53 protein-coding genes and 2 tRNA genes (1 of these 55 cut by a window edge) are annotated in these 57,671 nt (G+C 65.7%); 22 read left to right on the top strand and 33 right to left on the bottom strand.

What is annotated here, in order from left to right; translation table 11 throughout:
* Positions 1-182: 182 nt before the first annotated feature.
* From GYB83_RS05290 to GYB83_RS05310, 5 genes are all read right to left on the bottom strand, one after another.
* The gene (locus GYB83_RS05290; protein ID WP_223291299.1) at positions 183-1,136 is read right to left on the bottom strand and encodes a DUF6414 family protein; all 954 of its coding nucleotides are present in this window, start codon (positions 1,134-1,136) and stop codon (positions 183-185) included.
* Positions 1,137-1,437: 301 nt separating this feature from the next.
* Positions 1,438-1,950: a hypothetical protein gene (locus GYB83_RS05295; RefSeq protein WP_161894480.1), complete on the bottom strand. Its 513-nt coding sequence runs from the start codon at positions 1,948-1,950 to the stop codon at positions 1,438-1,440.
* 62 nt (positions 1,951-2,012) lie between these two features.
* Positions 2,013-2,987: a DUF7224 domain-containing protein gene (locus GYB83_RS05300; RefSeq protein ID WP_008381385.1), complete on the bottom strand. Its 975-nt coding sequence runs from the start codon at positions 2,985-2,987 to the stop codon at positions 2,013-2,015.
* Between the two features lie 248 nt (positions 2,988-3,235).
* Positions 3,236-3,934 carry an ATP-binding cassette domain-containing protein gene (locus GYB83_RS24055; protein ID WP_052005477.1) on the bottom strand — a complete coding sequence of 233 codons (699 nt, stop codon included), beginning with the start codon at positions 3,932-3,934 and terminating at the stop codon, positions 3,236-3,238.
* Between the two features lie 107 nt (positions 3,935-4,041).
* Positions 4,042-4,461 carry a hypothetical protein gene (locus GYB83_RS05310; RefSeq protein WP_008381387.1) on the bottom strand — a complete coding sequence of 140 codons (420 nt, stop codon included), beginning with the start codon at positions 4,459-4,461 and terminating at the stop codon, positions 4,042-4,044.
* Positions 4,462-5,086: 625 nt separating this feature from the next.
* Between GYB83_RS05310 and GYB83_RS05315 the strand changes: the two genes are divergently transcribed.
* Complete coding sequence (locus GYB83_RS05315) at positions 5,087-6,100, top strand: nuclease-related domain-containing protein (protein ID WP_157436193.1); 1,014 nt, start codon at positions 5,087-5,089, stop codon at positions 6,098-6,100.
* Positions 6,101-6,396: 296 nt separating this feature from the next.
* Here GYB83_RS05315 and GYB83_RS05320 read toward each other — a convergent pair whose 3' ends face one another.
* Positions 6,397-6,813, bottom strand: coding sequence for a hypothetical protein (locus tag GYB83_RS05320; RefSeq protein WP_008381389.1), 417 nt, complete (start codon positions 6,811-6,813; stop codon positions 6,397-6,399).
* A gap of 852 nt (positions 6,814-7,665) precedes the next feature.
* Between GYB83_RS05320 and GYB83_RS23345 the strand changes: the two genes are divergently transcribed.
* Both GYB83_RS23345 and GYB83_RS05330 read left to right on the top strand, forming a co-directional pair.
* Complete coding sequence (locus GYB83_RS23345) at positions 7,666-8,130, top strand: hypothetical protein (protein ID WP_174316891.1); 465 nt, start codon at positions 7,666-7,668, stop codon at positions 8,128-8,130.
* Between the two features lie 11 nt (positions 8,131-8,141).
* A complete protein-coding gene (locus GYB83_RS05330) occupies positions 8,142-9,758 on the top strand; it encodes a hypothetical protein (protein ID WP_161894481.1) in 1,617 nt (538 codons plus the stop codon).
* Positions 9,759-10,021: 263 nt separating this feature from the next.
* Here GYB83_RS05330 and GYB83_RS05335 read toward each other — a convergent pair.
* From GYB83_RS05335 to dnaA, 10 genes are all read right to left on the bottom strand, one after another.
* Positions 10,022-10,094: transfer RNA gene (locus GYB83_RS05335), tRNA-Ala, on the bottom strand.
* 32 nt (positions 10,095-10,126) lie between these two features.
* Positions 10,127-10,203 (bottom strand) — tRNA-Ile (locus tag GYB83_RS05340).
* 68 nt (positions 10,204-10,271) lie between these two features.
* Positions 10,272-11,063 (bottom strand): DUF3566 domain-containing protein, encoded by a 792-nt coding sequence (locus tag GYB83_RS05345; protein ID WP_161894482.1) that lies wholly within the window; start codon positions 11,061-11,063, stop codon positions 10,272-10,274.
* A 52-nt stretch (positions 11,064-11,115) separates the two neighbouring features.
* Complete coding sequence (gyrA, locus tag GYB83_RS05350) at positions 11,116-13,617, bottom strand: DNA gyrase subunit A (protein WP_161894483.1); 2,502 nt, start codon at positions 13,615-13,617, stop codon at positions 11,116-11,118.
* Positions 13,618-13,715: 98 nt separating this feature from the next.
* Positions 13,716-15,764, bottom strand: a complete 2,049-nt coding sequence (gene gyrB / locus GYB83_RS05355; protein ID WP_161894484.1) for a DNA topoisomerase (ATP-hydrolyzing) subunit B — start codon at positions 15,762-15,764, stop codon at positions 13,716-13,718.
* Positions 15,765-15,939: 175 nt separating this feature from the next.
* Positions 15,940-16,494: a DUF721 family protein gene (locus GYB83_RS05360; protein WP_161894485.1), complete on the bottom strand. Its 555-nt coding sequence runs from the start codon at positions 16,492-16,494 to the stop codon at positions 15,940-15,942.
* Positions 16,487-17,683, bottom strand: a complete 1,197-nt coding sequence (gene recF / locus GYB83_RS05365) for a DNA replication/repair protein RecF (protein ID WP_161894486.1) — start codon at positions 17,681-17,683, stop codon at positions 16,487-16,489. The genes GYB83_RS05360 and recF overlap by 8 nt, the downstream gene beginning before the upstream one ends.
* 10 nt (positions 17,684-17,693) lie before the next feature.
* Positions 17,694-18,641, bottom strand: a complete 948-nt coding sequence (gene gnd, locus GYB83_RS05370; protein WP_228461216.1) for a phosphogluconate dehydrogenase (NAD(+)-dependent, decarboxylating) — start codon at positions 18,639-18,641, stop codon at positions 17,694-17,696.
* A 1-nt stretch (position 18,642) separates the two neighbouring features.
* Positions 18,643-19,845: a DNA polymerase III subunit beta gene (gene dnaN / locus GYB83_RS05375; RefSeq protein WP_161894488.1), complete on the bottom strand. Its 1,203-nt coding sequence runs from the start codon at positions 19,843-19,845 to the stop codon at positions 18,643-18,645.
* 515 nt (positions 19,846-20,360) lie between these two features.
* Complete coding sequence (gene dnaA, locus GYB83_RS05380) at positions 20,361-21,878, bottom strand: chromosomal replication initiator protein DnaA (RefSeq protein ID WP_161894489.1); 1,518 nt, start codon at positions 21,876-21,878, stop codon at positions 20,361-20,363.
* 313 nt (positions 21,879-22,191) lie between these two features.
* On the opposite strand from dnaA, the gene rpmH reads away from it, so the two are divergent.
* The 9 genes from rpmH (at position 22,192) to GYB83_RS05425 (ending at position 28,526) form a co-directional block, all read left to right on the top strand.
* Positions 22,192-22,335 carry a 50S ribosomal protein L34 gene (gene rpmH / locus GYB83_RS05385; RefSeq protein WP_006337454.1) on the top strand — a complete coding sequence of 48 codons (144 nt, stop codon included), beginning with the start codon at positions 22,192-22,194 and terminating at the stop codon, positions 22,333-22,335.
* A gap of 28 nt (positions 22,336-22,363) precedes the next feature.
* Complete coding sequence (rnpA, locus tag GYB83_RS05390) at positions 22,364-22,777, top strand: ribonuclease P protein component (protein WP_161894490.1); 414 nt, start codon at positions 22,364-22,366, stop codon at positions 22,775-22,777.
* Positions 22,774-23,067, top strand: a complete 294-nt coding sequence (gene yidD, locus GYB83_RS05395; RefSeq protein WP_161894491.1) for a membrane protein insertion efficiency factor YidD — start codon at positions 22,774-22,776, stop codon at positions 23,065-23,067. The genes rnpA and yidD overlap by 4 nt, the downstream gene beginning before the upstream one ends.
* 13 nt (positions 23,068-23,080) lie before the next feature.
* Positions 23,081-24,229 (top strand): membrane protein insertase YidC, encoded by a 1,149-nt coding sequence (gene yidC, locus GYB83_RS05400; protein WP_161894492.1) that lies wholly within the window; start codon positions 23,081-23,083, stop codon positions 24,227-24,229.
* 49 nt (positions 24,230-24,278) lie between these two features.
* Positions 24,279-24,803, top strand: coding sequence for a Jag family protein (locus GYB83_RS05405; protein ID WP_161894493.1), 525 nt, complete (start codon positions 24,279-24,281; stop codon positions 24,801-24,803).
* A gap of 136 nt (positions 24,804-24,939) precedes the next feature.
* Entirely contained in the window at positions 24,940-25,656 is a 717-nt protein-coding gene (gene rsmG, locus GYB83_RS05410; RefSeq protein ID WP_161894494.1) for a 16S rRNA (guanine(527)-N(7))-methyltransferase RsmG, read from the top strand.
* A gap of 62 nt (positions 25,657-25,718) precedes the next feature.
* Positions 25,719-26,663, top strand: coding sequence for a ParA family protein (locus GYB83_RS05415; protein ID WP_161894495.1), 945 nt, complete (start codon positions 25,719-25,721; stop codon positions 26,661-26,663).
* Positions 26,663-27,721 (top strand): ParB/RepB/Spo0J family partition protein, encoded by a 1,059-nt coding sequence (locus GYB83_RS05420; protein WP_161894496.1) that lies wholly within the window; start codon positions 26,663-26,665, stop codon positions 27,719-27,721. The genes GYB83_RS05415 and GYB83_RS05420 overlap by 1 nt, the downstream gene beginning before the upstream one ends.
* Positions 27,722-27,818: 97 nt before the next feature.
* On the top strand, positions 27,819-28,526 hold the full coding sequence (locus GYB83_RS05425; RefSeq protein ID WP_161894497.1) for a hypothetical protein: 708 nt from the start codon (positions 27,819-27,821) through the stop codon (positions 28,524-28,526).
* Positions 28,527-29,095: 569 nt separating this feature from the next.
* Here GYB83_RS05425 and GYB83_RS05430 read toward each other — a convergent pair.
* From GYB83_RS05430 to sigM, 5 genes are all read right to left on the bottom strand, one after another.
* On the bottom strand, positions 29,096-30,244 hold the full coding sequence (locus GYB83_RS05430; RefSeq protein ID WP_161894498.1) for an N-acetylmuramoyl-L-alanine amidase: 1,149 nt from the start codon (positions 30,242-30,244) through the stop codon (positions 29,096-29,098).
* A 141-nt stretch (positions 30,245-30,385) separates the two neighbouring features.
* The gene (gene trxA, locus GYB83_RS05435; RefSeq protein ID WP_161894499.1) at positions 30,386-30,715 is read right to left on the bottom strand and encodes a thioredoxin; all 330 of its coding nucleotides are present in this window, start codon (positions 30,713-30,715) and stop codon (positions 30,386-30,388) included.
* 36 nt (positions 30,716-30,751) lie between these two features.
* Entirely contained in the window at positions 30,752-31,690 is a 939-nt protein-coding gene (gene trxB / locus GYB83_RS05440) for a thioredoxin-disulfide reductase (RefSeq protein WP_161894500.1), read from the bottom strand.
* A 102-nt stretch (positions 31,691-31,792) separates the two neighbouring features.
* Entirely contained in the window at positions 31,793-31,984 is a 192-nt protein-coding gene (locus tag GYB83_RS05445) for a hypothetical protein (RefSeq protein ID WP_161894501.1), read from the bottom strand.
* A 112-nt stretch (positions 31,985-32,096) separates the two neighbouring features.
* The gene (gene sigM, locus GYB83_RS05450) at positions 32,097-32,657 is read right to left on the bottom strand and encodes an RNA polymerase sigma factor SigM (protein ID WP_161894502.1); all 561 of its coding nucleotides are present in this window, start codon (positions 32,655-32,657) and stop codon (positions 32,097-32,099) included.
* 197 nt (positions 32,658-32,854) lie between these two features.
* On the opposite strand from sigM, the gene GYB83_RS05455 reads away from it, so the two are divergent.
* Entirely contained in the window at positions 32,855-33,172 is a 318-nt protein-coding gene (locus GYB83_RS05455) for a hypothetical protein (protein ID WP_161894503.1), read from the top strand.
* 3 nt (positions 33,173-33,175) lie between these two features.
* Here GYB83_RS05455 and GYB83_RS05460 read toward each other — a convergent pair whose 3' ends face one another.
* Positions 33,176-33,826 (bottom strand): TetR/AcrR family transcriptional regulator, encoded by a 651-nt coding sequence (locus GYB83_RS05460; protein ID WP_161894504.1) that lies wholly within the window; start codon positions 33,824-33,826, stop codon positions 33,176-33,178.
* 105 nt (positions 33,827-33,931) lie between these two features.
* Between GYB83_RS05460 and GYB83_RS05465 the strand changes: the two genes are divergently transcribed.
* Positions 33,932-34,813, top strand: a complete 882-nt coding sequence (locus GYB83_RS05465; protein ID WP_161894505.1) for a sterol desaturase family protein — start codon at positions 33,932-33,934, stop codon at positions 34,811-34,813.
* On the opposite strand, the gene murJ is transcribed toward GYB83_RS05465, so the two are convergent.
* From murJ to GYB83_RS05480, 3 genes are read right to left on the bottom strand one after another with little or no spacing between them, the layout of a single operon-like run.
* Positions 34,791-38,396 (bottom strand): murein biosynthesis integral membrane protein MurJ, encoded by a 3,606-nt coding sequence (gene murJ, locus GYB83_RS05470; RefSeq protein ID WP_161894506.1) that lies wholly within the window; start codon positions 38,394-38,396, stop codon positions 34,791-34,793. The two genes, GYB83_RS05465 and murJ, sit on opposite strands and share 23 nt — an antisense overlap.
* Complete coding sequence (locus tag GYB83_RS05475) at positions 38,393-40,939, bottom strand: DUF6049 family protein (RefSeq protein WP_161894507.1); 2,547 nt, start codon at positions 40,937-40,939, stop codon at positions 38,393-38,395. The genes murJ and GYB83_RS05475 overlap by 4 nt, the downstream gene beginning before the upstream one ends.
* A complete protein-coding gene (locus GYB83_RS05480; RefSeq protein WP_161894508.1) occupies positions 40,929-41,903 on the bottom strand; it encodes an NUDIX hydrolase in 975 nt (324 codons plus the stop codon). The genes GYB83_RS05475 and GYB83_RS05480 overlap by 11 nt, the downstream gene beginning before the upstream one ends.
* Positions 41,904-41,991: 88 nt before the next feature.
* Here GYB83_RS05480 and GYB83_RS05485 point away from each other — a divergent pair, with 88 nt between their 5' ends.
* The 3 genes from GYB83_RS05485 (at position 41,992) to GYB83_RS05495 (ending at position 45,077) form a co-directional block, all read left to right on the top strand.
* Positions 41,992-43,479, top strand: a complete 1,488-nt coding sequence (locus tag GYB83_RS05485) for a CCA tRNA nucleotidyltransferase (protein WP_161894509.1) — start codon at positions 41,992-41,994, stop codon at positions 43,477-43,479.
* Between the two features lie 49 nt (positions 43,480-43,528).
* Positions 43,529-44,620: an aminotransferase class V-fold PLP-dependent enzyme gene (locus GYB83_RS05490; protein ID WP_161894668.1), complete on the top strand. Its 1,092-nt coding sequence runs from the start codon at positions 43,529-43,531 to the stop codon at positions 44,618-44,620.
* Between the two features lie 64 nt (positions 44,621-44,684).
* The gene (locus GYB83_RS05495) at positions 44,685-45,077 is read left to right on the top strand and encodes a hypothetical protein (protein WP_161894510.1); all 393 of its coding nucleotides are present in this window, start codon (positions 44,685-44,687) and stop codon (positions 45,075-45,077) included.
* A 4-nt stretch (positions 45,078-45,081) separates the two neighbouring features.
* Here GYB83_RS05495 and GYB83_RS05500 read toward each other — a convergent pair whose 3' ends face one another.
* Positions 45,082-46,380: an MFS transporter gene (locus GYB83_RS05500; RefSeq protein WP_161894511.1), complete on the bottom strand. Its 1,299-nt coding sequence runs from the start codon at positions 46,378-46,380 to the stop codon at positions 45,082-45,084.
* Positions 46,381-46,479: 99 nt separating this feature from the next.
* Here GYB83_RS05500 and GYB83_RS05505 point away from each other — a divergent pair, with 99 nt between their 5' ends.
* Together GYB83_RS05505 and GYB83_RS05510 are read left to right on the top strand one after the other, a co-directional pair.
* The gene (locus tag GYB83_RS05505; RefSeq protein ID WP_186349718.1) at positions 46,480-47,073 is read left to right on the top strand and encodes a YqgE/AlgH family protein; all 594 of its coding nucleotides are present in this window, start codon (positions 46,480-46,482) and stop codon (positions 47,071-47,073) included.
* A gap of 40 nt (positions 47,074-47,113) precedes the next feature.
* Positions 47,114-47,704 (top strand): DedA family protein, encoded by a 591-nt coding sequence (locus tag GYB83_RS05510; RefSeq protein WP_228461218.1) that lies wholly within the window; start codon positions 47,114-47,116, stop codon positions 47,702-47,704.
* Here the strand turns inward: GYB83_RS05510 and GYB83_RS05515 are convergent.
* Positions 47,692-48,687: a bile acid:sodium symporter family protein gene (locus tag GYB83_RS05515; protein WP_161894514.1), complete on the bottom strand. Its 996-nt coding sequence runs from the start codon at positions 48,685-48,687 to the stop codon at positions 47,692-47,694. The two genes, GYB83_RS05510 and GYB83_RS05515, sit on opposite strands and share 13 nt — an antisense overlap.
* Before the next feature lie 4 nt (positions 48,688-48,691).
* Positions 48,692-49,192: an SdpI family protein gene (locus GYB83_RS05520; RefSeq protein WP_228461181.1), complete on the bottom strand. Its 501-nt coding sequence runs from the start codon at positions 49,190-49,192 to the stop codon at positions 48,692-48,694.
* A gap of 98 nt (positions 49,193-49,290) precedes the next feature.
* On the opposite strand from GYB83_RS05520, the gene leuS reads away from it, so the two are divergent.
* Positions 49,291-52,158: a leucine--tRNA ligase gene (gene leuS, locus GYB83_RS05525; RefSeq protein WP_161894516.1), complete on the top strand. Its 2,868-nt coding sequence runs from the start codon at positions 49,291-49,293 to the stop codon at positions 52,156-52,158.
* Between the two features lie 97 nt (positions 52,159-52,255).
* Here the strand turns inward: leuS and GYB83_RS05530 are convergent, their stop codons facing one another.
* From GYB83_RS05530 to GYB83_RS05540, 3 genes are all read right to left on the bottom strand, one after another.
* Entirely contained in the window at positions 52,256-53,464 is a 1,209-nt protein-coding gene (locus tag GYB83_RS05530) for an RtcB family protein (protein ID WP_161894517.1), read from the bottom strand.
* A 42-nt stretch (positions 53,465-53,506) separates the two neighbouring features.
* Positions 53,507-53,956, bottom strand: coding sequence for an HNH endonuclease (locus GYB83_RS05535; protein WP_161894518.1), 450 nt, complete (start codon positions 53,954-53,956; stop codon positions 53,507-53,509).
* 187 nt (positions 53,957-54,143) lie between these two features.
* Positions 54,144-55,202, bottom strand: coding sequence for a DUF2804 family protein (locus tag GYB83_RS05540; RefSeq protein ID WP_228461183.1), 1,059 nt, complete (start codon positions 55,200-55,202; stop codon positions 54,144-54,146).
* A 70-nt stretch (positions 55,203-55,272) separates the two neighbouring features.
* Between GYB83_RS05540 and GYB83_RS05545 the strand changes: the two genes are divergently transcribed.
* On the top strand, positions 55,273-56,457 hold the full coding sequence (locus GYB83_RS05545) for an acyl-CoA dehydrogenase family protein (RefSeq protein WP_161894520.1): 1,185 nt from the start codon (positions 55,273-55,275) through the stop codon (positions 56,455-56,457).
* A gap of 45 nt (positions 56,458-56,502) precedes the next feature.
* On the opposite strand, the gene GYB83_RS05550 is transcribed toward GYB83_RS05545, so the two are convergent.
* Entirely contained in the window at positions 56,503-56,835 is a 333-nt protein-coding gene (locus tag GYB83_RS05550) for a YnfA family protein (RefSeq protein WP_161894521.1), read from the bottom strand.
* 88 nt (positions 56,836-56,923) lie between these two features.
* Here GYB83_RS05550 and GYB83_RS05555 point away from each other — a divergent pair, with 88 nt between their 5' ends.
* Positions 56,924-57,319 (top strand): nuclear transport factor 2 family protein, encoded by a 396-nt coding sequence (locus GYB83_RS05555; RefSeq protein WP_161894522.1) that lies wholly within the window; start codon positions 56,924-56,926, stop codon positions 57,317-57,319.
* On the opposite strand, the gene GYB83_RS05560 is transcribed toward GYB83_RS05555, so the two are convergent.
* On the bottom strand, positions 57,306-57,671 hold the final stretch of the coding sequence (locus GYB83_RS05560; RefSeq protein ID WP_161894523.1) for an alpha/beta fold hydrolase. 498 nt of this gene lie beyond the right edge of the window; only the last 366 of its 864 coding nucleotides appear in the window; its start codon lies off the right edge, out of view; its stop codon occupies positions 57,306-57,308. The two genes, GYB83_RS05555 and GYB83_RS05560, sit on opposite strands and share 14 nt — an antisense overlap.

A 57,671-nucleotide genomic window follows, 5' to 3' on the forward strand; every position in this document is an offset into this window, starting at 1 on the left:
GCCGCTAATAGCCGCTATGTCCAGTAATCGTAATGTTAATGAGAGCGGAGAGCTCGTCCCATCGTCGGCGAGCACTTGTGTCAGTGTGCCTCAGACCGGCACAGCTTCTACCAAGTTCACTCGGCCAACCAAGAGTGATAGCAGCCCGGTGCTTGAATTTCATTGCTCACTGACTGACCTAGTCAGACGGGTGGCATCGATGTCCAAGGACCTTGTTCAACAGCCCGATAGATCGCGAGCGGCACCATGCCTATCGCTGGCCAGCTTGGTGCAGCGACGAACCCGGTACTCGTCAACATGCTGCCGAATGCGCCGGTGAGCTCATCGAGTGCCGATCGATCAATTCCTGAGTCTCCACTCTGGAGGAGCCGGTCGACCTGAGGCTTGATCTGGGCGATGACCTGTTCAGGTGTGAATCTCTCACGTTCCGTCGGCACCGCCGCTATCTGCATGAGGATGGTCAGTTCCGTAGGTTCCGAACCCACCTGCGATAGGAGGAGCTCGCGCCGCATTGGGCCGAACTCATGCTCGTGAGGAATTTCCCCGACGAAGCCCACTTCGTAGTCATCCGGGTCAGCAGTACGGACTGACACCGTGATGGAGTCCCCGTACAGCGCTTCTAGGGCGTCAAGCACCTGCTCTAGCTCGCCTGGTTCGTTTGACAACGCATCATTCAGTCGGCGGAACGCACCTGCAATGCTCGCGATGTCGCTCACCTGAGTCGGCGCGGTTACGCGCAGTAGCATTCCTGGACGCGCTCGCTCACGCACCTTCCCACGGAGCCAGAACTTACGTGCCGACATTTTGTCTGACACGTCCGCAAGCAGGCCTAACGCCTCTGCCGACTCCTCAAGTTGCGACACATGGAGGTCAGCGAGAGCGAGAGTCTGAGCACTGTTCTCACCTACGTCCTTACCGACGGCCGCGACTCGACGAAGGCCCAAATCGATCCGGCGAGAACGCGTCTTTGTTTCACTTCGCTCCTCGGGGAGTCCATCTATGAGCTGAGCAAGCAAACTTCCGACCCGAGTGCGATCGATGTAGAGGTAATCTCGGATATCCAGCTCGGATGACTCAGGAAGACTGTTAGGGCTCATGTCGGTCTCCTCGGAGGTGGCGCGTCCATTGGTGGTCAACTTAGGTAGAATACTACCGGTTTCAGATGCCGATGGCGGCTTGGCTCACTGGCATCGCTACAGCCTCGATGACCCTGGTGTACATCTCAAATCGTGACCCACCACCTGCAGGCTCATTCGACTCAACAACCCGTGCTGAACGGTCCGACGCACCAGTGCGAACTACAAATGGGCGGCAGTGGGGCCTACTACAGAACTGATCCTGACGGACTTTGACCTCGTCGGCACCAACGAAGAACCCTACGCGTAGTGAAGTTGGAGTTCAATTGTCGCGGCTTCGTTGAAGAGATATCGTGCCGAACTAGTTTGCGACCGGTGTCACAGACCGAATTGATTCGGCGGCTAGCCCCGCGGCAAGTACACAGGCCGCTATCACAACGCTGACCCGTGAATCATGCTCGTCGGCGATCCATGCCCACAAGGACCTTGATGTACCGAATACGACTGCCATCAAAAGATAGACAACTGGCGGCACTACGGCCATCTCCGAGGACATCACGGTCCGACAGAGGAGCATCAGGCCAGTGAGCCCGACTGCAATTCTAACTCCTAGTATCGCAGCTGGAACCGGCCCACCTGATAGGACAATGGTGACGATCGCATACACGGACAGCAGCAGTAAAACCAACCCGGCATCGTACCGGCTGATACGACGCACCGCACGCCGATCGGCAGAGAGATTCGCTCGACTCAGGCTCGCGGCTGCAACTATGGCGATCAGGGCCGGAATGAAGAGAGCGGCCGTGACGGGCACCTGCGAAACGCCAATTATCCGCGGCACCGGGAACTCGTTGTCACCCAGTGAAGCGGTCACGACCGCAACCAACACAACAACGACGAGTGAGGGGAGAACGAACCGATTCTTTGCCCACAATGTCACGGTTCCATAGCCTCCGGGGATACATCTCCGCAGTTCGCTATCGCATTGAGGGTTCTATCTAGCCAGGCGGCCTGCTTTGCTGGCGACTTCTGTTCGATGCGTTGGACGAGTTCGGTTACGCCCGGCACGTCGGTATTTGCGTTCACACCAGACCTACGCAGAAGCCACAGTTCAATAGGATCCAATGCGGGCGCGTATCCGGATGGATTCTCGGCACATACTGGGAGGTGGTTCACGACAGCATTGGTCAACGACTGCCGAATATCGATATCTGGGGCGTCAGGAATGATCATGAACACGACTTCGCTGGGCGAGGTCGTGATAGCTCGATACGTACCTGGCGAATCGAAGCCAGCACGCTTCCAGTCCGTTCGCACAGATGCGATTATCGCTGCGACATTGCCGTCATCGTCAGAGATCTCAGGCCACGTACAATAGGTCACCTCGTCGCTTGAACTGCACACAAGCGGTGTTGACCGTTCTACGTCGGCTGTGGGCCCAACATCACTTGTCGATGCGGCGCCGATGAAGGCTGCCGCCAGTGGGATGATGATGGCAATACTAATCCATATCGCGCGTCGCTGATTTCCAACAGTCGTGATCAAGACGAGTGCGGCGAGTGCGATTGCAAGGTTCTGAATTGTCCCGGCCCAAAATACTGTTGCTGAAAGCTCACTCTCAATTCCGCAGCACCCAATCCATGAACCGTTGAGATTTCTGATCCAGTACGGTTGGACCGCGCCAGGCATCACCATCCAGAGATATCCGACGACGAGCATGAGGGGGACACTGATAGCACGACGAGCTAAACAGCCGAATGCTCCGCCAATCAGGGCGAAGCATCCGACAGTGCTGATCACCCCCACAGCAACCTCCCACGGAGGCAACAGTGAACCAGAATGAAACGCGCCCGCCCCGTAGGCGATGATGCTGACAAGAATAGTCGCGGGACCAATCACGTTCCCGATCACAGAGATCCGATACCGAACACCGGGGTACTCGACTAGATGAGAATCCCGAAGCCGACCACACTCATAAGCGGCAAGCGCACCCGCTGCTGGCGCCAAGAACATGAGTACTTCAGTGCCATCAATCCAGTCACCTAGTCGATATCGGATAGGCCCGACAGGAACCAGCGTTAGGTAATAGGCTGAGATAATGGCGAGTATAGGCGATATCCAGAAGGCAGGCTGGATCCGAAGTCTCGTTAGGATCTGCATTACAGCGACGACTTTACGAAGTGGGAGTACGCTCGTTCAGCCGACTCAACGCCTGTCCGGAGACTACGGCCGTGCGACATGAACTCGGACGCTGATCCGGAGAAGCAGAGACGACCAGCGTCGAGCACCGCTACGGCGTCGAACGTGGACGACAGTTCGTCGGTTTCATGTGTCGAGATGATGATATCGATTCCGTGGTGTGCGGCCAGCTCCCGAACCAGTTGGCGAAAGGATCTCTTCTGGCTGGGGTCCAACCCTGCTGTCGGTTCATCGAGCAAGAGCATGCTCGGCGAGGAGACCAATGTCTGAGCGAGTCCAAGTCGGCGAAGTTGGCCCCCTGAAAGGTGCGTGGCCTTGTCCCCGGATCTGTCGCTGAGGTCTACATTGCGAAGGGAATCTGATGCGCTAGCCCAGGCGGCCGACTTGCTCATTCCGGCGACCCACCCGTAGTAGGCAACCTGCTCTCGACAGGTTAATCCCACTACGGGTGTGATCGTCTGCGGCATCCAGCCGACAGCTCGTCGGATATCCCTCCCCGACAGAACGGCGCCTCGTCCATCGACATGGCGGACTGTTCCACGAGTGGGGCGAAGAGAGTTTGCACCAACTCCTAGGAGTGTCGACTTGCCGGCTCCGTTCGGGCCGAGCAGCACCGTCAAACCACGACCGCTACGCCAACTGAAGTCGCTGAGCGCCATCCGCCGCCGCCATAGCCCGCGATACTCGAAAGTGACTTCCTTGTACTCCAACAAGTGGAAACCCTGTCGCTAGCTGAAACGTTGGTCCTGTCGATGAGATCGCTCAGCTAGTAGCGGACTCGAACGAACGAAGCATTCAGCTGGCGGAATCCGCCCGAGTACCCATTGATTTTCTCAATCCGGAAGAAGTACTTTCCGGACGCCTTCCGCCCCCAGTTTCCGAAAGCACTTGCGGAGCAGTTGAGGCGCTTGGTTCCGTGGTCCTCGTCGGGCTGAAAGGGGCGGTCTTTTCGTAGCATGACATCAGCTGATGCCAAAGCCATTCCCGCAGTCTTCTCGCGGCAGTTGTCAAACCGGACAGTCGTTGCGGCCGCGTCGGAGTTTCCGTCGGTCCAGCGCCGTGACTCGAATCCCGTGAGCACGCCCGACAGTTTCGTCGTGAATTCTGCTTCCGCCCGCGCCGGGCCTGCCGCCAGAAACGTGAGCCCGAGCAGCAGCGTGCAGACCAATAGCGTGAGTCTTCTCATTTACATCCCCCTGGTTGTGGCCTGACGCCAGCCGCCTGACCGTATTACGACCTTAGAGCGATCAAGGCCGACATGTGCGACTTTGACCACTCTCGAGCTTTTTGTCAATAGAGGCGCTTAAGTTCATAGCCGACCAGCCCCAACCAGGTCCGATGGCCCAGACTCTCGAGACCAAGTCTAAAGTCGTACATCAGGCTGGCCGGTCATCGGATCCAGGGATACCTTCAGCCTCGTTCCCGCGCAACGTACTGCGCCAACGGCCTCGTCGTACAGACTCAAGTCGGGCGTGCTATTCGTGATTCTCCAGCGGCGCATGCTGCTCGTCGTGAAAGATCGATCGTGCGACAAAGCCCCGACGTCTGGACCCGGATACACCGTCGACTGTGGCCGCATTAGCGCGGGAGCTGGCCAACTCGGTGGATACGGGTGTGCCTACCCGCACCGTAGTTCCGTGGCGCTCGGAGCCAGCCGAGGTGCACTCGAGTCGCGAGAAGAAGGAGGACAGTGGTCAAGTCGCATCTTCTGCAACTTGAACTCGGCTCGCGATCCAGACTGAACAGCCCCTGTCGGGCGGGCGGGACGGATTGTGTCAGTGGGATGACGTCTAATGAGGCGTATGGACACTATGACCGTCTTCTTAGCGCTGCTTGTTACCGCTCTCGTCTGTGCGCTGGTGGCGTCGGCAGTGCTCGTACGCCGCCGAGTCGCCAAAGCTGCCGTTGCGATGCACAGTCGCGAACAGTATCTGCTTCAGGCGCACCAGATGCGGATGGGAGAGGCGGCCGGTGAGTTCTCCCGGATTCTGGCTGCTAGTCAGGCCGACCACACCGCCGAGATTTCTGCTCTGAAGATCGCTCATCAGAACGAGCTGTCCGAAGCGGAGGTTGCACGGGATGTCATCCGACACCGAGCCGACCTCCTGCAGGAGAAGCAGGACAAGCTCCTCGCCCAGGGGGACCGCTATTCACGCGACCGCATAGTGTCGGTCTGTCGGGAACTGGATCGATCAGCGATGGTCTTCAGCGGTGTCATGTTTCGCCCTGCCGACAGCGACGTCTATGCCCAGATCGACCACATAGTCCTCGTCGCCGGGCGGATCATGATCGTGGAGAACAAGTACTGGGACGCGGTCGTGCTGGACGGCGCTGCCCCGCGGGAGGGCGCGCTGGCTCACCTCCTCAGCGAGATTGAAGTGAGTGCCGTTGAGCGCGGCGACCTCGCCTTGCGAGTCGCGCGCCGCGGGGCGTCGATCCAGCTCTACGCCCACGGATCGACCAGATCGAGCGAGTCCACATCGAACAAGAAGTTCTCGCGCGTGACTGTTTCGGACGTGAAGGAACGGACCCCTACTACCCAAGTCAAAGTCCAGGCCGCGCGACTCCGTTCACTGTTTGAGGCCCATGACATAGCCTGCGGTTGGATCGACGCCTGCGTGTACTACTCCCATCCCAATTCCTATTCTCACTTGCGAGCGCACGATCAGGCGGTCGCACTGGTCGGGAGCACCTCTGACCTTCGTGGTTGGCTTCGCGCTAGTTTGAGTCGTCGCGGATCCGCATCGGTCGACATGCCCGCGGTCGCCGCCATTCTTGACGGCCTCAGTCTGGACGTGTCGCGTAGCACGGAAACTGGCCGTTGAAACGGCTTCCCACTCTACATCGACGCCCGCAACCTCGCCGTCAAGAGCGGTCGAGCGCTCCAGCTTTGCGTAGTAACTCCAACGTCTCAGTTCGATCTAGGTTCGGCTCTGATGCACATTCCTGACCCCTCCTCGTCGCGTCATCGCTATGATCTTTGCGCTCCCATTGTCGCGTGGCATGAGCATCTTTCACTAGTACCCGTCCGTGAAGGGCTGGCACTTACGGCAATCCGCAAGAAGTCGACCCACTTTGGTGATCTGGATGGACGTAGTCCAAGCTTGGCTACTAGTCGGGGCTATCGACCGATCGTCTGGTCCCCAGCTCGGACAGCTGCGGTCCCAGCTTGGACTTGCGCCGCGAATTCAGTTGCATAGCGGAGGAGCTGCGGGGCCGTCATTTCGATCGGGTCTTCGTCGAGGACGCGGAGCACCGACCTGTAGTTGAGTGTGGGGTTGATTGTGGTGAACCACTGTCGGACCTGCAGATCACTGAGAACAGACTGGAGTTCCTGAACGATCTGGAAGACGACTGTCAGACGAACGAGCGCGCGTTGGCGAAGATTCTGGTTGCCGGTGGCCCAGTTTCGTAGAGTGCGTGGGTCGCTGACGCCGACGGCTGCAGCAGCTGTGTCGATACTCAGCACGTCGACGATCGTGAAGGTCATCGTGGCTGGCGATGCTGTTACCGCCTGCTGAAACGAGTTTCCTTCCATAGTCTCCTCCTTATATCCGCACTCGACACGCCGAGTAAACATCTCCACAATTGTCGAGTTGAATGCTAGTGTTGACCTCACATTCGAAGCCACGTCCGGGAGTTCCAACCTGGACGTGGCTTTTCTGTTTCATACACCCGAGGGGGCAACACTGGGAATCAATCGGGCACGACCATTCTGATCTCTTCTCGCAGCGAAGAGATCACGTTCGGCAAGCCAACCCTTGCCGAACGACATCAGGCACCGACCAAACTGGTCGGCACCTGACATCTCAACGGCGGTCGCCACCGCCGTCCTGAACCCGCCTAGGAGTTCCTTCGTGACGATACACGCCATTCTGTGCTGCCTGCGGACGCCGCGCGCCTCCACTCGCCATCTTCATAGGGTGCGAGCGCAATGAGGGGCACCAGTGTCGACACGGCGATCGACTTGTACGTCCCGACATCGATTGGGGCGATCGAGTGGGGGTTGATCGCCGATTCGGCACGACGGATCACTCGGTCCAGTGCCCCCGCTACCGGCACCTCGGCAAGTCATCGAATCCTTGCGATCACTCAATTGCTCCTGTGGGCCCACCGCCTCGGCCTACCGACTGATGTCGAGGAACTCTTCACCCCGGAGGTCATCGAACGATACGTGGCCACCGGATGTCCGAACCTCAGCCCTGCGAGCCGTGGTACTCGCCGGTCGGTGCTCCGGACGATCGGGCGGCGCGTAACTCGCCGCGCCCGGTGGGATTCGGCCGCGCCGGCATACCCGACGGCCAGGCCGTACCAGCCGTACACGACCCGGGAATGCGAATGGCTCGTCGAATGCGCACACTCACAGGCAACCGCCGGCCGACAACGCGTCATGACCGTCCTACTCGGACTGGGGCTCGGCGCCGGGCTCGCTCCGGACGAAATCGCACACCTCACCGCGCGACGCATCATCACCGTCACACCTGGTCGGCACGCGGTCGCGCTGGAACAACGTATCGTCCCAATCCGGACCGCCTATGCGCCGCTCATCGTGGACCTCGCGGCACAGCTGCCCGCTGATACTCCTCTGATTCGCGACAAGGCGGTGCCACGCATCGAAACGTTGTGGTCGCTGTTGCAGCCATGTGAGGTCCCGGTTCCGCTTCAACCACTAACAGTTACCCGTTTGCGCACGACGTGGGCCCACGATGCCCTGAACTCGCCCATCCCGCTACCACACGTCGTCGGGGCGTACGGCCTACGAAGCGCGACGTTCATTGAGCCGTTGATGCCCGCGCTTCTGGCATCTATTGACCCTGAAACAGTGGTCGCCAACTCCGCGCTCTACGAATTTTGATCAGGCGTGCTGTGAAGCTCCGGCATGTCGACACGATCGTGGTTGGCGACGGCCCACCCTCCAGTGACCTCAACTTCACTATCGCGTACAACGCTGCGCTGCAGAGCCGCGCCCGGCGTCTGCTCGATATCGTCATGATTCACGAGAGCCGTGGAAGGCCGCGAAAGTTCCTTCCGTCGCAGTTCTTCGCTCTGGCTTACCTGACAGTGCTTGCGCACCGCCCGCTGCACTACACACAGATCTACGAAACGTACTGTGGCCTTACACCTGACCAACGCGAAACTCTTGGCTTGCGAGACGACCTCCACTACGACCAAGTCCGCTACTTCGGTGAACGTGTGAAACAACTGGTCGTGGCTGGACGCGTGGAAATGGTGGATCTCATGAACGGGATCTTCGACGCCCAGATCCCAGCGCGGACCACCATGTCGGTATCGGTGGACTCGACCGACTACGAAACGTACGGACGCATCCGGGCATTCTGGTCGGCCGATCGTGATCCAGCGCCGACATCCCATGATCAAGCGCAATCGGACGTGGTCGAACTCAAGTCGCGGAGGACTGGTTGGCCGTTGCTTGGGGACGACGGTCGACCCCAGCGAACCAAAGACCCCGACGCTCGAGACGGGCATCGTTCGGCACACAACAATCGGGCATCGGGACCGTTCGTGGGCTACGACCTGACTCTTGGTGTCAACACGCGCCCCTACGGTTCGAAAACCACCGTTCCGAACTACATAGTCTCAGCGAATCTCACCCCAGCTGGCAGTCACCACGCAAAAGCGGCACAGCCGATGATCGATCTGCTGCAGGCTCGCGGCCACACCATCACCGATGTTCCAGCCGATCGGGCCTACAACTACGCCAAACCCGAACTCTGGACACAACGACTCCGCGACAACGGTATCGAACCCGTCTTCGACCTGACCAAGAAGCAACGAACCCCCAAACCCGGTCCCATCCACGGGACTGTCGTGATCGACGGGACACTGTTCACCCAGGCGCTGCCAGAGAACCTCCGCCATCTGCCCGCTCACAGCCGCGACATGACCGTGGAGAAGCACCAGGAACTCGCCGAACGCTACGACGAGCGCTACGCCAATTACGGGTACAAGCCGATGACAACCCGAAACCGCCGGACACGGTTCCGCGGCCCCGTCCGAGCCGACCGCGCCACTTCGCCGATTCGGTGCCCGAACACCCCGTACTCCATGCGCGGCTCCCAGGACCGGCCCACCACCACATGCGCTAGTCGATGCGGTTGCAGTGGGACCGTCACCCTTCCTGACAGTTACCTTCCGAACATCCGCCAGCGGAACCCCTACGGCACCACAAAGTGGTTCAAGGACTATTACAGGCGCAACGCCGTTGAATCGGCCAACAGCCAACTTCGAGACGCGCAGCCGCTCGAACGCGGATACACACGAGTCTTCGGCCGGATCAAGAACGCGTTTCTCCTCGGCTTCACGATCTTCGCCCACAACCAACGCTGCATCGTCAACCACTTCCACCTCCGCCGACAGAACGTCCCGCCGCAGTTCCCGCTCACCCACAGACCACTCACACCCGACACCCAAGCCCCGGCGCCACGACACACCACCACACGACCACGCGCACCCAGCGGCTGAGCCGCAGCGTCGTTTCCCGAATCACACAGTCACAACATCCGAGGCCGTGTCGGCCAACCACGCCCTCAACGCCTTGCCGGCCTGTCAAGTCAACGAGAACCGCTCACAGCGCCGAAGAACCGGCCCCGTACACCATTCATGACTGGCGTTTAAGCTCCTCCGCACCTCCCCAAGGGACGCACATCGCACGAAAAAGCCCCAGGCGATCACAGCCTGGGGCTTTTCCAAATTCATCGAGGATACTTTTCCAAATATCCCACTTGTGGAGCCTAGGAGATTCGAACTCCTGACATCCGCCTTGCAAAGGCGGCGCTCTACCAACTGAGCTAAGGCCCCTGGTTCCCGACCGAAAGTCGGGAGGGTGGTCATGGTGGGCCTAGGAGGACTTGAACCTCCGACCTCTTCGTTATCAGCGAAGCGCTCTAACCGCCTGAGCTATAGGCCCTTGAACCGAGATGGAACATTACCCGACGTATCTGTAAGTACCAAAACGGCTGGTCAGCGGCCGAGAGGTCAGTCGAGATCGGCCAGGGTCACTTCGACGCCGCCGACCATGTCGGCGCACACGTTGTAGATGTAGGCCGAGATCGTCGCGATGCCGGTGATGAGGATCGCCGCGACCACACCGAAGCCGGCAGAGAAGCCGAACACCATGCCCGCCCCGATCAGATCGGAGCCGCTGCTGGTGCCCTGTGAGTCGACGAGCGTGCCGAACGAGCTGTTGATCTGGTCCCACACCCCCATGCCCGCCAGGACGCCGTACAGGACGGCCACGGCGATCATCCAGATGAAGAAGCCCGCGATCGAGAGGACGCCCGACACCTTGAACACCGACCACGGGTCCACGCGACGGATCTGGACGGCCGCTCGCAGCGGCACACCGATCGCCCGCGACGGGATGGTCTGCGACTGCGCGCGGGCAGCGGCGGCCTTCCCCTCCTTCGACACGTCCACCTGGTGAATCGCGTCCAGATCGGGCAGCTGATCCTTCTTCGCGAGATCGTCACGCGGGATGTTCCGCGTCTCCGACTCGACGAACGCCGGCTTGTCGGCCGGCTTCGGCGGAACCGGGGCCGACGCGGGCTGCGCGGGTGGTCCGACGGTCGGGATCGGGCCCGACGTCGGCGCCGGACGCTGCCCCGACACGACCCCGCGAGGAGCGGGGCCGGTCGGACGCGCGTCGTCGGCCGACGCGGACGCTGCCATCTGACCCGCGGTCAAGCCGGTAGACGTCGACTTCTCCCCCCGCTTCCACGGGGGTACGACCTGGCCGCGGTCGGCGTTCTGGTCGTCAGGTGTGCTCACAAGCGAATCCTCACTGGACGGGTGACAAGACCCACCCTAAACGCAACAGGGCTCAATTCTGCTCTGCCGCGCCCTCTTCCGGCTCGTCGGCATTGCGTGCGATCGCCAACAGGTTGTCGCCGTCCGACAGGTTCATCAGACGGACGCCCTTCGTCTGACGTCCGGCCTTCCGGACCTGCTTCGCGAGCGTCCGGATCACGCCACCGCCGGACGTGATCGCGTACACCTCGCTGTCGAGGTCGACGATGATCGCGCCGACGAGCTCGCCGCGCTTCGGGTCGTACTGAATCGTCAGCACGCCCTTGCCGCCGCGGCCCTGCGCCGTGTACTCACTGATCTCGGTGCGCTTGGCGTAGCCGCCCGACGTCGCGACAAGCAGGAACGTGTCGTCCTGGACCACGTTGAGCGAGAGCAGCTCGTCGTCGTCGTTGAAGCGCATGCCCTGGACTCCGGACGTCTGACGTCCCATCGGGCGCAGCGCCTCGTCGTCCGCGGTGAAGCGGATCGACTGGCCCTTCTTCGACACCAGCAGCAGATCGTCGTCGCCGCTGCACAGCTGGGCTCCGACGAGCTCGTCGTCGCCGCGCAGGTTGATCGCGGCGAGGCCGCCGGAGCGGTTCGAGTCGAACGCGTCCAGACGCGACTTCTTGACCAGGCCGTTGCGGGTGGCGAGCACCAGGTATGGGGCGTGGTCGTAGCCCGAGATGCGGATGACCTGCGCGATCCGCTCCTCCGGCTGGAACGCCAAGAGGTTCGCGACGTGCTGGCCGCGCGCGGTGCGGTTGGCCTCGGGCAGCTCATACGCCTTCGCCCGGTAGACACGGCCCTTCGTCGTGAAGAACAGGAGCCAGTCGTGTGTGCTCGACACGAAGAAGTGGGCGACGATGTCGTCCTGCTTCAAACCGGCGCCCTGCACACCCTTGCCGCCGCGCTTCTGGCTGCGGTACAGGTCGGTCTTGGTGCGCTTGGCGTAGCCGGTCTCGGTGATCGTGACGACGACGTCCTCACGCGCGATGAGGTCTTCATCGGTCACGTCGCCCTCGGCGGCGATGATCTTGGTGCGGCGGTCGTCGCCGTACTTGTCGACGACCTCCTTCAGCTCGTCCCGCACGATCGCGCGCTGACGCTCCGGACGCTCCAGGATGTCCTTCAGGTCGGCGATCTCGCGCTCGATCTCGGCCAACTCGTCGATGATCTTCTGACGTTCCAGAGCCGACAGGCGACGCAGCTGCATCGCCAGGATGGCGTCGGCCTGGATCTCGTCGATGTCGAGCAGGCTCATCAGCCCGCTGCGGGCGGCGTCGGTGTTCGCCGACGCTCGGATCAACGCGATCACCTCGTCCAGCGCGTCGAGCGCCTTCACCAGGCCGCGCAGGATGTGGGCCCGCTCCTCCGCCTTGCGCAGGCGGTACCTGGTGCGTCGGACGATCACTTCGATCTGATGCGCCACGTAGTAGCGGATCATCTGGTCCAGACGCAGGGTGCGCGGGACTCCGTCGACGATCGACAGCATGTTGGCGCCGAAGTTGGTCTGCAGCTGGCTGTGCTTGTAGAGGTTGTTCAGCACCACCTTGGCGACCGCGTCACGACGGAGCGTGATGACGATGCGCATGCCCTGGCGGTCCGACGACTCGTCGTCGATCTTGCTGATGCCCTTGAGTTTGCCGTCGTTGACCTGCTCGGCGATCGAACCGATCAAGTTGTCGGGGTTCACCTGGAACGGGAGCTCGGTGATCACCAGCTGGGTGGCGCCCTTGTTCTCCTCGATGTCGACGACGCTGCGCATGCGGATGCTGCCGCGGCCCGTCATGTAGGCGTCCTTGATGCCCTGGCTGCCGACGATCAGCGCGGCCGTCGGGAAGTCCGGTCCCTTCACGGCCTCCATGCACGCCTCGAGCGTCGCCTCCTCGTCGGCCTCCGGGTTCTCCAACGCCCAGAACACGGCGTCGGCCACCTCGCGCAGGTTGTGCGGCGGGATGTTCGTCGCCATGCCGACCGCGATGCCGCCCGATCCGTTGATCAGCAGGTTCGGGATGCGCGACGGGAGCACCGTCGGCTCCTCGGTCTTGCCGTCGTAGTTCGGGACGAAGTCGACGGTCTCCTCGGTGATGTCGCGCAGCATCTCCATCGCCAGCGGCGTGAGACGGGCCTCCGTGTAACGCATGGCCGCCGCGCCGTCGTTGCCTCGGGAACCGAAGTTGCCCTGGCCGTCGATCAACGGGTAGCGCATCGACCACGGCTGCGCGAGACGGACCAGCGCGTCGTAGATCGAGCTGTCGCCGTGCGGGTGGTAGTTGCCCATCGTCTCCGAGACGGGACGCGCCGACTTCACGTAGCCGCGCTCGGGGCGGAAACCGGCGTCGAACGACGCGTACAGCAGACGACGGTGCACGGGCTTCAGGCCGTCGCGGACCTCGGGCAGGGCGCGGCCCACGATCACGCTCATCGCGTAGTCGATGTAGGAGTTCTGCATCTCCTGGCCGAGGTCGACGGGATCGATGCGGTCGCCGGTGCCGTCGCCGTTCAACGGAGACAGGTCGGATTCGTCGCTCATGGGTTCACTTTCTTAAGTTTCGTCTCGACATGCTGCGTCTCGACTGCGCTCGACGATCTGGGGGCTCCCCACCGGATCGTCGAGCGCAGTCCGGAAGGTCACACGTCGAGGAAGCGGACGTCCTTGGCGTTGCGCGCGATGAAGCTGCGGCGTGCAGCGACGTCTTCGCCCATCAGGATCGAGAACAGTTCGTCGGCGGCGGCGGCGTCGTCGAGGGTGACCTGCTTGAGGACACGGACGTCGGGGTCCATCGTCGTCTCCCACAGTTCGCTGGCGTTCATCTCGCCCAGGCCCTTGTAACGCTGGATGCCGTCGGCCATGTTGATCTTCTTGCCCGCGGCCTTGCCCGCCTCGAGCAGCGCGTCGCGCTCGCGGTCGTTGTAGGCGAAGTCCGGGGCGGCGCCCTTCTGCCACTTCAGCTTGTACAGCGGCGGCTGCGCGAGGAAGACGTGACCCTGTTCGATCAGCGGCCGCATGAAGCGGAACAGGAGCGTGAGCAGCAGCGTCGCGATGTGCTGACCGTCGACGTCGGCGTCGGCCATCAGCACGATCTTGTGGTACCGCAGCTTCGCGATGTCGAACTCGTCGTGGATGCCGGTGCCGAACGCCGTGATGATGGACTGGACCTCGGCGTTCTTGAGGACGCGGTCGATGCGGGCCTTCTCGACGTTGATGATCTTGCCTCGCAGCGGCAGGATCGCCTGGTACATCGAATCGCGGCCCGACTTGGCCGAGCCGCCCGCGGAGTCGCCCTCCACGATGTAGACCTCGGACTTCTCCGGGTCCTTGGAACGGCAGTCGGCGAGCTTGCCGGGCAGGCCGCCGATGTCGGTGGCCGTCTTGCGACGAACCATGTCACGTGCGCGACGCGCCGCGGCCCGAGCCTGCTGCGAATCGGACGCCTTCTTGATGATGATCTTCGCCTCGGCCGGGTTGGCCTCGAACCAGTGCGCGAGGTGCTCGTTGCACGCCTTCTGCACGAAGCTCTTGACCTCGGTGTTGCCGAGTTTCGTCTTCGTCTGACCCTCGAACTGCGGGTCGGCGACCTTCACCGAGATGACGGCGGCCAGACCCTCGCGGACGTCGTCGCCGGACAGGTTCGGGTCCTTGTCCTTCACGAGCTTCTTGTCGCGCGCATACTTGTTGACCGTCGTGGTCAGCGCGGCGCGGAAGCCCTCCTCGTGGGTGCCGCCCTCATGCGTGTTGATCGTGTTCGCGAACGTGTGGACGCTCTCGGCGTACGAGTCGTTCCACTGCATGGCGATCTCGACCTCGTGGCCGGTGCCCTTGGCCGCGAAGCCGACGACCGACTTGTGCACCGGGTTCTTGGTGCGGTTGAGGTGCTTGATGTAGTCGACGAGACCGTCCGGGTAGTGGTACGTCCGAGTCTTGACCTTGGCGGCCTTCTCGGCGCGCTCGTCGGCGGTCTTGATCGATTCGGCGCCCTCCTCGCCCTCCACGTCGGGGGCCGCCTCGACGTCGGCCTCGGTGATCCGCTCGTCGGTGAGCGTGATGACCAGGCCCTTGTTGAGGAACGCCATCTCCTGGAGACGGCGGGCGACGGTCTCGGCGTTGAACTTGACCGTCTCGAAGATGTCGGCGTCCGGCCAGAACGTGACACTGGTTCCGGTGGTCGACGACGCCGCGCCCTTGACGAGCTCCGACGGCTTGGCGTTGGTGTACGTCTGGTTCCAGACGTGGCCGTCGACGTTGATCTCCAGGTCGACGCGCGTCGAGAGGGCGTTGACGACGGAGATGCCGACACCGTGCAGACCGCCCGACACCGCGTACGCGTCGGAGTCGAACTTGCCGCCGGCGTGCAGCTGCGTGAGGACGACCTCGACGGTGGGGATGCCGGTCGCGTGCATGGCGACCGGAATGCCGCGGCCGTCGTCGACGACGCGCACCGCGCCGTCTGCGCACAGCGTCACGTCCACACGCGACGCGAATCCCGCCATCGCCTCGTCGACCGAGTTGTCCACGACCTCCCACACGAGGTGGTGCAGACCGCGTTCACCGGTGGAGCCGATGTACATGCCGGGACGCTTGCGGACGGCTTCGAGGCCTTCGAGGATGCTGATGGAGTCAGCACCGTACTCGTTCGGCTTGCCCTTGTTCTTCGACTCGTTGCTACTGGTGTCGGCCACTACAGTGTCCGCTCCTGTTCATCTCGACAGTAGATAGAGCCAGTGTACGGGAGAGCGGTCTCCTGTTCGACCTGAGGCGCGGCGCGCCGCGCCCTGATTCGAACGCAGGGCGACTTTTTCGACTTCTGACGGGTCCGTTGATGGCCGCGCCGTCAACGAACCGTTGAATCGACCGTCAGCCGTACGTGTCGCGGGGCCCTCGACCCGACACGTGACGGGGACCCTTGCGCCACGACGGAGCCTGCGGTCCGACGATCCGAAGACTCTTCACCGCACCGTGCCCGATGGCCGCGGCGATCTTCGCGATGATCTGTCCCTGCATGTACCGCAGCTGGGTGGCCCAGGCCGTCGACTCGGCTCGGATGTGCAGCACGCCGTCCGCCATCCGTTCGGGCGTCGCGTGTGAGGCGATGTCCTCGCCGACGATCGACGGCCACATCCCGAACACGGTCCCCTCCGAGATCTTCGGCTCCCAGCCGCGCGAGCGCGCGATGCCGCCCGCGAGACGGCCGAGGGGCTGCGGGTCGCGGGAATCCGGGCCTGCCCCCGACCAGCTGCGACGCGATCGGTCGCCGCCGCGCTTGGGACGGATCGGCGCCGAACGACCCATGCCGACGGATTTGCCCGCGGCCTTGGCCTCCGCGCGAGCCTGTTCGAGCGCCTTGCGCGCCATCTCGTAGCCGCTGCGACCTGCCAGGGGATCGCCCGCCGTCGTGTCCTTCTCAGTCATTGCTCGACTCCCCGTTCGACGATGCGTCAGAGACGATCACCGACCGTCTGGGTCCATCATCGTCGGACACTCCGACATCGATCCGACGGCCGCCGACCGCAGCCGGAATGTCGTCGGCCACAGCGGCCGTGACCAGCAGTTGTTCGGCGCCCGCGGTGAACTCGGCCAGCTTCTCGCGGCGTCGGACGTCGAGTTCGGCGAATACGTCGTCGAGCATGATCACCGGATCCACGCCGTCCTCGCGGAGCAGTTCCACGCTCGCCAGACGGAGCGCGAGCGCGAACGACCACGACTCGCCGTGACTCGCGAAACCCTTCGCCGGCTCGTCGCCGAGCACCAGTTCGAGGTCGTCACGGTGCGGTCCGACAAGGCAGAGACCGCGGTCGATCTCCCGACCGCGCATGTCTTTCAGGCGCTGTCCGAGAATCTCGCGGATAGCGGGAACCGACTCGTCGCCGCCCGGCGACGCGTCCACTTCCAGCCCCGCCGCCGATCGGTACGCGATGGTCGCCGGTCGAGAATGCGGGGCGATGGCCGCATATCCGCCGGTCACGTGCGGGGCTATCTGCCGGACCACAGCCAGTCTCGCCGCAGTCACCTGGGCGCCGAGGTCCGCGAGCTGGTCGTCCCATACGTCGAGCGTGCTCATCACCGTGTCGGTCTCACCTCGACGCATCGCCGCACCCGCCGTCTTGAGCAGCGCCGACCGCTGACGCAGGACACGGTCGTAGTCGGCTTTCGCCCCCGCCGCGATCGGCCGCAGCTGCGCGACGAGTTCGTCGACGAAACGCCGCCGCTCCCCCGGATCGCCCCGCACCAACGCCAGGTCCTCGGGCGCGAACAGCACAGTCCGCAGGATGCCGAGCACTTCGCGGGTGCGCCGCACCGGCCGGGTGTTGATCGCGGCCTTGTTCGACCCCTGCGCCGCGATCGTGAGATCGACGGTCAGCTCCCGGCCGTCGTTCTCCACCGTCGCCGACACGCGCGCGGCGTCGCAACCGCTCCTGACCAGGGGCGCATCCGTCGACACGCGATGCGATCGCAGGGTCGCGACATAGAACAACGACTCGAGGAGATTCGTCTTGCCGAACCCGTTGCGTCCGACGAAGACCGTCGTCTCCGGAGCCAGCGTGAACTGCGCCGTCGGCCACGACCGGTAGTCGGTCAGTGCCAGTTCGCGGACGAACACCCTGCGATGACTAGTGCTTGGAGGTCTCGCCGACGCTCGCGCCGGAGCTGTCGCGCATGGCGTGCCCGCCGAACTGGTTGCGCAGCGCGGACACCGCCTTGAGCGCGGGCGACGTCTCCTGGCGCGATGCGAAGCGCGCGAACAACGCCGCCGAGATGACGTTCGCGGGCACCGAGTGGCGGATCGCCTCCTCGACGGTCCAGCGTCCCTCACCCGAGTCGGTCGTGTAGTCGGAGATCTCGGCGAGACCCGGATCCTCCTCGAGAGCACGGACCAGCAGGTCGAGCAGCCACGACCGGACGACGGTGCCCTGCGTCCAGGCGCGGAGCGTTCCGGTGACGTCTTCGATCAAGGGCTCGGCGTCGAGCAGCTCGTATCCCTCGGCGTACGCGTGCATCAAGCCGTACTCGATGCCGTTGTGCACCATCTTGGCGTAGTGACCGGCACCGACGGGACCGACGTGGACAAAACCGTTCTCCCGCGGGCCCTCGGGACGCAGCGCGTCGAAGATCGGCATGACCTTCGCGACGTCGTCCTTGCTGCCGCCGACCATGAGCGCGTAGCCGTTGTCACGGCCCCACACGCCGCCGGAAACGCCGCAGTCGAGGTAGCCGATGCCGTTCTCGGCGAGGAGATCGGCGTGCGGCTGGTCGTCGCTGAATCGTGAGTTGCCGCCGTCGATGACGACATCGCCGGGCGACAGGAGGCCCGCGAGCTCGGTGACCGAGTTACGGGTGATCTCGCCGTGCGGCACCATCAGCCACACCACACGAGGCGCCTCGAGAGCGTCGACGAGTGCCGCGAGATCGGGCACGTCGGACACCTCGGGGCGCGGGTCGTAGCCGACCACCTCGTGGCCCGCATCCTTGACGCGGGCCCGCATGTTGTCACCCATCTTGCCGAGGCCGACAAGTCCGAGCTGCATGGTTCTAGTCCTCTCGAAACGTTGAAAGCGCAGGTCAGCCCGGAAGTCGGACCGGCATGAGCAGGTAGCTGAACTCGCTGTCCGGGGCCGGATACAGGCCGGACTCGTCGGCGACGGGATCCTCGCCCGACGTGGGACGCAGCACCGCCGGACGGACCGCGGCGCGGCGCTCGCCGCTGCCGTCGGGCTCGGGGTTGGTGAAGCCGAACTCCACGACCGACGAGCCGATCGCGGCGAGGCCGTCGAGCAGGTAGGTCGGATTGAACGCGATCAGGATCGGTTCGCCGAAGAACGAGACCGGCACTTCTTCCTCGGCCTTACCCGCTTCGTCGCCACCGGCGGTGAGCAGCACGAAGTCGCGGCTGAAGTCCATCCGCACCTGGGCTCCGCGTTCGGCGACGAGGGCGACGCGCTTGATCGCCTCGATGAGGGGCGCGCTCTCGACCGTCGCGACCGAGGTGTGCCCCGCGGGGAACAGCTGGCGGAACTTCGGGAACTCGGCGTCGAGGAGACGCGTCGTGGTCTTCTTCGCGTTGTTGGTGATGCCGAGGATGCCGTCTGAACCGATCGCGTGGACCGAACCGAAGGCGAGATCGACGGCCCCCGTCCCGTCCGAACCCGCCGACTTGGCGGCTTCGGAGAGCGTCTTCGCAGGCACGAGGGCAGCACCCGCCGCGCCGCCCGCGGTCGGAGCCCACTGGAGTTCGCGGACCGCGAGTCGGAATCGGTCGGTGGCCGCGAGAACCACCTTGTCGCCGTCGATCTCCACGCGCACACCGGTCAGCATCGGCAGGGTGTCGTCGCGTCCGGCGGCGACGGCGACCTGCGAGACGGCCTCGGCGAACAGCTCGGCGGGGACCGTCCCGGTGGTCTCGGGGACGTCGGGCAGGTCCGGGTAGTCCTCGACGGGCATCGTGGGCAGGGAGAACTTGGAGCTGCCGCACGAGATCGCGACCCGCGACCCGTCGATCGTCACGTCGACGGGCTTGTGCGGGAGGGCCTTGGTGATGTCGGCGAGCAGCCGCCCCGAGACCAGCGACTTCCCGATCTCGGCAACCTCCGCCGAGATGGTCTGCGTAGCGGAGACCTCGTAGTCGAAACCGGACACCTGCAGGCCGTCGTCACCCGCGGTGAGGACGACGCAGCCGAGGACCGGCACGGGCGGACGTGACGGCAGGCTCCTGGCGACCCACGCGACGGCGTCGGCGAACTCGTCGCGCATGACACGGAACTTCATCTGCGGTGAATGCCCTTCTGCTGGTCCGGCCCGCAGCGCACAGCGTGCGTCGGCCGACGACGCGGTGTGCGTCGGATGAATCCCACTTTAGAGCGACGACGCGGGGTCATCGCAACACCGGGCCGATTCGGACGAGGTCGCTCGACGCGGCCACGCGTCGGCGACCTGTGCATCCACACTCCTACTTTTAAAGGAAGATCTCTAGAAAGAAATTCTAAGTAGTAGTAGGCCCTGTGAAATCTGTGGACAACGACCGTAACTGCTGGTCACGTCGCCTCCGAGCGTGTGGAGATTTAAGGACTGAAGTTGTGGAAAATTCATCGAGGCTGTGGACCCACAGACTTATCCACACTGTGCACAACTCCTGTGCACAACTTTCGGGCTTGTCGTCACCAAGTTGTCCACAGGCGTGCTCGACGCGGCACCTGGGGTTTTAGCGGAGCGACACGCCGAGGACGACACGGCGAAATCACCCGTTCGTGTCGCGGTCGGAACCCTGTCGGCTCACTTGAGGGTCACCGGTTCGCGCGCTGCTTCACGCGCGCGGTGAGCTCCTGGACGTGGTCGTAGACCTTCGGACGCTCCGGCATCTCCTTGTTGATCTTCTTCACCGCGTGCATGACCGTCGTGTGGTCGCGGTCGAACGCCTCACCGATCTTCGGCAGCGACAGATCGGTGAGCTCGCGACACAGGTACATGGCGATCTGCCTGGCCTGCGTCACGTTGCGCACCTTGCTCGGGCCACGGAGGTCCTCGATGGAGATGTCGAAGTACTCGGCGGAGATCGCGAGGATGCTCGCCGCGCTGATCTCGATGCCGCCGTCGTCGGGCATGAGCGCCTTGAGCACCACTTCTGCCAGCGACCGATCGAGTTCGGCGTTCTGCAGTGACGCGAACGCCGTCACGCGGATCAGGGCGCCCTCGAGTTCGCGGATGTTGCGTTCGATCTTCGAGGCGATCAGCTCGAGCACGTCGTCGGGCGCCGCGAGCTTGTCCATCTGTGCCTTCTTGCGGAGGATCGCGATGCGCGTCTCCAGGTCCGGCGGCTGGACGTCGGTGATCAGTCCCCACTCGAACCGGGTGCGGAGACGGTCTTCGAGCGTCGCCAGCTGCTTCGGCGGACGGTCCGACGAGACCACGATCTGCTTGTTCGCGTTGTGAAGCGTGTTGAACGTGTGGAAGAACTCCTCCTGGATGCCCTCACGGCCCTCCAAGAACTGGATGTCGTCGATGAGCAGCATGTCGATGTCGCGGTACCGGCGCTTGAACACGGCTCGGCGGTCGTCGCGCAGCGAGTTGATGAAGTCGTTCGTGAACTCTTCCGTCGACACGTACTTCACGCGCATGCCCGGGTAGAGGCGCTGCGCGTAGTGGCCCGCGGCGTGCAGGAGGTGGGTCTTGCCGAGGCCGGACTCTCCCCAGATGAACAGCGGGTTGTAGGCGCGCGCCGGATTCTCGGCGACGGCGACCGCAGAGGCGTGTGCGAACCGGTTCGACGCACCGATGACGAAGGTGTCGAACGTGTACCTCGGGTGCAGCGACGTCGTGCTGGCGTCCGCGGGCGTCGCGACATCGCGGTCCTGGAAGTAGGTCGTCCACTCGCGAGGCCCGGGATGAGGACCTTGAGTCGGCTGATCGTCGTAGTTGAGCGACGCGAACTGTCCGGATGGTGTGGCATCGGTCACCGGTGTGACTGGTGTGACGGAAGGGGTTGTCCCCACGGTCTCCACAGGAGCGGGCGCCACCTCTTGCGGCTCGGCGACGCGCACCGCGATGTCCACAGTCTGGTCGAGATGACGGTTCAGCGTGGCACGGATCAGATCGCGCAGATCGCGCTCGATCTGCTCCTGGACGAGCGGCGTCGGGACGGCGAGCAGCGCAAAACCCTCGGTCATCGTCAACGGCTGAACCAGCGACAACCAGGCCTTTTGCATGCGCGAAAGCGGCTGCGCACCTTGGGGTCCCGTTCCATCGGTCAGTTCAGCGACGACCTTGCTCCACACATCGTTGAACGATTCCCGATCGCTCGGCATCCCTCGCCCCCTCACTGGTTTGTCCACAGACGCAGAGCTAAAGCGTGCCATGAACGACGGCGCCGATGCGAACTTCTCCACACAGTTGTCCACATCTGTGGACAAAGCTGTGAACAAAGCTGTGAACAAATCCCAAGGCTGTAATTCCACTGGGGCGGATCGAGCCTGGTGGGGAGCGGTTTGATTCGTGGGGCGGCTCTGAGTAGTCTCGGAGGGTCGTCCAAGCACGCCTGCTGTTCATTCCCGAAGGGGAATTGAGACCGGTGTGCGCTGGACCGAGGACCATCAGCAGTATCGACCCAAGGAGTACCCAGTGGCTAAGGGGAAGCGTACTTTCCAGCCGAACAACCGTCGTCGCGCTCGTGTGCACGGCTTCCGTCTGCGCATGCGTACCCGCGCCGGCCGCGCCATCGTGAACGGTCGCCGCTCCAAGGGCCGCGCCAAGCTGACCGCCTGATTCGGCGCGCACCCGATCGCGCCGATCGGTGACCGCCGACTCCAGGCGGATCTCCACGAGATCCGACTTCACCCGCACACTGCAGTCTGGTGTGCGGGTTTCGGTGCGTGATCTGGCGATTCATCTGGCGCCCGTGAGCGCGCAATGGCCGGACGACACCGGACTGCGCGCCGACGTCGCACTGCACGGCGGACCCTGGCTCGGACTGATCGTGTCCAAGAAGGTCGGCAACGCCGTCGTCCGACACCGTGTCGCACGACGACTTCGTCATGCCTTCGCCCAGGTGCGTCCCGAACTCGACAACCCGGAGACGTTCGTCGTCCTGCGGGCCTTCCCGTCGATCGCGACACGATCGACGGACGAACTGGCCGAGGCGCTGCGCGCCGGATTCGCTCACCCCAGGGCACGTACGGCGTTCGCACGAGCGAGTTCGCCGTCATGAGCGCGCTGCAGAGTCTGTACACGCTCCCGCGACGATCCCTGATCTTCGTGGTCGAGCTGTATCGGACGTGGATCTCCCCTACGCGCATGCCGACATGTCGATTCGAACCGACATGCAGCGGATACGCCGTCGAAGCGCTGACCAGGCACGGATTCCTCTGGGGTTCGGTGCTGTCGGTGTGGCGACTGCTCAAATGCGGACCCTGGCACAAGCCCGGTTACGACCCGGTGCCGGAGAACGGTCCCCTCCACGCTTTCCACCAGCGGCGCCGCGGCGTCGTCATCAGATAGGGGTCATTGAGCCGTGCTCAACTTCATCTACTACCCGGTGTCTTGGATCATGTGGGTCTGGCACTGGTTGTTCGACCACATCACGCCGAACACGCCGGGCGGCGACGGTGTCGCCTGGGCGCTCTCCGTGGTGTTCCTGGTCTTCACGCTGCGCGCCATCCTGTACAAGCCGTTCGTCAAGCAGATCCGCACGACGAAGCAGATGCAGGAAATCAACCCGCAGATGCAGGCGATCCGCAAGAAGTACGCCAACGACCGGGTCAAGATGACCGAGGAGATGCAGAAGCTCCAGAAGGAGCACGGGTTCAACCCCCTTCTCGGCTGCCTCCCGATGTTCATGCAGATCCCGGTGTTCATCGGCCTGTTCCACGTCCTCCGCTCGTTCAACCGAATGGGCGCGGGCACCGCGATGCCGTTCGGTTCGCCCGCATCGCCGATGACGGCGGAAGAGACGCGCTCGATCGGCAACTACGCTTTCAGCCCCGACCAGGTCGCGAACTTCCTTGATGCTCGCCTCTTCGGTGTGCCGCTGTCGTCGTACATCACTGAGCCCGTCGACCAGTTCCAGGCGTTCGTCCAGAAGGGCGAGGTCATCGACTTCACCCGCTGGCAGATCGCCGTGGTCGTCATTCCGCTCATGATCGTGGCCTCGATCGCCACGCACATGAACTCGCGTGCATCGGTGGCTCGCCAGTCGGCGGACGCCGCCGACAACCCGCAGACGCGCATCATGAACAAGCTCGCGCTGTACGTCTTCCCGCTCGGCATCCTCGCGACCGGTCCGTTCTTCCCCGTCGCCATCCTGATCTACTGGGTGAGCAACAACCTCTGGACCTACGGTCAGCAGCACCTCGTCTTCGGTCGCATCGCGAAGGAAGAGGAAGAGGCCAAACTCGCCAAGGAGGAGCGGAACAAGGCGAACGCTCCCAAGCCGGGCGCCAAGCCCGGCGAGAAGACCAAGCATGTCGTGAGCGAGACCGTCGACGTCGCGAAGTCCACCGATCTGACGAAGAAGTCTGCCGCCACGACCGAGGCCGACGCCACCGTCGTGGAGAAGCCCGCCAAGCCCGCGCCGGGCCAGCGTCCGGCCAACCGGCCCGGTGGCGCCAAACAGGCGGGCAACAAGCGCAACAAGAAGACCAAGCAGGGTCGCAAGCGCTGAGCGCAGTCGGCACCGCACGAACCTTTCCGAGATAGATAGAGGTACAACCATGACCGGTGACGCTGCACAGGCGCCCGTCGAACCCGATGTCGAGGTCGAAGAGATCGACGAAGAGGACCGTTTGGTCGAAGAAGGCGAGATCGCGGGCGACTACCTCGAGCAACTGCTCGACGTGCTCGACTTCGACGGTGACATCGACCTCGATGTCGACGGCGATCGTGCGATCGTCAGCATCGACGGCGGCAGGGATCTGTCGAAGCTCGTCGGCCGTGACGGCGAGGTGCTCGACGCGCTCCAGGAACTGACGCGTCTCGCGGTGCAGCAGGCGACGGGCGACCGCAGTCGTCTGATGCTCGACATCGGCCGCTGGCGCGCGGACCGTCGCGACCGACTCGCTCGTCTGGGCACCGAGGTGTCCGAGCGGGTTCGCGACAACGGCGGACGTGAGTCGCTCGATCCGATGACGCCGTTCGAGCGCAAGATCGTGCATGACGCGGTGGCCGCCGTCGACGGTGTCTACAGTGAGAGCGAAGGCGCGGAGCCCAAGCGGCGGGTTGTCGTCATCAAGGAGTGACCACTCCCCTCCCCCGCGCATGATGAGAGAAGTCCCGGCCACCCGGCCGGGACTTCTGTCGTTTCACAGGGGAGAATGACAAGCATGTGATTCACCGCGGTTTCACGTGAAACGCGGAGCGAGTGAACGGGGACAGATGACTGAGGATGACAACGCCGTCGAATGCGAGCCGACACCGGCGACCGCGACGGACGTGTTCGGGGATCGACTGGAGTTGGCGGAGGGGTACGCCCGGATGCTGACTGACGAAGGGGTCCTCCGGGGGCTCATCGGGCCGAGTGAAGTGCCTCGACTGTGGACGCGTCACATCTTGAACTGCGGGGTCCTAGGTGAAGCGATCGAGGACGGTTCGACCGTTTTCGACATCGGATCGGGCGCGGGATTTCCCGGCATTCCCCTTGCCATCGCGAAACGTCACGTGTCGATTACCTTGATCGAACCGCTGCTTCGTCGCACGACCTTCTTGGACGAGGTGGTCGCCGAGCTCGGCCTCGACAATGTGACAGTCGTGCGCGGGCGCGCGGAAGAGAAGGCGATCGTCTCGACGGTCGGAACGGCCGACGTCGTCACCTCGCGCGCGGTCGCTCCCCTGGAGAGGCTTGCCGGCTGGTCGGCTCCATTGATCGCAGTCGGTGGACGACTCATCGCGCTCAAGGGCAAATCGGCCGCCGAGGAGATCGAACGTGATCGCGCCGCTGTGCGAAAGGTCGGCCTCGCGGACCTTCGAGTAACACAGTGCGGCGTCGACGTCGTCGACGAGCCGACGACTCTGCTTCTCGGAACTCGTGTCGAAACAGAGCGGGACGCCGCGGCCGCGCGCCGCGCCGCTCGTCGAGCCAAGCGGAAGCGGTAGAGCAATTGGTGTCATTTCGGCGCAGGGCGCACAATGGAAGCAACGACAAAAGGAGCCCCGGGGTGCCCCACTACGAACCCTCCGTTTCACGTGAAACGCCGTCCGCTCACTCCGCGCAACCGTACGCGGACACTCCGATCGCCGCAGCCGCGGAGCGTGCCAGCCAAGTGCTGACGCCGGGCGCGTCCGGTACCCTCCCCCGCCCGGCCAGTCCGCGGATCATGACTGTCGCCAATCAGAAGGGCGGCGTCGGCAAGACGACGTCCGCGGTCAATCTCGCGGCCGGCCTCGCGATCCACGGTCTCGGCGTCCTCGTCATCGACCTCGATCCGCAGGGCAATGCGAGCACGGCGCTCGGTATCGACCATCGGCAGCCGGGCATCGCCTCCGTCTACGAGATGCTGCTCGACGACGTCCCGCTCCGTGACGCGATCCAGCGATCTCCGGCCAACGAGCGCCTCTACTGCGTTCCGTCGACGCTCGATCTCGCAGGCGCCGAGATCGAACTCGTGTCGGTCGTCGCTCGCGAGAGTCGACTGCGAAACGCGCTCGATCACGACGTCCTGGCCGAGCTCGGCATCGACTACGTCCTGATCGACTGCCCGCCGTCGCTCGGCCTGCTCACCGTCAACGCGATGGTGGCGGCGCGTGAAGTGCTCATCCCCATCCAGTGTGAGTACTACGCTCTCGAGGGCGTCGGACAGCTCCTGCGAAACATCGAACTCGTCCAGGCTCACCTGAACAAGGAGCTGCACGTGTCGACGATCTTGCTGACGATGTACGACGGGCGGACGAAGCTCGCCGATCAGGTCGCCGCGGAGGTACGGGGACACTTCGGCGACAAGGTGCTCTCGACGATCATCCCGCGCAGCGTGAAGGTGTCCGAGGCTCCGGGCTTCGGTATGACGATCATCGAGTACGACCCGGGTTCACGTGGATCCATGAGCTACTTGGACGCGTCGCGAGAACTCGCACAGCGCGCATCGGTCGAAGGAGGCCTGGCCTGATGGCACAGCAGCGTGACGCTCAGCGGCGCGGTGGTCTCGGACGGGGGCTCGCCGCTCTCATCCCGACGGGGCCGACGGAAGAAGGCAACGGAACCAACACGACACGCATGGGTGCGGCGGCCGCCGATGTCGTGATCGGTGGTGGCACGGGCACCGTTCCGAGGCCTGGGTCGACGATCTCGTCCGACCCGTTCGCCGACACGACGCGACCCGTCGTCGATGACGAGCTCGGCGCCGTGTACCGCGAGATCCCGCCGTCGGAGATCGAGCCGAACCCCCATCAGCCGCGTACCGTCTTCGATGAAGAGGCGCTCGCCGAGCTCGAGCACTCCATCAACGAGTTCGGACTCATGCAGCCGATCGTCGTGCGGGAACTCCCCTCCCCCACCGCCTCGGGCATCAAGTATCAGCTCATCATGGGCGAGCGCCGGTGGCGTGCGAGCACCAATGTCGCTCTCGGCGCAATCCCTGCGATCGTCCGTCAGACGCCCGACGGCGACATGTTGCGCGACGCCCTGCTCGAGAACATTCATCGTGCGCAGTTGAACCCGTTGGAAGAAGCGGCCGCCTATCAGCAGTTGCTCGAAGAGTTCGACGTGACACATGAAGAGCTCGCGAACCGTCTCGGACGATCGCGGCCGGTCATCACGAACATGATCCGTCTGTTGAAGCTGCCCATCCCGGTGCAGCGTCGCGTGGCCGCAGGTGTGCTGTCGGCCGGGCATGCCCGCGCCCTGCTCTCGTTGGAGACCGGAGCGGATGCGCAGGAGGCCCTGGCTGCTCGGATCGTCGCGGAAGGCCTGTCCGTTCGGGCGACGGAAGAAGCGGTCACCCTCGCCAACCACGACGGGGCGACTCCCACCGCGGTTCCGCGCAAGCGTCAGCCGATGCAGATGCCCGGGCTGCAGGACGTCGCGGACCGGTTGTCCGATCGTCTCGACACCAAAGTCACGGTCAGTCTCAGCAAGCGTAAGGGCAAGGTGGTCATCGAGTTCGGGTCGGTCGACGATCTCGAGCGGATCGTCACGGTGATCGCCGAGAACACAGACCGTCGATAGATGCCCGAAATTTCGGTATGTGCAACCCTGATCCAGGCCCACAGATCCGAAACGTCACAGTGACAGGATCAGCGGATTCCGTCGAAATGGAGCAGCGATGAGTGTGTCGGTGGTGCCGTTGGAGCTCGAGATGTTCCATACGTTGCCGCCGCACACTCGTCGCTGCGTCTTCTGGGAGATGGTTCAGGGCGACGGTGCCTTGGACCCTGCCGCCACCGTTTCACGTGAAACTCTCGAGAGCGAGTTCGACAAGGAAGCGTGGATCTCCGGAGTGCTTCTCGAATGGGGTACTTGCGGCCAGATCGCCGTGGAGCCCACCAGTGGCCGCATCGTCGGCTCGGCGTTGTACGCGCCGCCGGGGCGTGTGCCCCGATCGCGGCGCTTCCCGAGCGGACCGGTCAGCTCAGACGCCGTACTCCTCACGTCCGTGAGGGCGGAGCCGGGATTCGAGGACGCTCTCCCCGCGATCATGGACGGGGTGGTTGGCGACATCGTCCGACGCGGTGTCCGCGCCATCGAAGCGTTCGGCTTCACCGGTTCACGTGAACCCCTGGAGTTGGACCTCGTCGGTCTCATGCTCGGCAGCGGAATCACGACCGACGTCTGCCAGCTCTGTTTGATGCCGACCGACTTCCTGCTGGACTCGGGATTCGAGATCGTCACCCAAGACTTGTATCTTCCCCGTCTTCGCCTCGAACTCGATGAAGGGCTCGGCTGGAAGTCCGCGGTCGAGCGGGCCCTGGAGAAGCTGGTTCACGAAGCCGCTCTCGATCTTGCGTCGCCGACACCGTCGGCGGTCTGCTGATCTCTCCCCTCCCCCAGGTTTCACGGGAAACACGCCATCTCGCCGAGCACAGTCGAGAGGTCGTGACACTCGGGTGGTGCTTCACGTGAAGCCGTGTTCTTCATGTTCGTCGAACGCGGATCGAGATGTGGCCGTGCGTGAGGTGTCGGGGTGCGCTGCCGGCGTTCTTGACTGCGCTCGAAGGTCGGTCGGTGACCGCTCCTAGATGATTGATTCCCGGTGTGAGCGAGCGTGCCCATCGCACGGATGGGCTCGGCTCGCTCAAGGAACGGATGGGCTCGCTCACACCGACAGGCGTGTCATGGGTGGTCGAGCGTTAGCGAAGCGGACTGTCGAACCACACGGTCGCGACGCGGGTTGTGCGGGAGGTGACGGTTGTGCGGTTGGCTTTTCGGTCGCGCTCGAAGAGCGGTGGGATCGCTCGGAGATCGGGGGATGATTGTGCTCCCCTGCTCGCAGGGCTGGTGGGGGTGTTTCACGTGAGTCGGTGGTCGGTTGGTGGCCGGAATGCAGAACGGCCCGGCTGAACTCAGCCGGGCCGTCGATGTTTCACGGGAAACAGAGGTGAATCACATGGGTGTCATTCGCTCCGCGGCGAGGAGATCGGCGAAGGTGTAGGTGCCCGTCGGACGGTCGTTCTCACCGAGAAGGTAGAGACGCTTCACCGCGACGAGGATGGCCTCGGCGATGGTGTCCCGCGCAGCAGCGTCGGAGAGGATCGCGGCGTCGTGCGGGTTGGTGACATAGCCCGTCTCCACGAGCACGACAGGCATCCGCGTGAGGCGGAGAATGCTCCACGTGCGTTCGTGGGTGCGGCAGTCGAGGAAATCGGTCCGGGCGACGAGCTCGCGCTGAATGTAGCTCGCGAGGTTGCGGCCGATCGTCGAGAACGAACCGTGAGTGTTGCCGAAGTAGAACGTCGCCACGCCGTTCGCGTGCTCGTTCGGGTAGTGACCCGCACGAAGGGAGATCATCAAGTCGACGTCGGCGAGATTCGCCACCCGTGCGCGCTCGTTGTCGTCCGGCGACGACTTCCCGTCGTGTGACAGGAACGTCTCCATGCCCGCCGCCGACATGCGTCCTTCGAGGCGTGAGGCGAGATCCCACAGGACGGCCGCGTCGGAGTCGTCCGTGGCGCCGGGGTCGATGAGGATCCGCTTCCCCGACAGCTGAGGACCGGAGCGTCGAACGTGCTCCTCCTCGCGGATGGCGTGCGGCGAGCCCCCGGTGATCCGGGTGCCGAGGCGATTCAGGGAACGAAGGGTCTCCGGACCGCAGATGCCGTCGTGCGACAGGCCGTACTCCGTCTGGTACAGGACAACCGAGTTGTGGGTCGATTCGCCGAACAGGCCGTCGACGAGACCGTGATAGAAGCCGAGGTTCTGCAGACGGGACTGCAGGGTCGCGACGTCGTCCCCCGTCATGGGCGCCGACAGACGGTACAGGAGGACGCGGCTGCCGAGCGTGTACGAGGCCTCGCGCAGCGCGGCGTACGTGGCGTGGCCGACGATGCCGTCGACGATCAGGCCGCGCTCCTGCTGGAAGGCGCGAACGGCTCGGTCGCAGGCGGCGTCGAAGACGGCCTCTGGTGGAGACCACGGACTCCGCTCGTCGCTCTGGGTCACCGATGGAGTCTGCGGCAGCAGCCCGCGGGCCGCCAAGATCGCCCTGATTTCAGCAACTGCTGATCCGTGATCACCGAGACGCAACACCGGCATGGAGAACCCCACTTCTCTCGCAAAAGGGTGACGGCCGCCGATCTGTGCAGATCGGCGGCCGTCACTGCACCGCTCTATTCTCTCAGGTCCGCGCCGATGCCGACAAATGATGTCGGGCATCAAATCGAACCGGTCGTCGTCTCAATCGAGGACGGATGACAGCTCCCGCAGGATGGCGGCCTTCGGCTTGGCACCCTGGATCGTCTTGGTCGGCTTCCCCTTCTCGAACAGGATCATCGTCGGGATCGACATGATCTGGAAGTCGCGCGCGACGCCGGGGTTGGCGTCGATGTCGATCTTCGCGACGGTGAGCTTCTCGCTGTTGTCGCGGGCGATCTGGTCGAGCACCGGGGCGACCATCTTGCACGGTCCGCACCACGTCGCCCAGAAGTCGACGAGGACGGGCTTGTCGGAGAGAAGGACGTCGTCAGCGAATGTGGCGTCGGTGACGTCGACGGTGTGGACTGCCATGGGAGTGCTCCTAGTTCTTTCGGGGTGAGGGGGATGTCAGGCGTGCTCGGCGAGCCAGCGTTCCGCATCGATGGCTGCCGAACAGCCGCTGCCCGCGGCGGTGATCGCCTGACGGTAGGTGTGGTCGACGAGGTCGCCGCATGCGAAGACGCCGGGGATGTTGGTGTACGTGGAACGACCGTCCACCTTCACGTAGCCGTCGTCGTCCAGATCGATCTGACCGCGGACCAGCTCGCTGCGCGGATCGTGGCCGATCGCCACGAACATTCCCGTCGCCGCGAGAGAGCGGGTGTCGCCGGTGACGGTGTCGACGAGTTCGAGCTCCGACACCGAGCCGTCGCCCTTCACCTCGGTGACCGCCGTATTGGTGACGAACTCGATCTTGTCGTTCGCGCGTGCACGCTCGAGCATGATCTTCGACGAGCGGAACTCCTCGCGCCGATGGATCAAGGTGACCTTGCGGGCGAACTTGGTGAGGAACGTGGCCTCCTCCATCGCGGAGTCCCCGCCGCCGACGACCACGATGTCCTGCTCCTTGAAGAAGAAGCCGTCGCATGTGGCACATGCGGAGACGCCGCGGCCGAGCAGTTCCTGCTCGCCGGGGACACCGAGATAGCGGGCCGCGGCACCCATCGCGAGGATGACGGCGCGAGCGCGGTGGACCTCTCCCCCGACCTCGACCTCCTTGATGTCACCCTCGAGGCGGATCGTGTCGACCTCCTCGATCCGAAGGTCGGCGCCGAACCGGATGGCCTGCTCGCGCATCTCGTCCATCAACTCCGGTCCCTGGATTCCCTTCTGGAAACCCGGGAAATTCTCGACCTCGGTCGTGGTCATGAGGGCGCCGCCGAACGACACTCCTTCGAAGACGACGGGCGACAGTTCGGCGCGGGCCGCGTAGATCGCGGCCGTGTAGCCTGCGGGTCCCGATCCGACGATGATCAGGTCGTGGATCTGGTTCTCGGTGTCGCTCATCTATCCTCCGTGTCGCGTGTGTCAAGCCTGCTGGTTCGCGCGGCTCACCGTTCAACACAAGGATATGGGCAGATGTTCCCGATGGTTCCCGGTGCGTCTCCTCTAAGGGCGAGCGAGATCGGCAAGGGTCCGATCGATGCGGCCGAGTACATCGACCGGAACGGGAAGCTCTTCGTCGCGGAGCGTGCGGAGATCGGCGATCGTCGCCTCGATGGCGGTGGCGACGCTCGGGGAGATCGGTTCATCGGAGGCAGAGGTGCGCCCCGCCCGTCGTGCCGCTCCGTTGTGTTCCATCAGAATCTGTCCGCCTAGCCTCACGTGATTGTTCGATCCTCTCATCAGTTAGACGCATGGAACCGGACTTCGGTTCCATTTTCGTGTGTGGCGGGCGTGTCGTGAGGCGTCGTCAGTCGTCGTCCCGGAGGTGGCCGAGAACCATCGCCAACTTCTTCCGGGCCCGATTGCATCGGCTCTTGACGGTGCCCTCGGGGATGTCGAGGATGCGCGCCGCCTCGCAGACGGTGTGACCGTATACGTCGACGAGTACGACCACCGCCCGCTGATCCGGAGGAAGAACGTCCAAGGCTCGCCCGATCGAGACGGACAGATCGACGTCGGCGTTGTGGTCCTGCGGATCGATGAGGGTCTCGTCGTCCTCGAGGAGCGGCGCCGACTGGTGGTGCTTGACGCGTCGCAGTCGATCCAGCGACGCGTTGAGAACCACGCGGTGCATCCAGCTCGACACCGTCGAATCGAAGCGGAAGCGGTCCGCCCGAACATGGATCGAGGTGAGCGCGTCCTGGAGAGCGTCGGACGCGTCGTCGTGGTTTCCCGTGGTCCGCAGCGCGATGGCCCACAACTTGTTCTGATGACGTGCGATCAACTCGGCGAAGGCGGTCGGTTCGCCCGCGGCGTGATCGCGCAGCAGCTGGTCGTCGCTTCGTGCGTCGATGGTCCCCCGTGTCATGCGACGAGATTAGGCACGTTCGCCGTCCGATTTAGCTGTTTCTCCGTAGTTGTGGATAACATCGTGTTTCTTCCCGCTGTTTCCCGTGAAACTGTGGACAACCAGGGGTGCGGTTCACAACGTGGTGGGCCGAACGGCCGAACGGGGCTGATCCGCCGGGGGCGGGACACGGGGCGAGCGGCCGATATCCTCGACCCATGACGGACGACAAGCCCCTCGCCACCTGGACGGCCGCACGATCGATGGATCGGATCGCGGTACCGGGTCAGCTCCAGCTGACGAAGACGCACATCGTGTTCGAACCCAAGGGCAAGCGTGCTCAGGGCGCAAGGTTCTCGGTGGCGCACAAGTTCGTCGCGGGGGTGGGCACGGCGCCCGGCACCGGCCGGCTCCTCAGCGGTGGCAAGCGGGAGCGACTGTGCCTCACCCTCGGCGACGGGTCGGAGTGGCTCTTCGTGATCGCCGATCTGGAGTCGGCCGCCGCGCGGATTCGCGAGGTCCTCACGAAGGAGTAGGACTCAGAACACGCGGTCGTAGGTGGCGATGAACATGTCGGTGACTACGGCGTGGATGGCCTCCACGTCGAAGAGTTCGGGACCGACGTCCGGCCCGATGGGCGACGACATCGCTGTCTGCCAGTCGACGAGCAGCTGAGTGAGTGCGCCGACGAGGCCGATGGAAGCGAGACGCTGGTGCGAGGTCGGCTCGGAGTCGCCCACGGCGAGGCCGACGATGAGTGCGGCCCACTCGTGGATCGCGGTCAGGCGCAGCTTCTCGAGGTCGGGGCACACGCCGACCACTTCGATCATCATCACGCGTGCACGGCGCGGATCGTCCGACAGACAGTGGATCATCGCGCCCAACGCATCGGTCGTGAGACGCGGGATGAGTTCGGCCGGGATCGCTCCCCCGGTGATGCCCGCCTCGGTGAAGACCGCGGCAGCGGCGGTGACGGTCGCCTCGCGAGCCGTGTCGACGCACCGCGTGTACACGGCTCCGAGCAGAGCCGCGCGGTCGGGGAACGACTCGTAGAAATAGCGTTGCGTCAAGCCGGCGAGATCGCAGATGCGCTTCACGGAGACGTTCGGATAGCCCTGTGTCCCAAAGAGTTCCAGTCCGGCGGCGATCAACGCCTCCCTGCGTTGGACAAGTCTGTCCTCCGCGGTCATGCCCCGTACGTACGTCCGCCGACCCTGTTGCTCACCGTGATCATGGTAGGCCACGACCACCGAGACCCTGGACGAGCACAATCTGACTCGCTATCGTTTCAGATCATGTGGAACGCTCTGCCCGACGCCATGCGCGACCCGACCGTGCTCGCCATCCCGTTCTTCGTGCTCATGGTCGGTCTCGAACTCTTCGCGGCGGCGAAGGTCAAGGACGACGACGGTCGTCCGGGACCGGGCGCCTACGCGTCACGTGACACTCGGGCGTCGCTGCTCATGGGACTCGTGTCCATCGGCACGTCGGCCGTCGGCAAGTTCGTCGCCCTCTTCGCGTATGCGGCGTTGTTCTCTTATGTGGCGCCGTGGCATCTGCCGATCGACGCCTGGTACACCTGGGTGATCGGCTTCGTCGCCGTCGACTTCGTCTACTACTGGCAACATCGCATAGCCCATCGCGTCCGCCTAGTCTGGGCGACGCATCAGGCACACCACTCCAGCGAGTACTACAATTTCGCGACGGCACTCCGCCAGAAGTGGAACCCGGCGATGAACCTCATCATGTGGCTTCCCCTGCCCGCGCTCGGCATCCCGCCCGCCGTCGTCTTCGGCTCGTACTCGCTGAACCTGATCTACCAGTTCTGGGTGCACACCGAGCACATCGACCGCATGTGGCGTCCCTTCGAGTACGTCATGAACACGCCCTCGCATCACCGCGTCCATCACGGCAGTGACGCCGAATACCTCGATCGCAACTACGGCGGCGTGTTCATCGTCTTCGACCGGATGTTCGGATCATTCCAGCCCGAACTGCACCGGCCCCACTACGGACTGACCACACCGGTCGGCACCTACAACATCTGGACCCTGCAGACGCACGAGTACGTCGGCATCGCCCGAGACGTCCGGTCGGCGCCGACCCTGAGGGACAAGATCGGCTACGTCTTCGGTCCGCCCGGGTGGAGCCCGGTCAGCGAAGCGTCACGCGGCTGATCACGGCCTGATATCCGCCGTTCGGTCCCTCCGGGAGCGACGTGATCCAGAGGACGAAGTAGCGCGCCTCCCCGGCCGCCGGGGTCTTCAGCGTGACCTTCTTGCCCTTCACCGATCCGTTGCCGACCTCGGTGGTCGCGTCGAGGGATGTCGGACGAGCGTCGGCGGTACGCAGCTCGACCGTGAATCCCGGCGTCGTCGTCTCGACGGTGACGGAGGTGACGGAGGCCGGAGCCTTCAGCTGGAACAGCAGACCGAGGCCGGGTTTGAGGCCGCCGAACTTGGGCGTGCCCTGGTAGGCGTCGGTCTTCCACGCCGGCGACGCGCCGGACAGCACGTTCGCGACGTTCTTCGACGAATCGGGGTCGGGAGAGAAGTCGAGCACGGACACCCTCGCGACCGATGCGGGCGCCGTCGAACCGGGTCCGGAGGGTGCACTGGTCGACGACTCGGGCAGGAACGAGTCGATGTCGTTCTGATCGTCCGCGGTGCCGAACATGTTGGTGGCGGTGACGATGATCGCGACGATCACGAACAGGATGAACAGGCCGCCGCCCGCGAGGAGTGCGACGTTCCTCTTGCCGGCCTGCCCCTCTCCCATCAGACGTTCCTTACGAGTGCGGCTGATCGGTGCGACCGACACCGGCGGCTGCCTGCTCTCGACGCGCGGGAGGAGATCGGTCTGCAGGTCGACGACCGTCGCCTGATCGAGGACGTGCTGCACGGTGGCCGCGGTGCGGATACCGCGATCGCCCTCCAACGCGCGTGACGCGACGGCCGAGATCTCGAACGGAATGTCCTGCTTGGCCTGCATCGGAGCCAACGGCTGCCCCGGGTTTCGCGGATCGGGATCGGCCAGACGCATCCGACCGACGAGGCCACGCGCGAGAGCCGCGGTCGCAAGGTTCTTGCCGGTCTCGCCGTCGAGCGTCCACCGGTTGAGCAGCAGGGCGTACAGGACCGCGCCGAGACCCCGGACGTCGGATGCGCGGTCGTCGTCCGGCAGGATCGCGGGGAACGCCAGCACGGCGTCGCCGTCGGAACTGATCCGGATGCGGTCCGGATGATCGATCGACAGAACCGCACCGGCGCGATGGGCCGCCTCGGCGCCCGCCGCGAGTGCTCGGACCGCGCGAGCGGCTCCGGTGGCCGACGGTGAGGTGGCGGCCACCTCGGCCAGCGTCGACCCGGAGATCCACTCGGTGACGACGATGCCGCCCGACGCGCTGCGGACCACGTCCAACACTCGCGCGACGCCGGCGGTGTGCAGCTGTCCGAGTCTGCGCGTGCGCTGAAGGACGGCCTGCGGGCCCTCCTCGTGCGGGTCGCGGTCGCCGGGGTTGACCGGCGGGAAGTGTTGTTCGGGGTCGACGAATGTGAGGCCGACTTCGCGGTCGAGCCCGATGTCCTTGGCGCGCCAGAACGCCAGACCACGCGTGCCGCCCTGCGGTTCGAGCAACCGGTAGCGACCGCCGGCCACGGCGGCGCCCGGAACCAGCTTGGGCCCGCGGGGAGCGTGCTCCGTGGCCTTCTGGATCATCGCGCGCGTCGGTTCCGACGACGGGCGACGGTCGTCGCCGGCATCCGGTGCAGACATCGGTGCGACTCCTTCCGCCTCGACTTCGCTCGACGGTTTCGAGATGGTGGACGGGCCACCGGGCTGCGACGGGCGCGGTCCCGCCGCGGAGCCGACGGGTCGGGACGACGGCGGACCAGCGGGTCGGACCGGACGGCCCGGTCGGATGACCGGGATGACGGTGGTCTCGCCCGCGGCGCCGCCCGAGTATGCGGAGTACTCCTGCCAGGTGGCCGTTCCGCGGTCGAAGCGCCGTCGGACGTCTACCTGGCCAGCGTACGGGAACGCCTCGTCCGACGAGATCCGCGGGAACTGGACGGTCATGGTGTGCGAATCGCGGTCGACCTGCTCGTCGGGCGCGGGTGCGAACCGCGGAACGAAGCGGCCGACGAGCCGCATCACGGCGTTGCTGATCGACACCATGTCGGGCAGTTTGAGCGCCGTCAGCATCAGGTAGATGACGCCGAGGACGACGACGCCGGTGATCGCGAGATAGGCGACGGATCCGATCTTGCCCGCGTGCGTCGACATGCGGGTGAGTCCGGTGACCTCGGCGATGCCCCACACGGCGCCGGCCGTCACCGCGGACACGCCGAGTGTGACAAGCGACGACCGAGCCACATCGGTCATCGACGCGCCGCCGAGGGTCTTCTTGAGGAGCAGGTGGCCGACGATCGCGCCGACGAGGTAGCCGAGGCCGTTCGAGAGCGACAGCCAGCGGACGACCAGCTCGGGGTCGTCGAACAGGACCGGCCCGAGGTACGAGGCCCCGACCTTGACGACCGTGATCCCGAAGACCATCGCGGTCGGTGTCCACGCGTCCTCCCTGGCGTAGAACACGCGCAGCTGGACGAGGGTCATCGCGTACGGGATCAGCGTGAACGCGCCCCACGACAGCACGGAGCCGAGCTGTGACGCGGTCTCCTGATTGAAGTCGCCGAAGTTGAAGACCGCCACGCCGATCGCGGGCCCGAAGAAGGTCATGAACGCGACGACCGGTACCAGCGAGATCATGGTGAGGCGCGTCGCGAGCGACATGTCGTCGACGACGGCGTCGGTGTCGTCCGCGGCGGCGTTGCGGGACAGTCGAGGCATGATCGCGGTCAAGATCGTCACGCCGAGCACGCCGTAGGGCAGCTGCAGCAGTTGCCAATGAGTGGCGTAGACGGAGATGCCCGATTCGGATGCGTGAGCGGCGATCCGGTAGGTGATCACCAGGCCGACCTGGAGCACCAGCACGTATCCGATGATCGCGACGGCCATGTTGCCGAAGCGGCGGAGGCGGGCGTCCAGACCCCAGCGGAGGCTCAGCGTGACGCCGGCCTTGCGCAGGTACGGCAGCAGGATCGTCGCCTGCAGCACCACGCCGAGGGTGGTGCCGAGGCCGAGCACCAGCAGCTTCGGGTTCGTGATGTCGATCGTCAGGGTTCCGGGCATGACGAAGAACAGGACGAGCGTGGTGATCTGGACGATGTTGTTCAACACCGGAGCCCAGGCGCCGGGTTTGAACATGCCCTTCATGTTCAGGATCGCGATGAACAGGGCCGACAGACCGTAGAACAGGATCTCCGGAAGCAGCAGATACGCGAGATTGGTGGTGAGGTCGCGGTCGACCTTGCCGCCGTCGCCGACGTTCAGCATGGTCAGCAGGGGCGCCGCGACCAACGCGACGAGCGTCGCCGCGCCGAGCACCGTCAGCGTGAGCGTGAAGATCCGGTTGATGAAGTCGACGCCGCCGTCCTCGTCCTCCGCCTCGGCGCGAACCAGGACGGGGATGACGATGGCGGTGAGGACGGCGCCGAGCACCACTTCGGCGATCATGTTGGGCAGCACGTAGGCGGCTTGGAAAGCCGAGGAGATCGCCGGACCGAGCATCGCCAGCACGAGGACGGTGCGGATGAATCCGGTGATGCGACTGGTCAGCGTCGCGATCGCGATCGATCCGCCCGTCCGCATCACACTCTCGTCGGAGGGTGTGTCGGCTTCTCGCTTCTGCTCGGTCGTCATGCACGCTCTCCGGGGTCGGGGTCTTCGCGCTCGGCGCCGTCGGCGACGACGCGCTCGGCCGCGCGTCGTTGCTGATAGCCGGCCGACGCGAGTTCACGTTCGTGCTCGTCGGGTTCGGGCCGATCCTCGTCGGCCGGGTCGGGTTCGCCGCGGAATCGATGCCACAGGCGTCGTGCGGTCAGCAGGATCAGGATGACTCCCGCCGCGATCGTGATGTAGAACAGCGGTTTGCCGTAGGCGTTCGCGTAGATGGACAGGTCGACGGGACTGCTCAACGGAACGTCGTTGCTGGTCACGAGCGCGATTCGGACGGTGGCCGGCTGCGAGCTCGACGCGTGGGTCGGCAACTGCAGCTGACGGGTGCCCTGCGCCGGGATCTCGACGACGCCCATGTCGCCGACACTGATCTCGTCGGGCGCGGTGATGTCCAGTCGCACCTTGATCGGCAACGCGAGGTCGTTGCGGACGACGAGCAGCAGCGGACTGCGTTCGGAGGCCAGCGTGTATCGACCGCTCGGATCGAGCAGCGACACCGACTGCTGGACACGGGTCAGCGTCGCGTCGACGGCGGTGAGCCGCTGAGGCCGTTCCACTCGGGATATCCGCAGGTCGGGGCTCGACGGGGTCGACACCGCGCGCAGGATGTCCAGCCGCAGCGGGTCGAGGTAGTCGGTGGGGCTGAACGGCAGCTCGTGATCGTTGACGAACGAGTCCTCGAGCCTGTCGATGAGCCTGACCTCGCGCTGGATGTCCGTGAGGTCTTTCGCGGCGACCGGGTGTCCGCGCGAGGTGATCTCGGAGACGTCGCCGGGGGCGATGAGGTCGGCCCGGCTGTGCGCGTTCGGGAGGTCGGTGACGACGTCGGTCAGGGGGACCGCGGTCGCGGCGCCCGACGCCACGAGGAGGCCCGCGGTGTCGAGGAGGGAGCGGGCGTCGGCCGGTGTCGGCGACCAGTACGTCGGAGGCATGGTGAACGCGCTGCGGCCGGTGACGGCGGTGACCCTGGCGGCGGGGTCGGTGGTCGGCTCGGGCAGGTCGAGCATCGGCAGCGCGAGGGACGCGGCGGCCGTCTGCCTGCGAGAGACCTCCGATTCGCCGGAGGTGTCCACGCGTTGCCACGCCGGGATGAACGACGGCGTCGTCACGTTCGGGCCGACGGCTCCGAGTGCCGCGCTGACCCCGGCGTCGTAGGTCTGGAGCGGGATTCGCCCGGAGACGTAGCGGCCGACCGCCGACGAGCCCGTGCGCGGTCGATCGCCGACGTCGACGGACGTCGAGACCACGGCGGCGCCGCCGGAGCCGTCGAGACCGGTCAGCAGGTCGCGGGCGTCGTCGCTGAGCGTCCCCACGGCGGGGAGGGTCAGGCCACGCACCGTCTTGACGCCGAGGATGTCGTCGACGGTGTCGTAGGCGCCGCTGATCGCGGCGTCGGTGAGGTCGGCGTTGCCGATGCGATGGAGCGAGTCGAGTCCCGCCTGGGCGTACGGGAGGGCCGTCACGCACATCGACGACGCGACGTGAGTGAGACGCTGCAGCCACGACTTGGCTGCGGCCGCGCCGGTCCCGTCCCGGGTGGACGCGGCGGGGTCGCTCGGATTGTCGGAGACGACGTAACCGGACGCCATGCCCTGCACGGTGACCAGCAGGTCGGGGTCGACGGCGATGCAGATCGCCGACCGCACCCTGGCGTCGGGCGATGTGTTCTTCGGGTCGCCGTCGGTGACGCCCGCGACCGTCTCCAGCGCCTGCAGCGACTGGCCGAGACGGCCGGTCGGCTCCAGCGACTCGGCCATCGCGTCGCTGGTCAGGCGCATGTCGGCGGTGTCGCCGCCCAGGGTGCCCGCCGCCTGCTGCGGCGGCGATGCGAGCGGCCACACGAACGTGAAGGCCGCGGGCAACGAGTCGTCGGCCGCGACCGAACCGTCACGGCCGAGGAGCGGATCGGCGTCCGATCCCGATCCGGGCTCGGTCCACTGCTCGGCCCGCGCCTTGTCCGCGGGCAGCGACAGCACGGGCAGGAGCGTGCGCGAGTCGGCGATGCGCGCCTGGCCGCCGTAGTCCGGGGTGCCGTTCACGTTCACCAGCAGTGGGTAGACGCCCGCCTTGTCGATCCGGAGTCCGTCGTTCGACAGGGGCGCCGACACCGTGAAGTCGGCGCTCTGGTGCGGCCGCAGCTCCTTCGCGACGTCGGTGAACGGCGCCGCGGTGTCGTAGACGGACGCGTCCGCGTCGAGCACGGTTCGCACGTCGGGCGACGAGACGGCCGTCGATCGTTGGAGTCGGACGATGACGTCGCGGATCGGGCGGTCGAACGTGTTGGTGACGCGACCGCGCACGGTGACCGTGTTCCCCGTGCTCCCGGTGACAGTCGACGGTGTGACCTCGGTCAGGGACAGGCTGGCGTACTGCGTGTCAGCGTCCTCCGAAGGCGCCGACGACGCCGGTCCCGTGCCGCACGTGGACAGCACGAAACCTACGATGAGGAACAGAGCAGCACCGAACGCGGTCGGTCGGGCACCCGTCCGGGCGCGGCTACGAGTCACCGTTGGCCGGTCGCCGCGGTCGCCGCCTGCGCCGCCGGGCTTTGACCGGGGGCGGCGGTTCGTTGCGGCGTTCGTTGCGGGCGGCTGCGGCTTTCTCATAGTCGTTCGGCTCGGTACGGATGCAGGAGGCCTCCGACTGAGCCAACCGGCTGGGGTCGCTGCGGAGATCGGCGATCACCGATTCGGCCATCCGTGCGAGACGTCGCTCGTCAGAGTACGTGAGCTTGCGGGGCAGTTCGCTCAACGGGACCCAGGCCACCTCGCTGACCTCGTAGTCGTCGTCGGACAGCTCGCCGCCGGTGAACCGGAGGAGATAGTGGTGCACGGTCTTGTGGATCCGGCGGCCCTCGCTGACGAACCAGTAGTCGATCTTGCCGAGGGGCGCGACGACGGTCCCGGAGATGCCGGTCTCCTCGGCGACCTCGCGCATCGCCGTCTGCTCGGCGGTCTCACCGGTCTCGATGTGGCCCTTGGGCAGCGACCACATGGTGCGGCCCCGTCGATCGACTCGGCCGATGAGAGCGGCGGTCATATCGTCGAACGGTGCGTCGAGGTCGGCCAGGACGAGGCCGCCGGCCGAGGTCTCGCGCACGGTCCGGAGCTTCGGCTGCGGCTCGGCTTCCGCGGTGCGGCGTCCGCCGCGACGTTTGGTGCGGGGCATCGACGCGGGCGAGTTCTTGTTGCCGCCGGCGGCGGGCGGGTTGCCGTGACGGTTGCGGGCGGCGACGTCGGACGGCTTGGGAGCGCCCTCGCCCGCGGCCTTCTCGGCGGTCGGAGCCTCGTCTGCCTTGGCGTTGTCGGCGGTGCGGCCCGGTCGACGTCCGCGACGGCGACGTCCGCGACGGTTGCGGCGATTGCGCTGGGACGGTTCCGGACCGTTCCCGGACGCCTTCTCCGCGGCACCACTGCCCGACGGAGCGTCGGAGGCGACGTCCGTATGGTGCAGTGATGGTTCGGCAGACACACTCCGATGCTAGCCGTTCGTTACCGTCTGTTAGCTATCCAAGGCTGACGTCGCGGGCGGCATGTCGCAGTCGGTAGTCTTGCATCCCATGACCGACAGCGCGCAGAGCGGCGACGCGCGCGTGCAAGCGCGCGCCGAACGCCGCACCAGACTCCTCGCCGCGGCGGAGGTCACCCTCGCGTCTCTCGGAGACGTGGTCACCCCGCTCGCCTCCCGTTTCGCCGACCGTGGACACGAGTTGTACCTGGTCGGGGGCTCGGTGCGGGACGCTGTGCTCGGTCGTCTCGGAAACGATCTCGACTTCACCACCGACGCCCGGCCCGACGTGATCCTGGAGATCCTGCGCGGCTGGGCGCCGGCCGTGTGGGACACCGGGATCGACTTCGGCACGGTCAGCGCACAATTCGGGCACCACATGGTGGAGATCACGACGTTCCGTTCGGACATCTACGACCAGGTGAGTCGCAATCCGGTCGTCACCTTCGGCGACACCTTGGAAGGCGATCTCGTCCGCCGGGACTTCCGCGCCAACGCCATGGCGGTCCGCATCCGGCCGGACGGTTCGCAGGAGTTCTGCGATCCCCTCGACGGCATGTCCGATCTGCTGGCCGGGGTCATCGACACCCCCGCCGCGCCGGAGAAGTCGTTCAACGACGACCCGCTCCGCATGCTGCGCGGCGTCCGGTTCGTGTCGCAGCTCGGCTTCCGACTCGCCGACCGGGTGCTCCTCGCGACCCGCGAGATGGCCGGACAGATCGACCGGATCACCGTCGAACGGATCCGAGTGGAACTCGACAAGATGATTCTCGGCGAGCATCCCCTCGAGGGCGTCGACCTCTTGGTCGAGACGGGCCTCGCCGATCGGGTGCTGCCGGAGATCCCCGGGATGAAGCTGACGATCGACGAGCACCACCAGCACAAGGACGTCTACCAGCATTCGTTGACCGTCCTGAAGCAGGCCGTCGACCTCGAGACGGGCGATCCGGACCTCGTCCTGCGCTGGGCCGCGCTGCTGCACGACATCGGGAAACCTGCCACCCGGCGTCACGAGGACGGCGGCGGCGTGAGCTTCCATCACCACGAGGTGGTCGGTGCGAAGATGGTCCGCAAGCGGCTGCGTGCGCTCAAGTACCCGAAAGCCGTGGTCGACGACGTCTCGCAGCTCGTCTTCCTGCATCTGCGTTTCCACGGGTACGGCGACGGCCGCTGGACCGACTCGGCGGTGCGGAGGTACGTGACCGACGCCGGACCGTTGCTCGATCGCCTGCACAAACTGGTGCGCGCCGACTGCACCACGCGCAACCGTCGTCGCGCCAGGAAGTTGCAGGAGACGTACGACGAACTGGAACAGCGGATCGCCGTGCTGAAGGAGGCCGAGGACCTCGATCGGGTGCGTCCCGACCTCGACGGCAACGCGATCATGGAGATCCTCGGCGTGCCGCCGGGGCGGATCGTCGGCGAGGCGTGGCGTCACCTCAAGGAACTGCGGCTCGACTCCGGACCGATGAGCCCCGACGACGCCGAAACCGCCCTCCGGGCCTGGTGGGCGGAGCGTCAGGCCGCGGGCCTGCGTTAGATTCAGTCGCCCCGATCGCCCGAACCGGTCCGAGGGTAGATTCGTGACCATGTACTGCAGCGAACTCGGGGAACAGTGGCATGCGGCTCGCGTGGAGCCGTCCCTCGCGCATCTGGACGCGGCGTCGGCCGGTCGGTCGTCTCACGCCACGATCGATGCGATCACCGCACATCTGCACCGGGAGGCCGAACGCGGAGCGTACGTCGCGGCCGATGATCGCGCGGTCGATCTCGAGGCGAGTCGCGCGGTCCTGGCCTCGTTGATCGGCCACCGGCCCGAGGAGGTGTCGTACCGTGACAGCGCCCGCGCGGCCCTGCGTGGACTCCTCAACGGGTGGACGCTGCCGATGTCGCCGATAGTCTGGGTCGGAAAGAACGAGTTCGGTCCCAACCTCGCCGAATTCGAACGCCGTGACTTCGCGGTCCGGAGTCTCCCCGAGTCGGACGTGTACGGACACATTGACGTCGACGCGCTCGAGAACATGCTGCAGTTCGAGCAGCCCGACTTCATCCACGTCTGCCACATCGGTTCGGCGAGCGGCGTGGTGCAGCCCGTGGAGCAGATCGTCGCCGTAGCGCACGACGCAGGCGTCCCCGTGGTCGTCGACATGGCGCAGTCGGTGGGTCACGTCCCCACGGTGACCGGGGCCGACGCCGTGTACGGCACCGCCCGCAAATGGCTCACGGGGCCGCGCGGCATCGGTTTCGTCGCCGTCCGCCCCGATGCGCGGGCGACTATCGACGTGTTCTTCTCGGAGTCGTTCATCGCGGGTCAGCTGGGCATCGGTCAGGCCGCGTCCGAGGTCGTCGAACTCGGTCCGGACAGGGTGTACTCCGAACTCGCGACGATCGGCCGGATCACCCGCGAACGTCTGCACGGGATCGGCAGCTGGGAGGTCCTCGAACCTCTCGACGAACCGTCGGCGATGGTCACGCTCGCCCCGCCGCCCGGGTGGGGATCGTCCGATCTGCACGCCGCCAAGGCGCGCCTGCTGGAATCGGGGATCCTGGTGACCGCGGCCGACACGTGGCGGGCCCCGCTCGCGGGCGATCAGCCCGTCTTGCGGGTCACGCCGCATCTCGACGTGCGACGCGAACAGCTCGACGACCTCGCCAACGCCATCCGCACGATGGGCTACTGAGCCAGCTTTCGCCGACACGCCGCCGCCGACGGAACCCCACGCGCAGTTCGTGCGTCTAACGGGTATGGACCCCGTCATCGACTACGGCTTCGGCACGGGCGACGGCGACCCGTCGTCCTGGCGGTCGCCCGCAGACCTCGACCTGTCCGGAGACGGCGTGCTCGACGCCGTCTCCCTCGACTTCGACGGCGACGGTCTCGTCGACGACGCGATGTGGGACACCGACTCGGACGGCGTCGCCGACCGTGCCGCGCTCGACCTGGACGACGACGGCAGGCCCGAAGCCGTCTTCGCCGACGGTGGTCGCGGATTGTGGGAACGCCCGATGCCGCCCGACGAGCCCGTCCGCCGACAGCGGGAGTCGGCCCTCGACTCGGACGGCGACGGGCGAGACGACACGGTGCTCGTCGACGCGGACGGCGACGGCTACGCAGACTCGTATCGGCCGGTCGGATGAGGATTCAGACGAGGTGCTGTTCGCGTTCGACCGTCGCCGAGTCGGGGCCCTCGACGGCGACCGGGTCGGACCGCCAGACGAACAACGCACCCACCAGGTACAACGCGACCCCGGCGACGACGAGTCCCACCGCGAACCCGTTCGCCGGGATGACGAGTGCCGCGATGAACGCGGCGGCGACGAACGCCGAGTTGAAGAGCGCGTCCTGCACCGCGAACACCTGGCCTCGGTACGAGTCCGGGACGTCACACTGCATGGCGACGTCGCCGCACAGCTTCACGGTCTGTCCGGCCAGCCCGAGGAGTCCCGCGCTGAGCAGGACGGTGAACGCGAGGAGCGGGCCGATGAGTCCCTCGGCGACGGCTCCGATGATCAGCGCACCGGCGACCGTGCGGCGTCGCCCGAACCGGTGTACGGCCCACGGGGTCGACACCGCGGCCAACAGGGCTCCCACGGCGACCGCTCCGCCGATGGCGGCCATCGCCCGCACGTTCGTGTACAGCGGCCAGCCGAGGTCGAAGTTGCGGACGATCAGCAGGAACATCAGCGTGTTCATCCCGAACACCACGCGATGGACGCTGATCGCGCCGAGGATCACCGCGACGCTGCGGTGTGTGGCGACGGCCCGGACGCCGTGGGCGAGGCCGCGTCCCATCGAGTACAGCGCGGAATGACCGGCGCCGTCGGGTTTGTCGGGGCCGAGGCGTTTCGGGGCGAAGGTGGCGGCCACCAGTCCGGACGCCACGGCGAAGACCGCCCCGGCGAGCAGGGTGGCTCCGGACCCGCCGTTGTCGGCGCCGAAGACGGCGCGCAGAAGTGTCGACACGGCGGCCCCACCGGCGAGCATCGCCGCGCCGAGCGTGGTGAACACCGCGTTCATCTCGATGATCACCGACGGCGGCGCGACGTGCGGCAGCCCGGCGGACAGGCCGGACGCGACGAATCGGCTGCACCCGGTGACGACGAGTGCAGCGAGGAGGACCGCGGTGTCGGACACGTCAGCACTCATCGTGACGGCGACGAGGACGATCGCGAGAGCCCGCAGACCGTTCACCCAGACGAGGACACGTCGTCGGTCCCAATGGTCGAGGAGGGCGCCCGCGAATGGGCCGAGCACCGAGTACGGCAGCAGAAGGACGGCGAACCCGGCGGCGATGGCGATCGGGTTCGTCTGCCGGTCGGGATTGAACAGGATGGAGAACGCGAGAGCCGCCTGGAACGCGCCGTCGCTGAGCTGGCTCAGCACCCGCACCCCCAACAGACGCAGGAGTCCCGGCGACCTGACCTGCGACCAGAAGCTCACCTGTCGATCCTACCGACGGACGAGGTGTTCGGCTCGGGAAGAACCATCACTCAACCGGCCGCGTGCGCCCCGTCCCGGCACGTCTGGTGTCATGATGGGATGGTGTCCGGAGGCGAATTCCCCCATGAGCGTCCCGAGGTGGCGCCCGGGGCATTGCTGATCGCGTCCACGGCTCTCTCCGGCGAGACTTTTGTGCGGACCGTCGTCTATGTGATCGAGCACGACGAGCAGGGAACGTTGGGCGTGGTCCTCAACCGGATGAGTGACGCGGCCGTCTACAACATCCTTCCCCGCTGGGCGGATCTCGCGGCGAGTCCGCGCGCGGTGTTCGTCGGCGGGCCGGTCGGAACCTCGTCGGCACTGTGCCTCGGCGTCGCGAAGGCCGGCGTCGACGTCGCGAAGCAGCCCAAGCTGCATCAGGTGCTGGGTCCGGTCGCGATGGTCGACCTGGACGCCGATCCGGAGGAGATGGCAGCGGTGCTGACCGGGGTCCGGATCTTCGCCGGATACGCGGGCTGGGATGCGGGGCAGCTCGACGACGAACTCGCCGACGGCAGCTGGATCGTCGCACCCGGCCTGCCGACGGACCTGCTGTCGGCGCCGTCGGTCGACGTGTGGCAGCGGGTGCTGCAGCGTCAGCCGTGGCCGTTGCCGCTGCTGTCGACCTATCCGATCCGACCGGAAGACAACTGACCGCTGCGCGGTTGAACACACAATGCACTTCGTGACCGACATGCTGACGTCGTGGATCGACGCGGCCCCGGCGTGGGCGGTCTACGCGATCACCGCCGCGGTGCTGTACATCGAGACCGCGGTGGTGGTGATCGGCGTCGTCGTCCCCAGTGAGGGCGTGCTGATCGCGGCGGGCGTGGTCGCATCGATCGGTTCGGCGCAGATCGGGGTGCTGATCCTGGTCAGCGTCCTGGCTGCCGTCGCGGGCGACTGGACCGGCTATTGGGTGGGACGCGGCTTCGGTCCCCGATTGAGCGCCACCCGATTGGGGCGCCGGATGACGCGCCGCATGATCCGGCGGCGCAGGCAGGCGCCGAGTCCGTCGGACGCGGTGATCGCGGTGGCGTCGGCGCGGTGGATCGGGTTCGTCCGAAGCCTGATCCCGCTGGTTGCGGGCGCGCGCCGGATGCCGTTTCGGCGGTTCGCGCTGGCGAGCGCGATCGGCGTGTTCAGTTGGACGTCGACCGTCCTGCTGATCTCCTGGGCGGTCGGGGCCACACTCGGCGCGGACGTCGCACTGATGGTGGCGATCGGCGTCGGCCTTCTGTCGCTGGCCCTCCTGATCTACCGGCGCACGCGTCAGGCGGCCTGAGCGGCCTCGGACTCGGTCGCTTCCCGGCCGTAGCGCGCCGACAGCCAGGCGCACAGCACCAGCTGGATCTGGTGGAAGATCATCAGCGGCAGCACCATGAAACCGACGATCGATCCGCTGAACATCACGCTCGCCAGCGGAAGGCCGGTGGCGAGACTCTTCTTGGTGCCGCAGAACTGGATGGCGATCGAGTCGGCGCGGTCGAAGCCCATGCGCCGCGGGACGAACCAGGTCACGGCCAGCATCACGCAGACGAGCACGAGCGACACGACGCCGACCATGATCACTTCGAACGCGGTGACGCTGCTCCACAGCCCCGACTGCACGCCCTCGCTGAACGCCACGTAGACCACGAGGACGATGGATCCGCGGTCGACGTACTTGGTCGGTTCGGAGTATCGCTTGAGGAACGGGTTCACCAGCGGCCGGATGAGCTGCCCGACGATGAACGGCGCGAGGATCTGCAGGCCGATCTTGAGGACCGATTCGCCGCTGATCTGGACGCCCGCCGTCGAACTCATCGTCAGGACGACCAGGGCGGGGGTCAGCACCACGCCGATCAAGTTGGACGCCGACGCGCTGACGATCGCTCCCGCCACGTTGCCGCGGGCGATCGAGGTGAACGCGATCGACGACTGGACCGTCGACGGGACGAGGGTCAGGTAGAGGAAGCCGGACGCGAGATCGGCGCCGATCAGGTGCGTCAACGCCGGCTTGAGGAGCAGGCCGACGATCGGGAACAACACGAAGGTGAACGCGAGGATCGTCGTGTGCAGTCGCCAGTGGGTGAGACCGTCGAGGGCTTCGCGAGGCGACAGGCGGGTGCCGTACAGGAAGAACAGGAGCGCGATCAGGCAGGTGACCACCCAGTCCATCACCTCGGCGAACGTGCCGCCCGCCGGGAAGATCGCGGCGACGACGACCGCGGCGAAGATCGACAGGATGAAGCCGTCGATCGGAGACTTGTCGAGGAGCTTCCGCATGGCGTCAGTGGACGGCGTCGTCGGACGTGCACATGCCCTGCAGGGCGCACGATCCGCACGAACTCGTCCCGCAGTCGGACGCGGGATCGTCGGCGTGCGCCTGCACCGGCGCGTCGGCGGAATCCCCGGAGCAGCAGCCCGAACCGCAGCCGCCCTCGTCCTCGGGTTCGGGGACGGCGGCCGCGACGCGGACGCCGAAGCCGGCCGCGACGGCTGCGATGCCGAAGCCGATGACGACGGAGCCGATCGCGAAGGCGAAGCCCCAGTCGCCGGTGAAGCCGAGCACTCCGCCGATCGCGAGGATCAGCGCGGCGAACAGGAAGCCGGGACCCGCGGCCTTGTTGCCGAGGGCGAACGCCTCCTCGGACTTCATGGTCTCGTCGGCGCGCACCCCGATCCAGCGGTTGCGCGTGATGCCGCCCAAAACACCGCCCGCTCCGACGCCTGCCCAGAAGACTGCGAGCGCGAGTGCGATGACGGCGGTGATGACGGACAAGATGTGCACGTAGCCAACTGTACGACCGACAGGCGGCGCCGCTCGAATCATGTGACGACGACAACCGTGCTTTTGGGCGTCGAACAGCGACGATTTACCCTGGTGGAGTGACCTCTGCTGATTCTCCGCATCGCCCCGCCGAGTCCGTTCCCGGGCACCGGTACACCGCCGACACGGCCGGTGAGATCGAGTCGCGCTGGCAGGAGCGCTGGACCGCCGACGGGACGTTCCACGCGCCGAACCCCGTCGGACCCCTCGCGGGCGACTTCGCGGCGTTCGACGGGCCCGCGCCCGACGCCGCGGACAAGCTGTTCGTGCAGGACATGTTCCCGTACCCGTCGGGCGCCGGACTGCACGTCGGTCATCCGCTCGGTTTCATCGGGACCGACGTCTATGCGCGTTTCCACCGGATGACCGGCAAGAACGTGCTGCACACGATGGGGTTCGACGCATTCGGTCTGCCGGCCGAGCAGTACGCGGTCCAGACGGGCACGCACCCGCGGACCACGACCGAGGCGAACATCGAACGCTACCTGGGGCAGATCCGTCGCCTGGGCCTCGGCCACGACGAGCGTCGCCGGGTCGCGACGACCGACGTCGAGTTCTACCGGTGGACGCAGTGGATCTTCCTGCAGATCTACAACGCCTGGTTCGACTCCTCGCAGGGCAAGGCGCGTCGCATCTCCGAACTCGTCGACGAGTTCGCCTCGGGCGAGCGCGCGCTCGACGACGGCCGCGCGTGGGCCGATCTGTCGGCGATCGAGCGCCGTGACGTCCTCGACTCGTACCGCCTCGTCTACCTCAGCGATTCGCTCGTGAACTGGTGCCCGGGTCTGGGCACCGTGCTCGCGAACGAGGAGGTGACCGCGGACGGCAAGTCCGAGCGCGGCAACTTCCCCGTCTTCCGCAAGAATCTGCGGCAGTGGATGATGCGGATCACCGCCTACTCGGACCGCCTGATCGACGACCTCGAACTGCTCGACTGGCCGGAGAAGGTCAAGGCGATGCAGCGCAACTGGATCGGACGTTCGCGCGGTGCGCAGGTGAAGTTCGCGACCGCGGTCGGCGCACCGATCGAGGTGTTCACGACTCGCCCCGACACGTTGTTCGGCGCCAGCTACATGGTGCTGGCCCCCGAGCATGAGCTGGTCGATCGGCTCGTCGCCGACGCGTGGCCGTCCGACGTCGACACCCGCTGGACGGGCGGAGCGGCGACCCCGGCCGACGCCGTCGCGGGCTACCGCGCGGCGATCGCCGCGAAGAGCGACGTGGAGCGTCAGGAGAACAAGGAGAAGACGGGCGTCTTCACCGGTTCGTACGCCACCAACCCGGTCAACGGCGCCCAGATCCCGGTCTTCATCGCCGACTACGTGCTGATCGGCTACGGCACGGGCGCCATCATGGCGGTCCCCGCCCACGACACCCGCGACTACGAGTTCGCGACCGCGTTCGGACTCCCCCTGCTCGAGGTGATCGGATCGGACGAGGGCGTCGCCGAGGCCGCGTACATCGGCGACGGACCGCTGGTGAACTCCGACTTCCTGAACGGCCTGAACGTCGCGGACGCAAAGGCCGCGATCATCGAGCGCCTCGAGGCCGACGGCGCCGGCACCGGAACCATCCAGTACAAGCTGCGCGACTGGCTGTTCGCCCGTCAGCGCTACTGGGGCGAGCCGTTCCCGATCGTGTACGACGCGGACGGTGCTCCGCACGCCCTGCCCGAGTCGATGCTGCCCGTCGAACTGCCGGAGGTGGCCGACTACGCGCCGGTCGCGTTCGATCCCGACGACGCCGACAGCGAACCGTCTCCCCCGCTGGCGAAGGCGGGCGACTGGGTCAGCGTCGAGTTGGACCTCGGCGACGGCGTGCAGACGTACACCCGCGACACCAACGTGATGCCGCAGTGGGCGGGCAGCTCCTGGTACCAGCTGCGGTACATCGATCCGACCAATGACGAGACGCTGTGCGCCAAGGAGAACGAGGCGTACTGGATGGGTCCGCGGCCGGAGCTGCACGGACCGAACGATCCGGGCGGTCTCGACCTGTACATCGGCGGTGTGGAACACGCCGTCCTGCACCTGCTGTACTCGCGTTTCTGGCACAAGGTGCTGTTCGATCTCGGCTATGTGACGAGCGTCGAGCCGTACCGTCGCCTGTTCAACCAGGGCATGCTGCAGGCGTTCGCGTACACCGATTCGCGCGGCGTCTATGTGCCCGCCGAAGAGGTCGTCGAGAAGGACGGGAAGTTCTTCTATCAGGACGCCGAGGTCAATCGCGAGTACGGGAAGATGGGCAAGTCGCTCAAGAACTCCGTCGCTCCCGACGACATCTGCCGTGAGTACGGCGCCGACACGCTCCGCGTGTACGAGATGGCGATGGGTCCGCTCGACCAGTCGCGTCCGTGGGCGACCAAGGACGTCGTCGGGTCTCAGCGATTCCTGCAGCGCGTGTGGCGTCTGGTGGTGGACGAGGAGACGGGCGACGTCCGCGTCGTCGAGGACGAACCGTCCGTCGACACGCTCAAGACCGTGCATCGCACGATCGAGGGCGTGCGGGACGATTTCGCGAACCTGCGGACCAACACGGCGGTCGCCAAGCTCATCGAGCTCACGAACCACCTTACCAAGACGTACCCGGAGGGCGCTCCGCGGGCCGCCGTCGAGGCTGTCGTGCTGATGCTCGCTCCCCTCGCGCCGCACCTCGCGGAAGAGCTGTGGGATCGTCTCGGCCACGAGGGTTCGCTCGCTCACGGTCCGTTCCCCGAAGTCGACGAGCAGTACCTCGTCGAGGACAGCGTGGAGATCCCGGTTCAGGTGAAGGGCAAGGTCCGCAGCCGCATCACCGTCGCCGCCGACGCGGACGAGGCCACCGTCGTCGCCGCCGCGCTGGCCGACGAGAAGATCGCCGCCCTCCTCGACGGCGAACCGCGCAAGGTCATCTTCGTCCCCGGCCGGATGGTGAACGTCGTTCCTTAGCAGGTACGCCAAAAGTCAGTACTCAGATCGAGACTCGAGGGCATATTGCCCTCGGTGTCGCGTCTGAGTACTGACTTTTGCGTCTTGCAGCGGGCGCTCAGCCCTTCACGCACATCAGCGTGGTGAGGCGGGCGACAACCTCGACCAACGGTGACGGCCCGGCGGTCTGGGCGTTGATCACCTGCTGAAGGTCCTTGTAGGCACCCGGGATCTCGTCGAGCACCCCGCGGTCCTTGCGGCATTCGACGCCAGCCGTCTGCGCGGCGAGATCGTCCACGGTGAACGTCTTCTTCGCCTTGGTCCGCGACATACGGCGACCGGCACCGTGGGACGCCGAGCACAGGCCCTGCTCGTTGCCGAGACCCCGCACCACGTACGAGCCGGTGCCCATGGACCCGGGGATGAGCCCGAGATCGCCGGAGCCGGCCCTGATCGCGCCCTTGCGGGTGACGATCACATCCACGCCGTCGTAGGTCTCCTCGGCGACGTAGTTGTGGTGGCACTGCACCTCGGACCGGAACGTCACCTGTGGGAAGTGTTCGACGACGACAGCCTTGACCAGCGCCATCATCGCCGCTCGGTTCAGGCGGGCGTAGTCCTGCGCCCAGTACAGATCGTGCAGGTAGGCGGACATCTCTTCGGTCCCCGCGAGGAACACGGCGAGGTCGCGGTCCGGCAGACCGAGATTGTGCTCGAGCGTTCGAGCGGTCTCGATGTGCCGACGCGCGAGTTCGTTGCCGATGTTGCGGGAGCCGGAGTGGAGCATCAGCCAGATGCTGCCGTCGTCGTCCGCGCACAGCTCGATGAAGTGATTGCCTCCGCCCAGCGATCCGCACTGTGCGTGCATGCGACCTTCGCGCTCGGCGATCTTCGGCGCACGGAGCGCGTCGAACGATCCGAAGAGGCGATCGGCCTCGCGCTTGAGCGGCCACTGCTTCCGCAGCACGTCGGTGACGCCATTGTGCGCGTTGAAGCCGACGGGCACGGCCTGCTCGATACCCGCACGCAACGCTGCGAGGGAGTCGGGCAGGTCGTCCAGGGACAGGTTGGTCTGCACGGCGGCCATGCCGCAGCCGATGTCGACTCCGACGGCGGCCGGTGCGACGGCGTCGCGCATAGCGATCACCGAACCGACGGTCGCACCCTTGCCCAGGTGGACGTCGGGCATCACCCGCAGCTTCTCCACCCACGGGAGCTTGGAGATGTTGCGAAGCTGGTCGAGCGCTGCGGGCTCGATCTCACCGGGTTCGGCCCACATCAGTGTGTCGGCCCGCGCTCCAGGAAGCGCGACGGGGAACTCGTTCATGTCGAGACCCCTCCTCTCAATCAAATGTTCTTCTCTCGGGCATCACGCCCAGGCGGGACGGTACGGCTCCCACAGCAGGCGCAGGCCGGCCTCTTCGGGAGTGTGATCGCCCTTGTCCCAATTGCACGGTCCGCATGCGGCGACGCAGTTGAACCAGGTGTTTCCGCCGCCGCGCGACTGCGGCATCACGTGATCCCACGTGTCCGCGTGCTGTCCGCAGTAGGCGCACAGATGTTTGTCGCGGCGCAGGACCTTCTCACGCGTGGTCCGGTCGACCTCCACGTACGGCCGGTAGACGTAGTCGCGGAGGATCACCTCACGCGGCACCTCGATCTGCATGGACACCGCGTGTGCGATGACCGGCGGGTCGAAGGTCGCTACCACCCACACCTTGCCACCGAGCAGGTGTCCGACGATCTCGCGGAACGGACGACTGTGCAGCACCGCGTTGTCCGCATTGCGGACCACGACCGGTGTTCGGTCGACGGACATGACATTCGCCCCTCCTTCGTGATCGTTCTGGCGACAGCACAGCAACCTAGTCGTGCGCGGGAGCGTCGTTCAACTGAATTTCTGAAGGCGGACGAGAGAATGCTCCAAAGATCGGTCCGATCGGCGGCTTTCAGTGGCGATACGCCACCCGTCGGCGATCAGCGAACCGATCGTCGGGCCACTCGAGTCAGACGGTGATGCGCTTCTGCTCGCCGACGCCGTACATGCCGTCGACGGACAGAGTGGTGTTCTCGCCGTGGATCACACCGGAGAACCAGCCGTACGGTGCGTAGTACTCGGCGAGGGCCTTGCGCGGGCCGACGTGCATCGTCGACTGGACGACGGGGACGAACGTGACGTCGACGGCGCCGTCCGCATCGCGGGCGCGCCACGGTCCCCACGGGCCGTCGGGGCGTTCGAAGGTGACGGGCGGGAGACGGTCGAGCGTGTCGCCGATCCAGATCGCGTTCTCGTTGAAGACCTCGGGGTTCCGAATCTGATTGTCGGTGAGATTGAAGCCCTCGACGCGGCCGTCGACGCGCCGCGCGGCGGTGATCCAGTCGTACTTCATGGGTCGCGGGTAGTCGCCGTGATGGTCGTCGAGGATGAGGAAGCCCTGGTCGTCGGCGAATCCGACCCGCTCGTCGCCGAGGACGAGCGAGCCGTGCATCGGCATCATCGTCTTGTGCGAGTAGAGGGCGTCGTTGTCGGCGAACGGGTGGACGATCACCAGGTGGGCCGCCGATTCGGGTGAGCAGTCTCCGGTCACGTGCAGGGCGAGGGACGGGTCGTCCCCGCGTGCGTCGCGCGTGGCGTCGACGGTCAGCGATCCGTCGCCGAGGTCGTTGCCGAGTGAGATCGACAGGCCCGAGAAGTCGCCGTGCGACGACGTCCCCGACAGTCCGCGGGCCACCGACAGCATCGGTGCGGGGAGCTTGGTCTCGAACCGCCGGATGGTGTCCTTGTGTTTGTCGACGACGAGCACCTGCAGCAGGCCGAGGGCCTTCGCGTTGTACACGGCGCCGAGGACGAACCAGTCGTCGTCGCCGAGCTGGAACGCCTCCCACTCCTTGAGCCCCAGGTCGCGGGCGACTCTCCGGGGTTTCGAGAACAGGCCCGAGCCGGCCGCGTCGAGCGGGTTGATGTGCTCGATCGGTCCGTCGTACGTGCCGAAGTTGTAGCGGCCTTCGGTGACGAGTTCGGCGGGCGGGGCGGTGCGGAGGGGAGGGTACGAACGCGGGGTCACGGCACGACCGTATCGCGGATTCTCGGGGAGACTGTCGACAACTATCTTACTCAGTAGTAAGGTTTGGCCCATGTCGATCAACCTTGAGCTCCCGGAGAAGCTGAACTCCACGGTCGAGCGCGCCCGTCTGGCTGCCGAGCACATCTTCCGCCCGATCTCCCGCAAGTACGACAAGGCGGAGCACGAGTATCCCGTCGAACTCGACGAACTCGGCAAGATCGCCAAGCAGGCCCGCGGCGGTGACAAGGCGTCCGACAAGGCCTCCGGCGAGGACACCGTCAACGGGGCCAACCTGCGTTCGGTCCTCAATGCGCGCGAACTGAGCTGGGGCGACGTCGGCCTGATGCTCTCGATCCCCTACCAGGGCCTCGGCAACGCCGCGATCGCCGCCGTCGCCAACGAGGAGCAACTCGAACGCTTCGCCGACGTGTGGGCCGCGATGGCGATCACCGAGCCGGGCTTCGGGTCCGACTCGGCCGCCGTCTCGACCACAGCCGTGCTCGACGGCGACGACTACGTCATCAACGGCGAGAAGATCTTCGTGACCGCCGGTTCGCGCGCCGACCACGTCGTCGTGTGGGCCACCCTCGACAAGTCCGTCGGACGTGCGGCCATCAAGAGCTTCGTGGTCCCCATGTCGACCGAGGGCGTCAGCGTGGCGCGACTCGAGCACAAGCTGGGCATCAAGTCGTCCGACACCGCCGTCGTGCGGTTCGAGAACGCACGGGTGCCCGCCGACAACCTGCTCGGCACGCCGGAGATCAACGTCAAGAAGGGTTTCGGCGGCGTCATGCAGACGTTCGACAACACCCGCCCCGTCGTCGCCGCGATGGCTGTCGGTCTTGGACGCGCCGCCCTCGAAGAACTGCGTCGCATGCTCGAAGAGGCCGGTCACGAGATCGACTACGACCGTCCCGTCGCAGCTCAGCACGCCGCCGTCGCCGAGTTCATCCGCCTGGAGTCGGACTGGGAGGCGTCGTGGATGCTGACCCTGCGCGCCGCGTGGATGGCCGACAACAAGCAGCCGAACTCGACCGAGGCGTCGATGTCGAAGGCCAAGGCCGGACGCACGGTCACGGATCTGACGAACAAGGCCGTCGAGATCGGCGCCACCGCGGGCTTCTCCGAGACACAGATGCTCGAGAAGTGGGCGCGCGATTCGAAGATCCTCGACATCTTCGAGGGCACTCAGCAGATCCAGCAGCTGATCATCGCCCGCCGCATCCTCGGCAAGAGCAGCGCAGACCTGCGCTGAACTGTTCTCACGAGCTGAACGAGGCATTCACACCGAGTGCCTCGTTCAGCTCGTTCGCGGCGCGTACATGATCAGTGCGACGCCGACGAGGCAGACGAGCGCGCCGATGACGTCCCAACGGTCGGGCCGGTAGCCGTCGGCGATCATCCCCCAGGCGAGCGAACCGGCGACGAACACGCCGCCGTATGCGGCGAGGATCCGGCCGAACTCGGCGTCGGGCTGCAGGGTCGCGACGAAGCCGTATGCGCCGAGGGCGATCACGCCCGCGCCTATCCAGAGCCAACCGCGATGTTCGCGGACGCCCTGCCAGACGAGCCACGCGCCGCCGATCTCGGCGACGGCGGCGAAGGCGAACAAGAGCAGCGAGCGGATCACCATGCGCCAATCCTGCCAGGCCCCTACCTCTGGCACGTCACCCCTGCTAGCCTGCAATGGACTAGAACACGTTTCAATTCAGGGAGTGAACATGACCGCTGACCAGCAGGAACTCGCACTGTCGGACAAGATCGCCGCGACGGTCCAGGCCTACATCGACCACCTCAACGGCGGCACCGCCGAGCAGATCGCCGACCTCTACGCCGACGGTGCGACCGTCGAAGACCCGATCGGAGCACCGATCCGGCGCACCCGCGAGGAACTGGTGGAGTTCTACGGCATCATCACCAACCTCGACAGCCGCGACGCGACCCTCAAGTGGACCAAGATCGCGGGCGACACCGCAGTCTTCGAGTTCACCCTCGTCACCGGCACCGCGGGCATGAGTTTCGAGATCACGCCCGTCGACATCATGGTGTTCGACGAGAACGGCAAGATCGTCTCCATGCGCGCCGTCTGGGAGCAGTCCGACCTCAAGCAGCTCTGACCGGAAATCTCGCCGCGATCGATTCGGCGAGGACGTCGGGCGCTTCTTCCGCGGTGAAGTGTCCGACGTCGGGCAGCTCGACGACGGAGAGGTCGTCGAATGCCGCCGCGACGCGCGGCAGGCAGCTCTTCGCGGGGAACACCTTGTCGCGCATCCCCCAGACGGCGAGGGCCGGGACGTCGCGGATCAGGGTCGCGACGTCGTGTTCGAGTGTCGTCAACAGCGGTGTCGCGGCGGTGATCTCGGTAGGGATGACGGCGAGGCCGCGTCGGTCGTCCGGTGTCGGCTGCACGCGTCGATAGTGGTCGGCTTCGACGTCGCTCAGCGGCGGCCCGAAGCGGCCGAGGAGGAT

The sequence above is a fragment of the Gordonia spumicola genome (assembly GCF_009932475.1).
Lineage (GTDB): Bacteria > Actinomycetota > Actinomycetes > Mycobacteriales > Mycobacteriaceae > Gordonia > Gordonia spumicola.

Excerpts from the sequence above, each read along its gene's own strand:
- GYB83_RS24055 (WP_052005477.1), bottom strand. The coding sequence starts at position 3,934 with ATGGCGCTCAGCGACTTCAGTTGGCGTAGCGGTCGTGGTTTGACGGTG.
- yidD (WP_161894491.1), top strand. The coding sequence starts at position 22,774 with ATGAGCGCGCTGCAGAGTCTGTACACGCTCCCGCGACGATCCCTGATC.
- GYB83_RS05510 (WP_228461218.1), top strand. The coding sequence starts at position 47,114 with ATGCTGACGTCGTGGATCGACGCGGCCCCGGCGTGGGCGGTCTACGCG.
- GYB83_RS05530 (WP_161894517.1), bottom strand. The coding sequence starts at position 53,464 with ATGAACGAGTTCCCCGTCGCGCTTCCTGGAGCGCGGGCCGACACACTG.
- dnaN (WP_161894488.1), bottom strand. The coding sequence starts at position 19,845 with ATGAAGTTCCGTGTCATGCGCGACGAGTTCGCCGACGCCGTCGCGTGG.
- GYB83_RS05430 (WP_161894498.1), bottom strand. The coding sequence starts at position 30,244 with ATGCCGGTGTTGCGTCTCGGTGATCACGGATCAGCAGTTGCTGAAATC.
- trxB (WP_161894500.1), bottom strand. The coding sequence starts at position 31,690 with ATGAGCGACACCGAGAACCAGATCCACGACCTGATCATCGTCGGATCG.
- GYB83_RS05535 (WP_161894518.1), bottom strand. The coding sequence starts at position 53,956 with ATGTCCGTCGACCGAACACCGGTCGTGGTCCGCAATGCGGACAACGCG.
- GYB83_RS05320 (WP_008381389.1), bottom strand. The coding sequence starts at position 6,813 with ATGGAAGGAAACTCGTTTCAGCAGGCGGTAACAGCATCGCCAGCCACG.
- rsmG (WP_161894494.1), top strand. The coding sequence starts at position 24,940 with ATGACTGAGGATGACAACGCCGTCGAATGCGAGCCGACACCGGCGACC.
- GYB83_RS05550 (WP_161894521.1), bottom strand. The coding sequence starts at position 56,835 with ATGGTGATCCGCTCGCTGCTCTTGTTCGCCTTCGCCGCCGTCGCCGAG.
- GYB83_RS05425 (WP_161894497.1), top strand. The coding sequence starts at position 27,819 with ATGAGTGTGTCGGTGGTGCCGTTGGAGCTCGAGATGTTCCATACGTTG.
- GYB83_RS05515 (WP_161894514.1), bottom strand. The coding sequence starts at position 48,687 with ATGCGGAAGCTCCTCGACAAGTCTCCGATCGACGGCTTCATCCTGTCG.
- GYB83_RS05465 (WP_161894505.1), top strand. The coding sequence starts at position 33,932 with ATGTGGAACGCTCTGCCCGACGCCATGCGCGACCCGACCGTGCTCGCC.
- GYB83_RS05445 (WP_161894501.1), bottom strand. The coding sequence starts at position 31,984 with ATGGAACACAACGGAGCGGCACGACGGGCGGGGCGCACCTCTGCCTCC.
- GYB83_RS05405 (WP_161894493.1), top strand. The coding sequence starts at position 24,279 with ATGACCGGTGACGCTGCACAGGCGCCCGTCGAACCCGATGTCGAGGTC.
- GYB83_RS05555 (WP_161894522.1), top strand. The coding sequence starts at position 56,924 with ATGACCGCTGACCAGCAGGAACTCGCACTGTCGGACAAGATCGCCGCG.
- murJ (WP_161894506.1), bottom strand. The coding sequence starts at position 38,396 with ATGACGACCGAGCAGAAGCGAGAAGCCGACACACCCTCCGACGAGAGT.
- dnaA (WP_161894489.1), bottom strand. The coding sequence starts at position 21,878 with ATGCCGAGCGATCGGGAATCGTTCAACGATGTGTGGAGCAAGGTCGTC.
- GYB83_RS05455 (WP_161894503.1), top strand. The coding sequence starts at position 32,855 with ATGACGGACGACAAGCCCCTCGCCACCTGGACGGCCGCACGATCGATG.
- GYB83_RS05485 (WP_161894509.1), top strand. The coding sequence starts at position 41,992 with ATGACCGACAGCGCGCAGAGCGGCGACGCGCGCGTGCAAGCGCGCGCC.
- GYB83_RS23345 (WP_174316891.1), top strand. The coding sequence starts at position 7,666 with ATGACCGTCCTACTCGGACTGGGGCTCGGCGCCGGGCTCGCTCCGGAC.
- GYB83_RS05505 (WP_186349718.1), top strand. The coding sequence starts at position 46,480 with ATGGTGTCCGGAGGCGAATTCCCCCATGAGCGTCCCGAGGTGGCGCCC.
- GYB83_RS05490 (WP_161894668.1), top strand. The coding sequence starts at position 43,529 with ATGTACTGCAGCGAACTCGGGGAACAGTGGCATGCGGCTCGCGTGGAG.
- sigM (WP_161894502.1), bottom strand. The coding sequence starts at position 32,657 with ATGACACGGGGGACCATCGACGCACGAAGCGACGACCAGCTGCTGCGC.
- GYB83_RS05360 (WP_161894485.1), bottom strand. The coding sequence starts at position 16,494 with ATGACTGAGAAGGACACGACGGCGGGCGATCCCCTGGCAGGTCGCAGC.
- GYB83_RS05495 (WP_161894510.1), top strand. The coding sequence starts at position 44,685 with ATGGACCCCGTCATCGACTACGGCTTCGGCACGGGCGACGGCGACCCG.
- GYB83_RS05420 (WP_161894496.1), top strand. The coding sequence starts at position 26,663 with ATGGCACAGCAGCGTGACGCTCAGCGGCGCGGTGGTCTCGGACGGGGG.
- GYB83_RS05460 (WP_161894504.1), bottom strand. The coding sequence starts at position 33,826 with ATGACCGCGGAGGACAGACTTGTCCAACGCAGGGAGGCGTTGATCGCC.
- trxA (WP_161894499.1), bottom strand. The coding sequence starts at position 30,715 with ATGGCAGTCCACACCGTCGACGTCACCGACGCCACATTCGCTGACGAC.
- GYB83_RS05315 (WP_157436193.1), top strand. The coding sequence starts at position 5,087 with ATGACCGTCTTCTTAGCGCTGCTTGTTACCGCTCTCGTCTGTGCGCTG.
- GYB83_RS05310 (WP_008381387.1), bottom strand. The coding sequence starts at position 4,461 with ATGAGAAGACTCACGCTATTGGTCTGCACGCTGCTGCTCGGGCTCACG.
- GYB83_RS05545 (WP_161894520.1), top strand. The coding sequence starts at position 55,273 with ATGTCGATCAACCTTGAGCTCCCGGAGAAGCTGAACTCCACGGTCGAG.
- gyrA (WP_161894483.1), bottom strand. The coding sequence starts at position 13,617 with ATGAGCGACGAATCCGACCTGTCTCCGTTGAACGGCGACGGCACCGGC.